Below are 57,671 nucleotides of genomic sequence, written 5' to 3' on the forward strand. Positions count from 1 at the left end.
CGTTCCGGCATGAAAGACATAATATCCGGGCTTGTTCTTGAAGTTCTCAAGTCCGTGAATCGGGAATCCCTTTTCATAGGAGACCGGGTATCCGTCGCTGGCAAGCACGACGGTCACACAGGCGTCATCCCTGAACTGCAGATCGATCTGATCGAGTGTACCATCAATGCATGCCTCGATGACATCGATAATGTCATTTTTCATTCTTGGAAGCACGACCTGTGCCTCCGGATCCCCGAACCGGGCATTGTACTCAAGCACCTTCGGGCCGTCGTCCGTAAGCATCAGGCCAAAGAAGATAATGCCCTTAAATGGGCGTCCCTCGGCCTTCATCGCATCCACGGTGGGCTGGAAGATGTATTTCTGGCAGAAATCGTCCACATCCTTTGTGTAAAACGGCGTCGGTGAGAAGTTGCCCATTCCTCCGGTATTCAGGCCCTGATCCCCGTCCTTGGCTCTCTTATGGTCCTGAGCGGATGCCATTATCTTCACGATATTTCCGTCTACATAGGACAGAACCGATACCTCACGGCCGGTCATGAACTCTTCAATAACCAGTTCATCGCCTGCGTGGCCGAATTTTTTATCGACCATCAGCTCCTTCACACCGTCCTTCGCCTCCTGAAGGTTGTTACAGATCAGCACGCCCTTGCCCAGCGCGAGGCCGTCCGCCTTCAGAACAATCGGGTACTTCTGATTTTTCTCGAGATAGGCAATCGCATCCTTCGGAGATGTAAATGTCTCATAGGAGGCCGTAGGGATATTGTATTTCTTCATCAGATTCTTTGAGAATGCCTTGGAGCCCTCGAGGATCGCCGCATTTTTTCTCGGTCCGAAGACACGCAGTCCTTCCGCCTCAAACGCATCGACAATTCCGCCTACCAGCGGATCGTCCATTCCGACGATCGTCAGGTCGATTTTCTTTTCCCTGGCGAAGGCTGTCAGCTTATCGAATTCCATCGCCCCAATCGGAACGCATTCCGCCAATTCTGCGATTCCGGCATTGCCCGGCGCACAGTATATCTTTTCAACCTTCGGGCTCTGCGCAACCTTCCATACGATTGCATGCTCTCGTCCGCCGCCTCCGACTACCAGTACTTTCATTCCCATGTCGCGTTCCTCGCTTTCTTTTTATCCTGCAGGCAGCCGGTCTGTATACAAGCCGCATACGCCCTATCCCATACCGGATCACCTGTCTGCACTCAAATCAATACCCGCGCTGTCGTTTCCTGTCAGAATGCCTGTGCACCAACAGCATCCTCCGCGCAGATCATCTGCTGTTTATCAGAACTTCTCTGTCCCTGTGTGATCGCTCAGATCTCACCAAAGGTATAATCCCGGATCTGCACTTTTCCGTCTCTTACGGATACCCTTCCATTTGCGATCAGGTTAATCGCCTCCGGCATGATCTTCCATTCCGCCTGTTCCATTACGCGCCGCTGAAGGATCTCCGGCGTGTCTCCATTCTGTACATAGACTGCCTTCTGAAGAATGATCGGCCCCGTATCCGTCCCGGCGTCTACGAAGTGAACCGTCGCTCCGGTCACTCTGACGCCACGCTCCAGCACCTTCTCATGCACATGCAGGCCGTAATAACCGGTCCCGCAGAAAGCAGGGATCAGTGCCGGATGGATATTGATCATGCGATTTGGAAAGGCTTCCACCATCTTCTTCGGGATTACAACCATACAGCCGGCCAGAACCACCAGATCCGGATGATAGGACTGTGTCTTCTCCAGATATGCGTCCTCAAATTCCGCCCGGCTTGCGAAATCCGCAGGTCTTACCACCGCGGCCTCGATTCCCTTTTTCTTCGCCCGCTCCAGGGCATAAGCCTTCGGATTATTGCTGATCACTCCGACAACCTCGGCATTTGTAATTGTCCCGCTGTCAATTGCATCCAAAATGGCCTGCAGATTTGTTCCGCCGCCGGAAACCAGCACTGCGATTCTCAGCATTATTTTTCCCTCCTGCCCTTATTGTTCTTCGAAATCGCAGTCCGTACGATTACCCGTATAGCGTCCATCAATGACCGAACACGGTTTCGAAGACAGCAATAATATCATTAATATAAACAGCGCCACAATACCTATAAGTACCCTCTTCACTTCGCTGCTTCGCAGCTTTCGTTCCACTGACAGGCATGAGCATTCTCACGTTTTCTCGCACTCCATCATGATCATACCTGTTGTCGCCGCTAATCTTCTTCACCTCTGCTGAGCAAGCTCCATATGGGAAAATAACATTGCGGCTGGACTTATACACTACATCAGATCAGCTTTACGCCCTTCTCACCTGCTCTGATATGTCCGATCTGATAGGAATATTCGCCGGCATCACGAATTGCCTTCATGGTTGCGTCCACATCCTCCGGACGAACCGCCAGCACCATGCCGATTCCCATGTTGTAGGTGTTGTACATCACATGCTCGTCGATATCGCCTTTTTTCTGCATCAGTTTGAAGATCGGGAGCACCGGATAGGAGTTCTTCTCAATTTCTGCGTACACGCCGTCGCGGAGCATACGGGGAACATTCTCGTAAAAACCGCCGCCGGTGATATGACTGCAGCCCTGAATTCTGACGCCGGCCTTTTTAATGCTCTTGAGTGCCTTCACATAGATCTTTGTCGGCGCAAGAAGAACATCGCCCAGTCTTCCGCCCAGTTCGTCGTAGTAGGTGTCCAGTGATTCCGGAGTCATATCGAACACCTTCCGGACAAGTGAAAATCCGTTGCTGTGCACGCCGGAGGACGCGAGACCGATCAGTACATCTCCGTCACGGAGATCCGCTCCGGTGATCATATCCTTCTGATCCACTACACCTACGGCAAATCCCGCAAGATCATATTCGTCTGTGGGATAAAAGCCCGGCATCTCAGCGGTCTCGCCGCCGATCAGCGCTGCCTCGGACTGCAGACAGCCGTCCGCGACTCCCTTTACGATCTCCGCGATCTTTTCCGGATAGTTCTTTCCGCACGCAATATAATCCAGGAAAAACAGCGGCTCGCCGCCCGCACAGGCAATATCGTTCACGCACATGGCAACGCAGTCGATTCCAACGGTATCATGCTTGTTCATCAGAAATGCAATCTTCAGCTTTGTCCCAACGCCGTCAGTTCCGGAAACCAGCGTGGGATGCTCCATGTTCTTGAACGCATCCGCTGAAAACGCACCGGAAAAGCCGCCCAGTCCTCCGAGCATTTCAGGACGCACCGTTTCCTTTACATACTTTTTCATCAGCTCCACTGATTTGTATCCGGCTTCGATATCTACTCCAGATGACTTATAATCCATTTTGTCCTCCATTCTTCTCCAGACAGACATATTGTGGCGCGGGCAAATCCCGCATGGCCTGGTGTTGTTCCTGTTGTTTCTGTTCTTTCAGTTGTTTTTGTTCTTTTCGTCTTTTCGCATTTCCACATTCCCGGTGATTGCGTGGCAGCTGTGAGGGCAGCGAAGTGACGCGGAAATTTATAAAGTTTGTGGCGCCCCGCCTTCGGGAGCGCAAAGCACGGAACAATCCGTATCTTATTCCGTTTGTGGCACCCCGCCTGCGGGAGTGCGAAGCACGGAGCAATCCGCAGCTTATTCCGTTTGTGGCGCCCCGCCTTCGGGGTATGCAGATTTACTTTGTGTAGTTCCTGTAGCCGGTTTCCTGCAGTCTTGCGTCCTTTGCCACGACGTTCTTTCTGCCCTCTTCGCCGTAGTCCCGGATTTTCTGAAGAAGCTCTGGGTCTGAAACCGCAAGGATCCGGGCCGCAAGAATCGCCGCGTTCTTCGATCCGTCGATCGCAACCGTCGCAACCGGAATACCGGACGGCATCTGAACAATAGAATAAAGCGCATCCGTACCTCCGAGCGCCTTGCTGCTCATCGGTACTCCGATGACAGGAAGCGGGAAGAGTGCCGCAACCATTCCCGGAAGAGCTGCCGCCATACCGGCTCCCGCGATGATCACGCGGATTCCTCTCTCTTCCGCGCCCTTTGCCCAGGACACAAGTTCCTCCGGTTCTCTGTGAGCGGAAATGATCCGCATCTCATAATCGATTCCAAACTCCTCGAGTACCGCTGCCGCCTTGGACATGACTGCCATGTCCGAGTCACTTCCCATCACAATTCCAACTTTTGCCATCGTCTGTTATCTCCTTTCATTTGACGTCATTCATCATATCTGATTCCGCTAAATCTTTCAACGGCTCATTTAATTCTTCCGTTCCCGGAAGCACGAATTTTCCATTCCGAATCAGCGTTATCTCCTCTCCGTCCGCCTTTTCCACGGTAATGCTTCCCAGTTCCTCATAGGGAATCGTGATATCAGTGTGACAGCCGAAATATGCCTTGCCCGGGTCTGTTTTGCGCAGGATGGAACGCTCGTTATCCCTCGCGATGATTTCCTTGCCATCCGGATTATAAACCGCATTGTCTTCCTCCCAGCTATAGCAGGTATCGCCGAACGCAAAGTGCGGTCCCATCTTTTCCGCGATCAGGATCGGAAGTTTGTCCGCGATCCCATAAATCTTCGCCATACGGTACGCCGTTGTATTGGTTCCAATGGCACATTCGCCCATTGGAAGTGACGCGTGATGGAAAAGGATGTTCTCCTCGATATAGCGGCGGTTTGCCTCCTCCGACGCGAAATTGCCGCAGCTGTAGCCGGCGACCATACCGTCTCTGACCTCAATCTTAAGGTCCCGGTACTGGAATTCTCCGAGATAAACCCGGCTCACATTCAATACCCCGTTTGTTCCCTTCAGAACTGGAGAGGTGAAGACTTCTCCGACCGGAATATTCACATCTGCCACACAGTTTTCAAAATTTGTCTGATGTTCCGGATCAGTCAGTGTGTGCAGTGCCACCCTGAGGTCGGTACAGTTGCCGTTCATTCCTCTGACACGGACCGCCGTGCCCTGATCCAGGGCGTCGATGAGCTTCTGCTGGATCTTCTGATACTTCCGGTAGTCGAGATTATTGATCTTCACGGTTTCCCGGAAAATATCACGGAAGCGCTCTCCGATTGCGGGTACGGGATAGGCAATGATCGTAAAGCTTCGCTCCGATCCGATGATATAACGGTTCGTAATCTGTCCCGCCTCATTGTTGTACCGCACCTGCTCCTTCTGCTGTTCCTCGGTCAGAGCACAGCTGTGCTGGGACTCCGCCGGAGTGAACGGCGTCTCACCAAACACCTCCATACACGCCGGACCGCCGTGGACCTTCGCCAGGTCCTTGTATTTCTCGTATGCTGCCCGCAGTCCCTGCAGCTTCCGGGTGACAAACTTCTCGTCAAGGAAAATGCCTGCGTCATTCCGGTGGTCATATTCAAACTGAGGATTCGGCACGGCTCCGTAATAGCCGATCCTCAGATGCTGTCTCTTATTCACCGCATGTGTGGCAGAGCGGTATATGATGCTTTCCAGTCCCATCTCCCGGAACTGAAGAACTGCCTGCCGCACAACCCGCTCGAAGCCGAGCCGGTATCGGATGTTGACCGTCTTTTTTTTGCGGATGTCCTTGCGCCCGACCTCAAATCCGATCCGATACCCCTCCGTCCATGTGCGGGCGATCGACGCGATTTCCTCCTCGGAGAGGGTGTTCAGAAATAACGCCGTCTGTTCCTCATTCTCTGTCACATATTCCCCAAACCGGTACAGATACCGCAGGTCGCCAATGTCCTCCTTCATGATGATGTCCCGTGCAAAGGAAAGTCCGGGATCCAGACATTCGCGGGTTCTTCTGTCCATCATCTCCGCGGAGTAATCACTGCAGTACCAGTACAGCGACTCCCGGATCAGTTCCGGTTCCGGAAGCTCACCGTCTGTAAACAGCTGATATACCTCGAGAAAAATTTCCAGAGAAATCAGCATGTCCCACACTCTGTCCTCAAACGCATAAACAATGGTGCCTCGAAGTTCCATGTACAGAAAAGAAAAGAGCTGCCCGTAATCCTCACCGAGGATATCCGCAGAGAAATCAGGATTTCCAAAGCTCTTCCCATAATTTTCCGGAAGTATGTCCCGATACATGCTGTGGTTCTGTTCTCTCAGCTCCTCCAACGAGGCATCCCTGAATTCTCCTCTTTCCTTCTTCAGCATCAGCTCCGCCATATCCGAGAGAAAAGCAGCTTCCTGCTCAAACCACGCCCTGAAAGGCTCTCGCACCCTTTTCTCCTCCGGAATCTCTCTTACGCGTCCGAGCGCAAGCGAGAAGCGTTCCTTATAATCTTCGGTATCCGCAATAATCTGTTCGTTCCTCAAGGTTTTAAACTGCCCTTCCTGATATTTTCCGCAAGAATTTCCTGCATATAAGACCAGATTTCCTCTGATCCTGTTCCCGTCTTCGCGTTTCTCTGCCTGACCTGAGACTGGTTCACGCCATGCTCCCTCCAGTCTCCGCCGCCGTTCGAATTGTTCAGCAGCATCGGCTGAAAATTATCCATCACATGCGCAAAACGGGCTTCCGGCGTCTCGTATGCGTCGAACTCCTCCCAGATCTCACGGAGCTTACGCCCCTGATCCTCCGGCAGAAGCCCGAATATCCGTTCCGCCGCCTTCATCTCCCGGTCTGCCTCTGTCTTTTTGGCCTCCGCATCGTATGCGTAGGTGTCCCCGGCATCGATCTCTACGATATCGTGAATCAGTACCATCAGGATCGTGCGGACAATATCAATTTCCTGATTGGAATACTCCCTGAGTATCCATGTCATGACAGCCAGATGCCATGCGTGGTCCGCGTCATCCTCACGGCGGCCATGCCCTGTCAGATGGGTCTGACGGAGAATGTTTTTCTCCTTGTCAATCTCAAGAATAAAAGCAAGCTGTTTCCGGAATCGCTCCTGATCCATTTCCATATAAAATCCGCCTCCATTCTGCCGCACAGCATCACCGGCATTCACGGTCCTTCTTCTGCCTCACATTGGCGCCGGTGTATCCTGCCCCAATTTCTGCAGGCACCTTAATCGGCGCTTATGTATTTTCTGCTTTCTGCCTCTTCTTTCTTTAATGAATGCCCAGCAGGAAAAGCACAATCCACAGGATCGACATGATTCCTGAGGCAAGTGCCGCCAAGGTTCCTCTTTGAACGCTCTCGGATTTTTCCGACAGCGCACGCATACCCAGGTAAAACGCGTAGAAGGAAAAAAGCATCGCGATCAGCCCCGCGCAGCCGAGAGCAATCCCGCCCTGCGCCTGCACAATAAAGGAGATCAGAACCGTTACCAGAAGCACGACTAACGAGATCACCGAGAGTGTCAGTGACACTCTGGTGTCCGTAAATTTATCCTTTTTGATAAAAGTATATTTTACATTTTTCTTCTTAATCATGCCGCCTCAGAACAACCCCTGATATTCCTCTGCGCCGTACTGCGCATAGTAGCTGCGAATCGCCTGCTTCTGTTCATCCGTAAGCGTCATTCGTCCTGCCTGCTGATTTTCTCCCAGATAGCGGAAGACATCGGCCATTGAAACAATGGCCTTTGCCGGGAATCCGTACTTTTCAGTGATCTCCGAAAGCGCGCTTCTGGTTCCTTTTCCACGCTCCATGCGGTTCAGGGATACTATGAGCCCCTTGATCTGCACATCGCCCTGTGCCTGAATAATCGGGAAGGTTTCCTCGATCGACTTTCCGGAGGTTGTCACATCCTCGATGATGACAACGCGGTCTCCGTCCCTGATTTCACTCCCCAGAAGGATTCCCTTGTCGCCGCCATGATCCTTCGCTTCCTTCCGGTTGGAACAGTACTTCACATCGACACCATACAGCTCACTGATGGCGATCGCGGTTACAACCGAGAGCGGAATCCCCTTGTATGCAGGTCCGAAGAGAATATCAAAATCAAGCCCATAGCTGTCATGAATGGCTTTTGCATAAAACTCGCCGAGCTTCTTCAGCTGCGAGCCGGTTACATACGCGCCGGCATTCATGAAGAAGGGCGATTTTCTTCCGCTCTTCAGCGTAAAATCTCCGAACTTCAGCACATGACTGTCAATCATAAAATCAATAAACTGTTTTTTGTATTCTTCCATCTTTTGTCTGCTGCTCCTTCCATTCTGCAGATCTGCAGGTGACCGGCTGCACCGGTCTGCCGCGGCGGATAAGCCCATCGCCTCACACCTCAAGTGAGCAAATCCATGCTGCCCATCGCCCCCGGATCTTTCAGTATCAGTACTGCCGCACATCATTCCTCAACTGCGCCGACCAGATCCTGCACGCTGTCGATTCCATTTTCTTCCAGGTATCGTTCGATTCCCGCGACAACATCCAGGGTTGCGCGCGGATTTATGAAATTCGCGGTTCCCACCGACACGGCCGTCGCTCCCGCGAGAATAAATTCCAGCGCATCCTCCGCGGACGCGATACCGCCCATGCCAATGACCGGAACATGTACCGCATGCGCCGCTTCATATACCATCCGGACAGCAATCGGCTTTACTGCCGGACCAGACATGCCTCCGGTCCTGTTCGCCAGGACAAATTTCCGGCGGTTCACATCGATTTTCATACCGGTCAGGGTATTGATAAGCGAAACCGCGTCTGCGCCGCCTGCCTCCACTGCCCTGGCCATCTCTCCGATATCGGTGACATTCGGACTGAGCTTCATGATGATCGGCTGCTTCGCCACTTTCTTACATGCTTTTGTAATTTTTTCCGCGACAGACGGAACCGTTCCGAAGGCAATTCCTCCTTCTCTGACGTTCGGGCAGGAGATATTGATCTCCAGCATATCCACAGGTTCATCCGCCAGCCGTTCCACCACTTCCGTATATTCCTCGACCGAATGGCCGCAGACATTTACGATGATTTTTGTGTCGTATTTCTTCAAAAACGGAAGGTCTCTCCTGCAGAAGACCTCAACACCCGGATTCTGGAGACCGATGGCATTCAACATGCCGCCGTACACCTCGGCCACCCTCGGTGTCGGGTTGCCGGGCCACGGCACATTGGCCACTCCCTTTGTGACAACGGCTCCGAGTCCGTTCAGGTCTATAAATTCACTGTATTCCTCGCCGGACCCGAAGGTTCCGGACGCGGTCATGACCGGGTTTTTCAATTCAATCCCGGCGATATTTACGCTAAGTCTGTTCGTTGTTCCCATCTATCTGTGCCTCCAGCTGCTTCTGGTTTTCCTGCCATGTGCCCGGATAATCTCTCAGAGATCCAGAGTCATCACATTAAACACCGGTCCGTCCTTGCAGACCCTGGTATTCTTCACCTGGGAATGCTCATCGATCTCCCGTGTCCTGCAGACACATGCAAGGCAGGCGCCGATTCCGCAAGCCATCCGCTCCTCCATCGAAACCCAGCACGGTATCTGCTCCTTTTCCGCCCAGCCCTTCAGAGCGCGGAGCATAGGAAGCGGTCCGCAGGCAAAAATCACCTCCGGCTTCCTTCCATCGGCACGGATCGCGTCCATTACATTTCCTCTCGTTCCCACGCTTCCGTCTTCCGTCGCGATGATCGTATCGCCGTACCGGTCAAATTCGGACTTCAGAAAGCAGTCGCTTCGATAACCGATGACGCTGATCACCTCTGTATCACGAATCTTCGCATTGACTCCGTCGGACTTTTCGGAAACTCTCTGCTCATCTTCAATCACATCTGACTGTTCCTCATCAAGTGCCGCGCTTTCGGAAAGCACTTTCGCCGTTTCCAGAAGCGGCGGAACTCCGATTCCTCCTCCGATGAGAAACACTCTTTTGCCCGCGGCTTCCTCGAGCGGGAAGCCATTGCCGAGAGGTCCCAGAATCTCCAGTTTTTCACCGGCACTCATCTGCGCCATCTCATCTGTTCCCGCTCCGGAAACGCGGTAGACCAGCCGGATCGTCTGCCGGTCCGCGTCAATTCCGCAGAGGCTGATCGGCCGCGGAAGCAGTCTGCTTTTGTCATTGAGAAAAACATTTACAAACTGTCCGGGAACTGCCTCGCCGGAAACTCCCGGCGCCTGGAGAACCATGTCATATATGCCGTCGCTGATCCGGTTCTGGCTGACGATTGTTGCCGTCTCCTTTACTTTCATATGTTTTCGCTGTCCTTTCAAAGATTCATCTGACTGCTTCCAGAGCACTGTTGATATCCCGGATCATGTCGACAACTGCCGCCCTTGAGGCATCCGCGAAATGGTCCTCGCCATACTCCGCATATTCTTCCTTCCTGTATGCACAGATGATTCCGCGGGAGGAATTTATAATCGCGCCGAGTCCGTCCTCATTGAAAAAGTCAGTGAGATCGGCGCCTTTTCCACCCTGCGCACCGTATCCCGGAACCAGTATGAAGGTCTTCGGCATGATTTTCCGGAGCATTCTTCCCTGTTCCGGATAGGTTGCTCCTACAACGGCGCCGATATAGCTGTATTCATCGCCCATCGCCTCGCGTCCCCACTCAGCTACCTTTTCGCCCACCAGCTCATACAGCGGCTTTCCGTCCACCAGCCGGTCCTGGAACTCTCCGCTTGACGGATTTGACGTCTTCACAAGAACAAAGATTCCCTTCTTCTCCTCGCGGCAGACCTTGATAAACGGATTGATGCCGTCGCTTCCCAGATAAGGATTGACCGTCGCAAAATCCTCATGGAAACCGGAATACTCTTTATTTCCGACCTTCACATGCCCGAGATGTCCGACAGCATAGGCTTCTGACGTTGATCCGATATCGCCGCGTTTCACATCTCCGATCACGACAAGCCCCTTACTCTGGCAATATGAAACCGTTCTCTCATAAACAGCCATCCCCGGTACGCCGAACTGCTCATACATCGCGACCTGCGGCTTTACTGCAGGGATCAGATCGAAGGTTGCATCTACAATTTCCTTGTTGAACTCCCAGACTGCCTCCGCAGCGCCTTCCAGCGTCTCTCCATACTGATGGAACGCTTTTCTCTGGATAGATTCCGGCACATAGGAAAGCATCGGATCCAGACCGACGACCACCGGCGCGTTCTTTTCTCTGATGTTCTGAATCAGGCGATTAATCATAGTACATTCTTCCTTTCTGATATACGATTTTCCCGCCGCAGATCGTGGTGTCGACCCGGCCGGTAACCTCACAGCCGTCAAACGGTGTATTTTTCCCCCGGGATTCAAATTCCCGCGCGTCAATCTTATAGGATACATCGGGATCGATGATCGTTATATCCGCTTCCTTGCCCTCTGCAAGAGATCCCCTCTGATCCAGATGCAGAATTTTCGCCGGGCCCGCGCTCATCCGCTCCGCCATCTGCATTGGCGTCAGGATACCGGTTCTGACCAAATATGTGATCGTCAGCGCGACTGAGGTCTCCAGACCGACAATGCCGAAGGGGGCCTTTTCCATGGGCTGATCCTTCTCCTCGCGCGTGTGGGGCGCATGATCCGTGCTGATCGCTTCAAATACCCCCTCAGCCAGTCCCCTGCAGAGTGCCTTCCTGTCCTCCTCGGTACGCAGCGGCGGATTCATTTTATAATTCGTGTCGCCGTGCACTCTGTCGCTGCTCGTCAGAATGAAATGATGCGGACAGACCTCGCCGGACACATCCCAGCCTTTTTCCTTCGCCGCCTTCAGCATCTCGTAGCTTCCCTTCGTGGAGCAGTGACAGAGATGAAGATGCGCGCCTGTCTCATGAGCAAGGATCATATCTCTCGCGATGATGACATCCTCCACCGAATTTGTGATACCGGGCAGGCCCTCAGCTCTGGATATCTCATCCGCATTCACGCAGCCGCCCTGCACGAGATTCCTGTCCTCGCAGTGATCCAGAAACGGAATGTTCAGTTCACGGCAGATTTTCATTGCCTCCCGCGCAAGCTCAGCATTCATGACCGACTTTCCATCCTCGGAAACAGCGGGGATTCCATGCTTCGCCATTCCTCTGATATCGGCCAGCTTTTCACCGGCCTGCCCCTCAGTGACCGCTCCGGCCTGAAGCACATGGATCGACGCGGTATGCTCCGCCTTATGCATCACATAGTCGATGCGGTCCGGGCTGTCACAGACCGGTTTTGTATTTGGCATTGCGACGATGGTTGTGATGCCTCCTCTGGCCGCCGCCTTCGAGCCGGTGGTCACATCTTCCTTCCAGGTAAGTCCCGGATCACGCAGATGTACATGCAGATCGATCAGCCCGGGCATGACCCACATGCCCCTTGCGTCGATCTCCCGGTCCGCCTTCTCTGTTATATTTTTCGCGACTCTGGTGATTTTTCCTCCCGACAGATAGAGATCAGCGATGCCGTCAAAACGGGTGTCCGGATCGATGATTCTGCCGTTTCTTATCAGAATTGTATCCATAACGATTTCTGCCTTTCCATATGAGGGACATCCGGCCGGATTTCATCAAACCCTCTTTTGTGCCTTTCCTGTCCCGGGCATAAATTTCCGTTTACAGTATACAAGATGGTGCCTGAGAATTCAAGGATCGCCCCTTGTCTTGTCATTGAAAAGAGCTCCCGGAAAAAACGCGTGAAAAAAGCGGAAAGTTATTGCCGGTACTGCCCCGGAGGCCATTGAAAGTGCCGTTGAAGGGGCCACTGAAAAGAAAGTCGAATTGTTCAAATTTTCTTGACTTTTCAACCTTTCAAACCTATAATCAAATCACGGTGAAGGCTTCACCGATTCATTATTTTTCTTAGTAAGTATGGAGGTACTTCAAATGAACAAGGGCACTGTTAAGTGGTTCAATGCTGAAAAAGGTTATGGTTTCATCACTGGTGAGGACGGAAAGGACGTATTTGTTCACTTCTCAGCTATTCAGGGTGAGGGATTCAAATCTCTGGACGAGGGCCAGGCTGTTTCCTATGATCTGGTTGAAGGCGCGAAGGGAATGCAGGCAGCAAACGTTGTTAAACTGTAATTTCAGCGAATGAACCCGAATCACTAATCCAGACATCGAAAGAATTGCTTTTCTTGTTACAGCATTTTGAAGCATTGATTTATATATAGAGATATTAAGTTACGCATCAAGTGTTTGCACACGTAATAATCAGTTCAATCGAAAAATCACCGTCTTCCGCTCCGGAAGGCGGTTTTTTTCTGCTTTCTCATCTCTGAAAGGCGGTTTTTCTCTGCTGCCGCATCTCAAAAAAGCAGTTTTCTCTGCTGCCGCATCTCAAAAAAGCGGGTTTCTCTGCTGCCGCATTTCAACGAGATAAAACACGCTGCGCGAGTTTTATCTCGCTATCGCGACGCTCGCCGCACACGAATACTTCGCATTCGGCTGCGGCTCACTGTTCGCGTAAAAAAGGCGCCCTGCTCTCGCAGAACGCCTTGTAGATCTTGTGCTATATTATTGCTGCCATACATAGTCCCTATGGCTGCTGCTGTAAAATGTCTTTTATGCCTGTGCTTCTTCTATGACTGCTCTCATGCATGGCACTTATGGGCATTGACGGGGGAAATCATTCTCTCGTTCTGCCGGAATCCGTCACTGCGCAGCCGACACCGATGATACGGATGCGTCCGAGGAAGCAGATGCTGCGCTGCTGTCTGATGCTGTCGCGGTTGATGCATCAGCCGAAGTGCTGTCCGAACCGGTCTTCTGCTCTGTGACATAGCTGTTCAAAGCTGTCGTGTAGGACTCGATGGCAGAGAGGTCAAGCTCCGTCGTCGTTGCCTTTGCCGTAGTCGCCTGATTGTTCTTTACATTATTATAAACCGCCCAGCTGAACCAGCCGATCAGAAAGCCAAAAACTACCACAACCGCAACCACGGTCAGTCTCGTTCTGATCTTTTCTCTCCGCATGATTTTCTTGCGGTTCTTTTTCTCTTCCTTATATAAATCGACCTTTTCCTGACTCATTCCAACATACTCCTTACCTGTCTCTTGATCCGGGCTCCGGCTGATTCGGGCAGAAATTTCTCAGCATCTGCCATAATTCCTGCGTCGGCCCAATGTAAACAGTATACAACAATTCCAATCAAATGCAAAGCACAATCCGTAAATTCCCGGATTGTGAGATACCCGGAAGTCTATTATAATGGATACTGTATTTTGGAGGTTTTTACTATGATCGCATTACAGATTGAACATGTCGGCAGCTTCATGAATCACCTTCTTCTGAAGGAAACGTTCGACCGTTTTCTGGTCTCGGAGGCGCAGATCACAACCTTTACCACATTTTCCATCGACGGTCAGGCTCACCCGGAATATTATGAGGGCGACGCTTCAGATGACGGAATCACGAACAAAGCCACGAACCCACAGACACACCGGGAATCTCTGGTGCACTGGAGGGATATCCGATCCTTCTGCGTACAGATCCTGAAAGGCCGCAGGCTTCCTCTCTCCTTCCGTTTTGTCTTCCAGCTGAGTGCCGGACAGATCCAGCGTTTTATGGAAAAGAACGAACTGAATTACGATCCGGAAGATATCCTCGGACTGTTCCTGAACATTCAATACCGGAATCAGACACTGACAGTAACTACCGGATCCTCCCTCCGGAGCTTTACACTGGATCACTCCGTCGACCAGGCGTGGGACCGGTATGTGCAAAAATTTTTCACCGCCTGCGGGCTCGACTGATCACCTTTAAATTGTTGTTGTGCAAATACCGGAATGTGCTTTTTTGTGTAAATACAAGGAAATATTTTATACGAATACCAGGAAAATGTTTTGCGCGAACACAAAAGGAGCGGGAAAAACGCCCACCTCGCGTTTTTATCCCGCTCTTCTTTCAATCTTACTTATTCAGATTTCTTCTCGTCCTTTGATTCCTTTGAAGTCTTCTTGGCCGGTGCCTTGGTGTCCTTCTTCTCCGACGCTTTCACTTCTTTCTTTGCTGTATCCGCCTTTTTGATCTGGGCTTTTCCCGCTGGCTTCGCATTCTCTGCAAGCTTTACCATGATCTCATTGCTCCTGCTGATGAACTTTGTCATCTCATCCGGAGTCAGAGCGCGGTTGCTGATTACTGCCAGATCATAAAGCTGCTCACAGAAGAGGCTGACATCCTCGGATGCCTTATGCTCGAATACATATTTCACAAGCGGATGCTTTGCATTCAGAACAAGTGTCTGCTGTCCCTCGAGTTCATCCACGTTGATGTTCTTGTCCGCCATTCCGTACATGCGCATCATCTCGCTGTAACGGCGCATCTCCTCGGAGATCGTGACCATGGCTGAAACACTGGGATCCTTCAGATTCTCCACCCGGACGGACAGCTGACTCTTGTTCAGAACCTTGCGGAAGAGCTCCTGCAGATCCTTGCTCTCTTCCTTCAGAGATTCGCTGTCTTCCTTCATATCATCGGTGAGATCCGCATCGATTCTCTGGAAATGAAGATTTTCATTCAGCTGCTCCACATGGGAGATAAACGGAGCGTCAATGGTATGGACCAGCTTATAAGCCTGTTTCTTCTGGCTCCGGAACATGTTGATGTACTGGCTCTGCTGCACCTCATTTGTCACATAATAGATCGTGATCTTCGGCGCATCCTTCTTGTCGTCCTTCTGATCCGCCTCACCGGATTTACTCTCTTCTGAAGCTTCTGCCTCAGGCTTCTTCTCACCATCGGCACCCGTCTCAGATTCCTTCGCATCTGCTGCTTTGCTCTTGTCTTCTGCGCTTTCCCCTGTTTTCTCTTCCTCAGTCTTTTCAGGAGTATTGGCGGCGATGATATCCTTCAGCGTGTGATACTTGCCGTCGAGATCCTCATAGAGGATGTAATCCATCATTCTCTCAGAGAACTTGGGATCCTTCAGCGTTCCGAACTTGATGAACGGACTGATGTCGTTCCAGTATTTCTCATATTCTTCTCTCTTGGTCTTGCACATGCCTGAGAGCTTGTCCGCAACCTTCTTTGAGATGTAATCGGAAATCTTCTGCGCGAAACCGTCATTCTGAAGCGCGGAACGGGAGACATTGAGCGGCAGATCCGGGCAGTCAATCACGCCCTTGAGCAGGAGCAGATATTCCGGGATAACTTCCTTAATATTGTCCGCGATGAATACCTGGTTGTTGTACAGCTTGATTTTTCCCTCAATGGACTCGTATTCCGTGTTGATTCTCGGGAAGTACAGAATGCCCTTCAGGCGGAACGGATAATCCATATTCAGATGAATCCAGAACAGCGGCTCCTTGTAATCCAGGAATACATGGCGGTAAAATTCCTTGTACTCCTCATCTGTGCACTGACTGGGCTGCTTTGTCCACAGTGGATGCGTATCACTGATTGATACCGGCCGCTTCTGAATCTTTACCTGATTTTTCTCAGGGCTGGTCTCGACCTTTTCGGTCTCGCCCTTATCATTCTTCTTCTCCTCGTACTTCGCGTCCTCATGAATATGCTCAATGACAACATCGGTATCCTTGAGGTCCTTCTCATCGATGATCTCCGTCTCCGGCTCTTTCGTCTCATTCTCAAGATAAATTTCTACCGGCATGAAGGAGCAATATTTCTCCAGAGTTTCACGTACCTTGTACTCGTTGGCGAATTCCAGACTATCCTCTGCCAAGTGCAGCGTAATCGTTGTCCCTGCCTCGGTACGGGTGCCCTCGCTCATATCATACTCTGTACCGCCGTCGCACTCCCAGTGAACGGCCTCCGCTCCCTCACGGAAACTCAATGTATCGATTTCCACCAGATCCGCTACCATGAATGCAGAATAGAACCCGAGTCCGAAATGTCCGATGATCTGGTCGCTGTCCGCCTTATCCTTATACTTTTCCAGGAACTCCGTCGCGCCGGAGAAGGCGATCTCTGTGATGTCACGGATTACCTCGTCCGCTGTCATACCAATTCCGTTATCGGTGAATTTCAGTGTTTTTTCCTTATCGTTAACCGATACAGTGATCTTCGGCTTATATCCCTCCGGAAGCCTTACCTCGCCTACGGCATCCAGTTTTTTTCTCTTGGTTATGGCATCGGATCCGTTCGAAATCAATTCCCGGATAAAGATATCCTTATCCGAATACATCCATTTCTTGATTATTGGAAAAATGTTGTCGCTGTTAATCGACAGATTTCCATGTCTCATTTCCATACTAATACACACTCCTTTTCACTTTTGATCCTTCATTTTCGTGACATATCCCCGTCAGGAAAATGGATATTTGTGTTATCGCCGCTGATGATCCGCTGTCTGTGGAAACCCGACTTCGCGGATCATTCTGGCTGTGATTTTCTGTCATTATGACCGGTATTCATTTTATACCCGACAAGTGTTATATTAGTACCCTTATTACAGAAAGTCAAGAAAAAACTAGCACTCGATTTTGTCGAGTGCTAGCAAGGTACTGTATAAGTCCAGTCGCAATGTTCTTGGCCCACGGGGAGCTTGCTCACCAGCGGGCAAGAACATTAGCGACGACAACAGGTATGAGCATGGAGCGGTATGCCGCGGCATTATCCGGTAAAATCGCCTGACAATATTTTCTCAAGGTATTCCTCCACCGTCGGCGTATGGTCACAGCCTGCAGCGAGAATTTCCGGTTTGGCATTGTCCACCGCAACCGGCCAGCCGACCAGCTTCATCATTTCCATGTCGTTGTAGTTATCCCCGAAAGCCATACATTCCTCCGGCCGGACATCGAGCTTCTGCAGCAGTTTCCGGATTCCGGTTCCCTTATTCACATGCAGCGGCATAATATCAAGCCAGTCGTTTCCTCCCGTAACCACCGTGGCGTACCTTCCGAATCTTTCCTGCCAGAACGCGATTTCCTCATCGGTAAGACCGTTCCTCTCGTAGATAGAAATCTTGAAATACGGCTCCTCCGTCTTCAGAATATCCGGCACCAGTGTGACATTATTGCCGACCACATCCCGCATATGATAATAGTAGCTCATGTCCTTCGGCTGAATGTAGCTTGTATTCACTCCCGACAGCAGCACCTCAGCGGACGGCGTCCTTATGATCTCCCGCATAATCTCCTGTCCAAGCGCCCGGTCCATCGTCACTCTGTGCACCATCTCGCCTTCATAGAAGCTGAGGCAGCCGTTCTCGCAGAGATACGCGATCTCATTGCGAACAGGAGCAAAGAGTCTCTGCAAATTGGCATACTGTCTTCCGCTCGCCGCGAGAAAAATAATTCCTCTCCGGGTCAGCCTGTGAATCAGCCCGCACGTATTGGGCCGGAGTCTTTGTGCGCCTCCCTGGAGCAACGTCCCGTCCAGGTCACTTGCAATGAGACGGATGTCCGACGGAATTTTTATAGACGGCATTCTCTTATCTGACATTTGGCTTTCCCCTCGAATTAAATCGATCCACAAGATCAACGATCTCCATAGGATCATCGACAATTTCGTCTGCCCGATATTCCTCAAGCTCCGTTCTCGGACGGAATCCCCAGGTCACCCCGACGGTAAAAAGGCCTGCATTATGACCTGTGAGCATGTCGGTATTGGTGTCACCGAAGTACAGTGCCTCTGTCTTATTCACCCCAAACTCCCTGAGAATCTCATAGACCCCCTGCGGATCCGGTTTGATCGGCACAGTGTCGGTCTGTCCCTGAATATGGTCGAAGGTATCCGGTCCGAAGATCGCCGTCACCACATCGATTGCTCCCTGATGCATCTTGTTGGAAAATACAGCAAGGCGGATCTTCCGTTTCTTCAGTTCTTTCAGCATCTCCACAATGTGCGGATAAGGTTTTACATGATACAGCGAATTCTCGACAAACCATTTCCGGCACAGCGGTCTTCCCTCCTCATAATATTTCAGTTCCGGGTCACCTGCATCCTTCAATGCCCTTTTTAACGCATTGTCAAGGCCGTCCCCCGCATAATAATTGTAATTCTCCACCGGCATCGCAGGAAGCCCGAAATGCTCCAGTGTCATATTGACCGGACGCGCAATGGACTCCTGCGTCTTCGTAAGCGTACCGTCAAGATCAAAAATACATGCCTTTATCATTTCCTGCTCTTCCTTTCTCTCTTCCGGAAATCCCCGGTGTACAACGGTCTCCGTGAGATTCCGTTTTCCCCCCGGTTCTTCTTTCGCGCGACTGATCCGGACAACTTCAGCCCGTCTTTCTATCAGGATAACACAATCGAAGATATACTTCTTCATTATTTCTCTGTCCTTAAGGACATTTATTGCGAATCGACATTTTCGGTAAATGAGCAGAAAAAAGCTGCCGCACCTGCAGGAAGCAGGGATACAGCAGCCTTTTCATTATTCATGTCAGAGTCGATCTGCTCCGGCCTTCTTATATCCTTGGAAGTTTCTCCGGACCTCTTGTGCCTTCCGGAGTTTCTCCGGACCTCTTACGTCTTCTGAAGTTTCTCCGATTCTCTTATGCCTTCGGAAGCTTGAAGGAACTCTTCAGCGATACGATTCTGCCGAACACCGGTTTGCCAGGCTTCGACAGCTTCGCGTCAGCACAGAAGAAGCCATTTCTCACAAACTGGAAGCTCTCATAGGGCTTTGCCTCTGCCAGAGCGGGCTCGACCACTCCCTGGAGAACCTCAAGAGAATCCGGATTGATATTCATCGTGCCGTCCTCATTGTACACGCCCTTTTCCTCATCGATCAGATTCTCATAGAGACGCATCTCCACCGGCTTTGCATCCGCCGCATTCACCCAATGGATCGTTCCCTTCACCTTGCGGCCGTCCGGGCTGTTGCCGCCGCGGCTCGCCGGATCGTAGGTACAGTGGATCTCGGTGATTTTCCCATCTTCATCCTTGCGGAAATCAACGCATTTTACAAAGTAAGCCTGCATCAGGCGCACTTCATTGCCCGGGAACATCCGGAAATATTTCTTTGGCGGGTTCTCCATAAAGTCATTCCGCTCGATATACAGTTCACGGGAAAAAGTGACGGTGCGGTTCCCCAACGCCTCATTTTCCGGGTTGTTTGGAACCGTAAACTCCTCTGTCTGTCCCTCCGGGTAATTGTCAATAATCAGCTTTACCGGATCCAGGATCGCATACATTCTGGGAACTCTGGTCTTCAAATCATCCCGGATGCAGTACTCCAGCATCGCGTAGTCTGTGGAGCTGTTGGCCTTCGAAATTCCTCCAAGGCTGATAAACTTCTGTATCGATTCCGGCGTATATCCTCTTCTGCGGAGCGCGGCAATCGTGACGAGACGCGGATCATCCCAACCGTCAACGGTTCCGTTCTCCACCAGTTTCTTGATATATCTCTTACCGGTGACTACATTGGTCAGATAGAGCTTTGCAAACTCAATCTGCCTCGGCGGGTGCGCAAAGCCCACATTCTCCACCACCCAGTTGTACAATGGCCGGTGGTCCTCAAACTCCAGCGTACAGAGAGAATGGGTAATGCCCTCGAAGGCATCCTCCAGCGGATGGGCAAAATCATACATCGGATAAATGCACCATTTGTCTCCCGTATTCTGGTGATGCAGATGAGCGATCCGGTAGATAATCGGGTCTCTCATGTTGATGTTCGCCGCTTTCATATCGATTCGCGCCCGGAGAACCTTTGATCCGTCCTCGAACTCGCCGTTTTTCATCCGCTCGAACAGATCGAGATTCTCTTCTACGCTTCTGTTCCGATTCGGATCATCCCTTCCCGGCTCCGTCAATGTTCCACGGTACTCACGGATCTCATCTGCGGACAGATCACTGACATAAGCCTTTCCGTCGCGGATCAGCTTAAGCGCAGCTTCATACATTTTGTCAAAATAGTCTGATGCAAAGAACGGACCGTTGAACTTCGCACCGAGCCACTCCACGTCACGCTTGATTGCCTCTACAAATTCTCCCTTTTCCTTCGTGGGATTTGTGTCATCAAAACGGAGATTGAACTGACCATTATATTCCTTCGCGATGCCATAATTCAAAAGGATCGACTTTGCATGGCCGATGTGAAGGTACCCGTTCGGCTCCGGCGGAAAACGTGTCATAACCGTGTCATACCGGCCTTCCTTCAGATCTTTATCGATTTCCTGCTCGATAAAGTTCCGGGAAACGACTTCTCTTTCTGCCTCACCCGACCCCTGTTCTTTAGAAGTTTCTTCGATCGCCATTGTGTCAGTTCCTCCTCGATTCCTGTATCATTTATCCGCCGGGACGTACACCGTTTCGGCAGATATCTAAAGTCTTTCACTGAGATAACATCATATCATAACTTTTTCATTTTTCAAAGCATAACCTTGCCCCGCGGCTGCCTTCACCTGCCTTTTATACAAACCGTCATCCTGCACGATATCTTCCTTTGCAAAGACTTGCGCTTGCGTGCAAAGGCTTAAACTTGCATCGCAAGGACCCGGGCTTGCGCCGCAGTGACTTAAGTTTGCGTCAAAATTTGAATTTTCTGACAAATTTTCATTGCATTTTGATGGAAAAAGTGATAATCTGAAAACTGATGGGAGCATAGCTCAGCCGGGATGAGCGTTCGCCTCACACGCGAAAGGTCACGAGTTCGATCCTCGTTGCCCCCACTATTCGGCGCGTATCCGAGTAATCGGATACGCGTCTTTTGTCGCAGTGGGGTCTGCCTGTTTTTATTCCCAGCTGCAAGGCACCACCTTCATAGCCTAATTTCACACCCACAGCATACTTTCACAACTACAGCATAATTTCACATCCATAGCAGAGCTCCCCATCCACAGCATAATTACACATTTACAGCAGAACTCCCCATCCACAGCATAATTACACATTTACAGCAGAGCTTCGCATCCACAGCATAATTTCACATCCATAGCTGAGCGGAACGGTGCATGCGTGGATGGCTGCTGATCTCAGGGAAAACCATCTCATCCTATAAAAAAAGCCTGTCTCCGCATACACAGAAACAGACTCACAGAATTTTCCGGTCATTATTAAAAATATCTCCAACAACATGAAAAAAGATATATCCACCAGTGCCCGGAAAAGAAAGTTCCATACAGCATCACATCATACGCTACAGACTTTCAGACAGTAGTGTTCTCCTTCTCTTTGTCTGTCCTGGCATGCTTTGACAGGCCGATTTTCGAATCCGGCTCATCCTCTTCCGATTCGTCTCCGCCGGGAATCAACGACATCAGCCACTTCCTCTTCAGGGTGACAAAAATCAGAACAGAGATCTGGAATCCCAACGCAAGCACCATGAACAGATACTGCCCGTGCTTGATGAACCCGCCCGCGAGACAGTTGAAGAAAATCTGAATCCAGCTTGTAACAGCAATCGCAATGAAATAATGAAGCGTCGTGATCGAGGATCCTGCCGCAATATACGGAATAATTCCATTCGGAAGAATAGGGAGCAGGTTTACAAAAGCAACCACAAATTCCGGCTTGGTCGTCTTCAGCTTTTCCTTGATCCAGCTGTTCTTGTTCTTCTTCACCGGAGCGAATCCGGCAATCTGATTGCCCATCCTTCTCGCAAAAAAGAACACCAGAAGGTTTCCCAGTAAAAAGCCGAAGTAGCACATCAAGAAAGAATGGAACCAGCCATAGATTACACCGGATGCAATCTGAATTGCAAATCCCGGAAAGACTATACTGACAACCTGAAGCGCAGCCAGCACGATGATCGACAGCGGGCCCTTCCAGGAAGCTTCCCTATTGATAAACAATTCAATTTCCTTCTCGTCGCCGCCGCGCAGTAACTTCAGATACTGCGGGATCATGTCGCCGAATGCGAACCAGATCAGCAGCGCAGCGACAGCAAGTACGCCGATATAAGCGAACAGCTTCCAGTGTTTTCTCCAGAAGCTGCTGAAATCCTTCTTTTCCATATATTCTCCAAATTCTGATTTGTATACCGCTTCTGCAGCAAAACAGGCTGAATCGGAAGTTCGGATACTTCCCCGCCGGAAAACCGCATTATCTGCGTGCCCGGCCAGACAACCATTAGATTATATAAGAAAAGATGTCTCCTGTCAAATTCAACATTCCCTGCACGATATGAGCCTCCGGTCTCAGTAATACACCTGATATCCCATGTCCTGAAGTCGAACCATATCGGCTCCGCAAGGCTGTACCGTCTCAGTAATACACCTGATATCCCTTGTCCTGAAGTCCTTTGACCGTGCGCTCCCTCAGTATATCGTCAACAAAAATTTCTCCGCTCAGCACAACACGGTTTACGCCGATTCCATTCCCGGAAGCATCGGCAACTATATTTTCACACATCTTGACCGTCATCTCCGCAACTGCGTCATGAAATTCCAGCGCTAGCTCATCCGTCGGAATGCCGCCGTCTTTCGCCATACGAAGATCTCCGATCAGGCGCGGACCATCTGCAATCCACTCGCCGTTTTTCTTCTCCAGAATCATCCTTACCGGATACCTGTTCTTGAGAACATCAATCTGATGTGCCGCCATTCCAAAAGTACCGTCATTCCATTTGCTGACCGCATTTTTGGCTGCCTCCACAAGCCTCTTTGCGCATTCCCCGGGATAGGTATTCTCCTCACAGATACCGAGCACGGCAGCGGCAGCATCGAACAGCCGCAGCAGTGACGTCGAGATATAAGTGTCTCTGCCCGCGTCAAGAGCAATTGCAATCGTCTGGTGCAGATTCGGATCGAGAATCTGATCTGACTCATAATCCTCCCAGATCAGACCTCTGTCCTCTGCATCATTCATCATACAGGCAAGTACCATCTGTGCATTTTTTGCGCCGTCCCTGCCTCCGAGGAGCTGAACCGGCTGCAGACACCCCATTCGAATGTAGTTGCCGCTGCGCTCCGCGACCTCCGGCTCCTTCTTTTCCTCGTCCAGTTCATCATGCATCGGAACCGCATGAAGAGTCTCCCCGCTGTCATCCGGTTCCTTCGTGTATTGAATCTTCAATATATGTTCTCTGTCTCCGAGCAGAAATTCTCCGCCCCATACTGTACCGTCTTCTCCCTGAATATTGTCATCATACACAACGTAGAGAGCGGGTCCCTGAATGTTGTATTTCTCAGCAATCGGTGCCACAACAGAGGTCAGTTTTTTCATATCCTCTGATTCGACTGTGTCCCTCTCGTGCTGTTCTGCTTCGTCGTTCAGTACAAATGTGATTTTATCATCCATGATCTCTGATCCCCTCTTCTGAGATAAACCCTTTCATCAGTATCCGTATAGCAGCCGGGATCCGGTTCAAAATTTTTTTCTTAGTCGTCCCATACTGTCATCTGATTTAAAAATTATAGCATTGCATGTACGATATGCAAATATATTTTATGTTTATAGGATTAGCAGACTTTCACCCGATATTTTTCTATAATTCAGATGCAGTTAACCAGATAAAGCCTGTGATGTAAAGTAAAGCAAAACTTTAAGGTAGAAAAGAACCGATGTAAAGTATAGCAAACTTTAAGAGTAAACAGAACCGATGTAAATGTGATATGCCGGAGCTTCACAAAAGACAACAGCAAAAAGCCCCGGAGGACCTGTCTTCCAAGGCTCTCCGGGGATCTCATTACAGCTGATAACCAGACTCGAACTGGTGACCTCATCCTTACCAAGGATGCGCACTACCACCTGTGCTATATCAGCAATCGGTCGGTGTTTCTCACCAACGAGTAAGATCATATCAAAACGGTCTTCTATTGTCAAGCAGATTCTACATTTATTTTCGGCAGATTCTACATTTATTTTCGACAAGGTCTTCCATTCCTGAAGACAGGGGCTTCATTGCCGCCCCAGCCCGCCTTCAGTTATAAATCACAACCGTTGTACCGTAAGGCACATTATCATAAATATATTTTGCGTTTTCAAGCGCAAGCCGCACGCAGCCGTGAGATGTCGCTGCGCCCAGGGTTCCATCCAGAATGCGGACCGGCGAAGAAGACCCATCATAGATTACGGAATGGAATAAATAATCTCCGGAAATCTGACTGTAATACCAGCATTTGGTGTTGCCGCTCCAGAAATAAAGTCCCTTTATCCCCAGTCTGTATACACCGGTAATCGTAGGCGTTGATGCTTTTCCATTGGAGCAAAGCCAGTACTTCTGGTTTTGCCAGTTATTCCTGCTTCCTGTATACACGCCTGTCCGATGAGCGGAACGGTCAACCATCAGAAGATACCCGGTAGAGCTTGAATATCCCTGCGCTATAGCATCCATACCAGCGTGAGGGTTGACATATTTCCAGAATGCATTCGCCGTACTTCCGGGTGTGCCGCTGCCCTTGGGCACCACACGGATTTCGATCGCTTCCATACGATATCCATAACCGGAGGATCCGCAGTCTGCTCCGTTTGACGCCCAGCCAGACCAGCCGAATTTCTGTATATGTGTACGATAATACACATCAAAACAATTCGCCATCTCACCGGTCAGTCGGATCCGAATCGCCTCCAGGCGAAGTCTCTTTCCTACTGTCCCGGTCATCACTCCGTCAGCTTTCCATTCTTTTTCCCATCCGGCTCTCTGTATATGGGAGCAGTACGAAATACCGCCCGTGAATCCGGTTGTGTTGCCCAGATGGATCTGGAGCGCTTCCATCCGCAATCCCTGTCCGGTCGTCCCGCCAGTAGCCCCGTTTGAAACCTCTCCCAGACTCCATCCGTATTTCTGCACATGGGTCTGATAGGTTACTGTCGGAACCGTAAGATAAGGGATATTCCGGGAAGCAGATCTCGCAGGAGCCGCCTCTTCCTTCTTTACAAGTGCCACCTCGAACGCCTCGACTCGTCGGCTCAGATTCGTTGTACCGGCAGTCTCGCCGTTTTTCGCCCATGCAAGCCACCCGAAACTCTGCACATGCACGCGGTAATAAAGATCGTACTTCTCCGCATCGGCTCCGGTCAGCTTCATGACGATTGCTTCGACCCTGAGGCTCTGTCCCGTCGTTCCCGCAGCTGCACCGTCGTTCTGCCAATCGGTCCAACCCTTCCGCTGCACATAAGTTCTGTATGTGATACCGAGATTCTGATCGCCTTTGATACAGGCCCTGATTGCCTCAACACGAAGATGCTTGCCCGTAAATCCCGCATAAGTCTGAGCGTCTGTTCCGGAAACGGCGTCCTCTGCCGGCCACCCCTTCTGCTGAACATGAGCGGCATAGCTGACAACAGGTATTTCCAGAGCGATGTCTTTCTCTTCTTTCTCCTCTGTCTCTTCCCTCTTTTCTTCAGAAGATTCCTCAGTCGCGTTCGCGGTTTCCGAGGATCCGGATACGGAATCTGTCCCCACGATTTCTGCTTCAACTGATTCATTCGAAGCATCTGTCACGGTGTTATCGCCCGCCTTCTCACCGGAATCTTCTTCAGATGAGGTCCCATTTTCAGATGTACCGGTATTTTCGGATGATATATTCTCCACTCCATTATCCGCAGATGTAACCGTGTTGTACTTCGCCGTGTTGTTCTCCGCGGCATCGCTGCTATTCTCCGCACTGCCTGATGTGCCATCCAAAGAGTCATCCGTCTCACCGGTTTCGGAAGATATATAAGAAGCTGCTGTATCCTCTGCATAAACCGGACATGCCGCAGATATCACTCCAATGGCCGTTAATGTTGTGACAAGTTTAAACAGATTTTTTCTTCCCATAAGATCTCCCTTCTGCACAAACCGTATTTTGGGTATTATAACCGCCGCGCTTCCCTTGTCTTTCTCCAGTACGAGTTACTTATATTATACGATACAGCAGGAATTTATGATATAAAAATATTATTCCCGGCACACAACCGGAAGCTCCCACTTCTCATCTCCCACACGGAGTTTGAAATCCGCCTGTCTGATTGAAAGATTTGGATTATAATAAGGATCTCCCTGAATAAGCAGATCCTTCCACTTTTCCGCGAACCGGTTAATCTCAGACTGGAATCTCTTCAGTTTCTCCCCCGTGTTGTCCAGGCCTCTGGATTTTGATTCAAAATGATAGAATTCCGCACCTGCGTCATATACGACCAGATATCCTTCCCGCCGCACACGCAGACAGAAGTCGATATCATTGAACGCGACCTGAAACTTCTCATCCAGACCTCCGACCCTGTCGTACACCTCTTTTTTTACCATCATACATGCCGCTGTTACCGCATTCAGATCCTGGGTGCAGATGGCCCGGAGTCCGTATCCTGCCAGTCCGCGTCCCAGTCCCGTAAACATGTGCCCGGCAATTCCGCCGGCTCCTATGATCACTCCCGCATGCTGAATGGTATCATCCGGATAGTACAGCTTTGCGCCTACGATTCCCACATCGCTGCGCATGCAGATATCAAGCATATCCTTCATGCTCTCCGGCCGGATCATCTCTGTATCATTGTTCAAAAGCCACAGATATCTTCCTCTGGCGAATCCGGCTCCGAAATTATTGATCGCGGAAAAATTAAACGTGCCCTTCCAGACCACCACCCGGGTATTTGCCTTTTTCTTCAGCTCTTCATAATAAGAAAAGGTCTGTTCTTCCGTACTGTTGTTTTCTACAATGATCCACTCAAAGTTCCGGTACACAGATTTTTCTTCCACAGATTCGATGCATCGTCTCAGATCCCCGACATGATCCTTATTCGGGACGATGATGGACACAAGCGGCCGTTTCGTCCAGCTGTAGACCGTGCGGTATACACCGAGCACCTCTCCGATCCTGGCCTCTGCAGGAACGCCGATCCTTCGGTAATGAGCTGTCACTGCCTTTGCTCCGTTTTCGAAGGCGTAGCGCTTATGCTCCGGGTCAGCCGCGGTAGAATCCGGACTTTTTCTCCAGTGGTACAGCACTTTGGGAATATGACAGATTCTTCCGGCTTTCTCCGTGTACCGCAGAATCAGATCCTGATCCTGCGCCCCGTCAAATTCGGAATGAAACCCGCCGCACTGTTCAAACAGCCATCGCCGGAACACAAAAAGGTGGCAGATATAATTCGTGCTGCACAGAAGATCCAGATTGAAGTCCGGCTTGAAATTCGGTTCCAGATACCGGTCTCCTCTGTAGCTGATTTTATCTTCGTCCGTATAGAGAATATCAATTTCCGGATCCTTACTGACGGCGTCAGCGCATTCATAAAGCGCGTCCGGCGCAAGCAGATCGTCATGATCACACAGCACCATAAAGTCACCGGCGGCCATCTCCAGCGCAGCGTTCGTATTCCCCGATATGCCCTCATTCTTCTCCAGGTACTTCACCTTTATCCTGGGATCCCTCCGGACATATTCCTCAAGAATATCCTGAAGCGGACTCCCGGCGGAAACGGACTGTCCCTCCTCCGCATTCTCTGTGCTGTTTCCCACGATGCTTCCGTCCGCCAGGCAGAGCTCCCAGTGCGGATAGGTCTGCTTCTCCACAGATTCGATCAGCTCTCTGAGAAATTTCTCCGGCGTGCGGTAGAGCGGTACAACTATGCTGAAGGTGACCGGATGATCAAAACGACGCTCTCTCTGCCTTCTCAGCTCCAGTGGTCCCGTCTCGTTTCTTCTCCGAAACGCCTTATAGTCATTCTCCGCAGTGAAGTGAACCCGATACCAGTTCCTGATCTTTCTTCCGGTATCCCGAACGCCGTTTTCTCTCAGGTAATGAAAAGTTTTCGATACAAGCTTCATTTTCCGGTCTCCTGTCGAAGGCAGAATGGTCCGATGGTCAGAGAAAAATTCGGATTGTAGCAGGGATCTCCCTTCGCCAGGAAATCCTTCCATGTGGACTCGAAGCGCTCCACCTCGGAGCGGAATCTCTCAACCTTTTCCCTGGTATCCTCCGACCCTCTGGATTTGGACTCATAATGATAAAACTCCGCGGAAGGCTCGTACACAATACGTTTCCCGAGCGCGCCGACCTTCATGCAGAAATCGATGTCATTGAAAGCGACCGCATACTCCTCCGTGAGCCCTCCTGCCGCCTCGAAAATTTCCCTTCTCACCATAAGGCACGCAGCAGTAACCGCGCTGTAATCCTGTGTCATCACTGCGCGGCCCATATATCCCGGATCCCGGGAGGAGAGGTTGCAGAACGCATGTCCCGCAACGCCTCCGAATCCGACGATGACGCCGGCATGCTGAATCGTGCGGTCCGGATACAGAAGCCTTGCTCCTGCGATCCCCACATCTTCTCTGAGGCAGAGATCCGCCATCGCCTTCAGACTCTCCGGGCGGATCATCTCCGTGTCATTATTCAGGAGCAGCAGAAGCTCCCCTCTGGCGTGTCTCACTCCGAAGTTGTTGATTCTGGAATAATTAAACGCTCCCTTATAGGTCAGAACGGTAACATTCTTCCGGTCCCGGATGGAGTCGTAATATCGGAATGTCTCGTCCTCGGTACTGTTATTCTCGACAATGATCCATTCATAGTTCCGATAGATCGATCTGCTGTCGACAGAATCCATGCATTTCTTCAGATCCCCGACATGATCCTTATTCGGAACAATAATCGAAATCAGCGGCTGTCTGCCCCAGTCGTACACGGTATGATAAGTACCGGTCAGCACCCCCTGCCCGACACTGGCAGGGATACCAAGTCTTTCATAATGTTCACTGACCGCCCTGGCTCCATTCTCAAAAGCATAGGATTTAGACTCCGGGTTGTCCGCCGTCGAGCCATAATGGCTTCTCCAGTGATAGAGAATCTTCGGAATATGTCTGATTTTTCCGGCCTTTTCTGTGTATCGCAGGATCAGATCATAATCCTGCGCTCCGTCGAATTCCTTCCGGAACCCGCCGTACTTCTCATAGAAGCTTCTGGGAAAAAGGAACAGGTGGCAGATATAGTTCGTGCTGCACAGGAGATCCGGGTTGAAATCCGGCTTGAAGTTCGGGTCGAAGCGTCTTGAAGAATCCATGGAAATTTTGTCTTCATCGGTGTATACAATATCAACCTCCCGGTCCTGAAGTGCTTTCACAAGCTCAAACAGAGCATTCGGAGGGATCACATCGTCATGATCACAGAGCACGATATACTCCCCGTCTGCCATTTTCAGAGCCTCATTTGTGTTGCCGGAGATTCCTTCATTTTTCTCAAGTCTCCGGTAACAGATCCGTGAATCTCTCGCCGTGTATTTCTTAATCACTTCTTCTACACAGTCATCCTCTCCGCTGCCGTCGGCAATGCAGAGCTGCCATTTCGCATAGGTCTGATTCTTGATCGACTGCAGCAGCTCCCTTAGATACTTCTTACTGGTGCGGTACGCCGGAATAACGATGCTGATCTTCGGTTCATAAGAGAAGTGACATTTTCTCTGCTTTGCCAGCTCATCTGACCTCACATCGTTCTGTCTCGCCCATTTCTCATATGCAGGAATTCTGTCGGAGCTGTTCAGTCTCCGTACCACAAGTCCCGCGTACCTTCTGGGGCCGAACTGTCTCAGGTATTGAAAATCATCTGTTATCAGCTGCCGGCTGACATGCCTAAGCATATCAGCCGCTCCCTCATAATGGCGGTTCTCCTGACGGCTGAGCATGTTTACGGTGCGGAAGTCCACCGGATATTTCTCCGATTCCGTTCCGTCCGGGGACGTAAAAATGAGGATGTACTGATTCTCGTCCTCTTCTTTCCTGAAGCGCAACTGAAATCCCATCATCTCGTCGCTTTCCGAGCCCCCAAGCGCACGGATCACATCGGAACGATACAAAGTCCTGATATCGGCAGCGACACCCCGCCCGCTCTTCTGTTCCACCCGGATTTCCGTATGGGTCAGAACCTTGTTCCCACCTTCCTGGCTGATCCACGCCGCCCAGCCGGTAGCGGTCAGGACATCCTCATCTGTTTTCGTCTCATCAATATTGTACTTTATCATAAAGGCTGTTCAGTTCTTCCGGCCCGTCAGCCGATGAAGAAATCCTCCATTTCTGTGGTGTTTTGACGATGCGGACGCCTCCCGCTGCCTCTGAAGATCCATGAGAGGCCGGATAAAATCGCCGTCCATCTCAGTAAAGCTGAAGTCGACGGAAACCGTCTGGCAGCGTTTCCCCGATGACCCTTTCCCGCTCCATCTGATGGTGAAATTCGGATCATCACCGTCAAAATAGATTGCGGACAGATATACCGGTCTCCCGGATGGAAGCGGTCCGGTCTGCTCCTCTCCTTCTTCTGATTCCCGGAAGACCGGGAGACCATTCGTGCGGATAAGCTCCGGAAGTCTTCCGTCTATTTTCAGGCTGCGGATGCGCAGAATCCCCGGTCTGTCTCCCGGATCCAGACGGATCATCGTCATCCCCTGAGGGACATCCAGGTCAGCGGAAAGCTTTCCGTCCCTCATCCGATAATCTGACGCACGCAGCTCGGAATAGTTTTCCAATCCGTTCCGGTCCGGATAATATACCCGAAGATTTCTGTCCTCATCTCCCGTATGTGCCGCTCCGGAGGAAATCCCGGCGCGAAGATCTCTTACCGGAATTCTGCCTCTCGTGAGCCATCTCTGGAAGGAGTCCTCCATCGATGCGAATATTTTTCGTTTCTGCCCGCTCAGTCCGGCTTTCCGCCAGATGTCGTTCTGCGCAAGCCTCTGCCTGTTCTTCTCAGAGCGCAGGTAATAAAAAAGAATCCGGTATCTCAGGAAATCTGACGGAACCGGAAAATCAAAACTCCACTCATAATCTATGAGCGTACAGTCCCCGTCGCTTCTGATCACATTCGCCGGGATCAGATCCACATCCGAGACCGGAAGCGTCTTCAGAGAATGTATTCCATACTCCCCGGATATTTCACCGTAAATTTCACCGGGTATTTCTCCAAAGACTTCCCGGAAGGAATCTGTTATCTCAAACGCGGACTCCAGCTCTTTTGGGACAACCAGGTCGAGATACTCCAGAAGAGCATTTTCACAGGCATCCGGCCCCTGCTTCGCAAGAACCCGGTCCAGATATTCCTCAAAAGTCTCGCCGGTGAGATATTCCATCCGTACGGTTCCTGTTATATCCGTCTTCTCACAGCGATTGATCTTCAATCTTCCCCGGTACATTTCTGAAAGCTTTCCGGAGAGCTCGCTGATGCGGCTCACATGAAAATCCGCAGCCCTCGTAAGCGCTCTCTTCTCCACATACCGCTGACTTCCATCTGTGTTTATTCCGGCGCGCTGCGGCCCGCATTTACCGCTCTGATCCGCCAGTCCCGGCACTTCACCCGCATTCATTTTCCTGCTTTGCGGCCCGCATTTACCGCTCTGATCTGCCAGTCCCGGCACTTCACCCGCATTCATTCCGCTGCTCCGCGGTCCGCCATGCCTCTCATATACAGCTGTATACAAAGCATATCTCCCGGCTCTTTCCCCGGAGAACTTCGCGTACAGCAGCGTATCGGCTGCCCGCTGCACGTCCTGAATCAGAAGAAGCGCAGGTCTGCCTGCTTCTTCCGTCCCGCAGGCTTCAGCACCGGGGTGATGTTCCGAAAGCCACTGTTCACCCGTGATCTCCATGGGGAATGTCGCGTCCGGACTGATCTCATATAAGATGGTCCGGTAACCGGAAAGTGCGCCGCCTTCCATCAGCTGTCGATACTCCCGGATTTCCTTCAGCAGAATCAGCAGGATTCCATCCTGCGCAAGAAAAGAGAGAAGCTCCTGTACCATAGCCCGACACGGCGTATCTCCCGGTATAATCCGGGAAGCCTTCTGCATCGGACCGATACACGTAATAAGTTCAAATCTGTTCCCGGGATGACCCGAATGAATTTCATTACAGAAATCCCGGAAACCCCCGGCATACAGTTTCACATTCTCCCGTTCCCTGTTCCGGTACGCGTTGATTCTGCACCGCTCTGCATCGGAATCCCAGCTGACGACCTCCCCGCATTTTTCTGCCAATGTCCCGGTCATCGCACCACAACCGCATCCTGCCTCCAGAACAGATGCGCCGTCCGGTACAGAAAAAGCACGCACAAGATTCGCTCTCAGGCCTGAAAGCTCCTCAAGCAGAAATTCGTTCTTTCGTTTCTGCATCACAGATCTGTACTGGTCCTCGGGGCAGGTTCTAAGGATCTCCATCAGTTCCTTCTCATCTGCCCTTTCCCTCTCTGTCACGGAATCCTCTGGCACTGCCTTTCCGGGGATCTTCGCTGCACCCGGGCTATTCGATGCGGAAATCTCATCTTCTAGAATATATAATTGTACCTTTCCGATCTGTTCCTTCATACACACCTGCCCTGTGCGAGGCCGACGACATCGTTACTGCACGTATCGGTATTTCCATTTTTCACTGTGTTTGCTGATGCCTTATACAAGACCTTCCGATTACATTCTGCTATTGCTCTGTTCAGAATTACTGTGCCTGCCTGGTGCCTTACGCAAGGCTTTCCGGGCCTCCACCCACCTTTTCCACACGGGTAACTGAATTCATATCATAAAAGCCCACGGTGTTCTTGTCCGAGATTACGGTGACATTGATGACATCATACAGCCTGTGATATACGACAAATCCTCCGTTTTCATATCCCGTGCAGCTGATGGAAAGCAGATACTCACCGCCTTGAAGGTTCATCTCCTGCTCAAAGGAGGCGACATAAACATCCCCCTTGTGTGCCAGTCCGATATCCTTCTTCTCATACATGGTATTGCTTCCGGTGATCGCGACTCCCTGAAGGTTTTTGAAGGCATAGGTAAAGATCGGGCTCTGTATTTCTTGGTTAAACTGTACCTTGCTGCGGATCGTGAAGCGGGTTCCCTTGATGATCGTTGAGGTCAGCTCCCCCTGATCGTCCACAATACCATAATCAATGATGTTTGCCCGTCCGTCGCCGTACTCGTTGACATTCGGATTGATCCGGAAGTGATCCATCCACTTTCCACCGTCATTGCCTGACGGATGATCCCTGCCGGCAGATGATCTGTCCGCGGCTGTCCCGGCTCCACCGTCTTCCCGCACACCATCCGCTGCATTGTCTGCGATGCGGCCTTCGCCTGTGAGAGAACGTTTTCCGGTCGTGCTGTGAATGTCAGCGTCACCGTTCTGTACGGCAGCCTCGTCAACCTGATGGACCAGGACTTTTTTGTAGAGATCAATCATGTCCTTCGGCTTACCTTCGGAAAGCTTGACTCCCTTGTTCAGAAGAATGACCCTGTCACAGTATCGGGAGATGCTTCCGAGATCGTGACTGACGAAGAGGATCGTCTTTCCCTCTTTTTTGAAGTCCTCGAATTTCTTGTAGCATTTCGCCTGAAAAAAAACATCTCCCACAGACAGAGCTTCATCTACGATCAGAATTTCCGGATCAATATTGATGGCGACGGCAAACGCCAGACGGACAAACATTCCGCTGGAATACGTCTTCACCGGCTGATAGACAAAATCTCCAATGTCCGCGAATTTCAGGATGCTGTCCATCCTCCGGTCGATTTCTTCCTTCGAGAAACCAATCATGGTACCGTTCAGGTAGATATTTTCGATACCCGTGTACTCCATATTGAAGCCCGCGCCAAGCTCAAGCAAAGCGGAAATCCTGCCATTTATGACCACTTCACCCTCCGAGGGGTTCAGTACACCGGTAATGACCTTGAGAATCGTTGATTTTCCGGCGCCGTTGGTTCCAATCAGTCCTACGGTCTCGCCCTTTTTCACATTGAAGCTCATGTGATGAAGCGCGTAATGCTCCCGGTACAGCTTCTTCCGTGTAAGGCCCAGCGCATCACGGATTCTGTATGACGGTTTGTCATATAATTTATAAAGCTTGCTGACATCCTTTACCTGGATGGCGTATTCTTCACTCATACTGGTTGGTTTTCCTTTCCCGGAATTGATACCGCGGCATATTCCCTGTACCTGCGGAATTCAGATCTTCAGCAATACGGAGTCCTCCGGGGCTTCCGTACACTGACACATCGGCCTGTCCGCCGCTTTGCCTGAGGGCTCTGCTGTACCTTCTCGGCCGCTGAAATATACCTCTTAGAGTATATCGGCAAAATGAGGCTGAAGCTTCCGGAACACATGAGTCCCGGCGAACAGCAAAAATACCGTCAGGCACCAGAAATACAGCGTCAGCTGCGGCCGCTGGAAGAACCATATGTGATTGATCAGAGAATCTCTGTACCCGCAGACAATGTAATACATCGGATTAAATTTCAGAATCACAATGACTGCCGGCGGAAAGCTCACAGCCTCCATATTCCACATGATCGGAGTCGCCCAGATCTGAACCTGCAGAATAATATTGATGATCTGTACCAGATCCCGGAAAAAAACTGCAAGCGCGCTTGTCAGATAGGAGACCGCAAGGACGAAGACAAACATGCAGAACGAATAATATACGAGCTGAACCATATAAACGCCGGGGAACAGTCCGTACACCACATACATGCCCAACATGAAGCAGACAAAAAAGGCATGTACGAACAGACTCGAGACTACCTTCACCACCGGAAGCGCGCTGATCCGGAACACCACCTTCTTGACCAGGTAGTCATATTCAAGAAGCGCGCTCGTCCCCGCAGACATCGCGTCAGAGAAATAAAACCAGGGGACCAGGCCGGCGACAAGCCAGAGCACATAAGGGACGGGAATCCCCTGCTTCGTGGACTGCGTTCCCGCGTTCAGTGCCTTCTCGAATACAAACCAGTACACAAAGACGGTGACAACCGGCTGTACAAACGCCCAGACTCTTCCAAGGTAAGATCCCGCAAATTTTGTCTTGAAATCATTTTTCGCGAGACTACCGATCAGTTTTCTGCTTCCTGACAGCTCTCCCAGAATCTGAAACAGCGCCGGCTTTCTTGACTTTGACATCTCGATCTCCTAATTATTGTTATCGTCCTTATTAAGTCTTTTGAAATCAGAAGTTCTTTTTCTTCTCAAGGAACTCCTGATAGCTCCAGTTCACCTTATCCTTGTCCGACAGGGTCAGATCCTCCGGTCCCATTCCCTCCGGCATCGGCCACTTCACGGCAATGTCCGGATCGTTCCACATCAGTCCGCCCTCATCGTTGGGATGATAAAAATCAGTCACCTTGTAGCAGAACTCCGCGTAATCAGAGAGAACAATAAACCCATGTGCGAAATTCTTTGGAATAAAAAACTGCTTCTTGTTCTCCTCTGTCAGGAGCACCCCGAACCATTTACCGTAGGTCTCGCTCCCCTCCCGCAGATCAACCGCGACGTCGAAAACCTCGCCGCGGATAACGCGAACCAGCTTGTCCTGCGGATAGTGAATCTGGAAATGGAGACCACGCAGCACACCCTTCTTTGACGCGGACTGGTTGTCCTGCACAAAATTGCAGTCAATTCCGGCAGCCGCAAAATCATTATAATTGTAGGTCTCCATGAAATATCCCCGGTTGTCACCAAAAACAGTTGGCTCTACCACATAGAGTCCCTTGATACCGCCTGCATTTTCCGTAACCTTGATCTTTCCCATAATTTTTTCCTTTCCAGGCGTCCTGACGCCCTCTGAATATACCATATTGCCAGACAGACCAGCCCACAGGCATGCCCCTGTGAGCCTGTCCGGACTTCTGTCTCCGCGGATTTTCAGAAGCTCTTCTCATACTTTTTGTGAAAGAATTTCGCGCGGAGAAAACAGGTAATCTTTCTTCTCCAGTCAATCTCTCCGAGATAAAGGTATGGCACCTCACCAATCTCGCTTTTCTTAAGCCTGCCTGTGTCTACCTGATGCATCAGCCACACATTAAAGAGCCTCTCACTGACCCTTCCGGCATATCTCGCGTCAAAAGCTGACATGCCGCTGGTATCAACCATTTTCTCAAGATCACCAAGGATGTCGAACAGCCATACGAAATACTCATCCGCGAAATTCTTCGGCATGACAAACATATTGAAAATGTATGCCCCGGTCTGCTTCATGAAGCGGTCGAACTCATCCACATAATCCGGATATTTCCGGGCAAGAATCTCCCTGGCCTTGTCGAGCTGCGTACCGTCGAAGGTATGAGCGTAGTGAGAATAGACACTTTCAATGTAATAATGCCGCTTCTTCGGAACCAGAACGCGGTACCGGGACAGAAGTTTCCTGAGCTCGCCCTCTGTCAGCACCGATGCAAGAAGGCCGTTTTTCTTCTGCTCGTGCCTGCTCTTTAGTGTAAAATATCTCCGGTAATGCACCAGTCCCAGGTAATCGCAGTCCAGATTCTTCCATGCCCAGTAGAGTCCTGTCAATTCACAGTAGACGGGGTTTTTTGAACTGATATTGTCGCCGGTATTGTCGCCGGTGAAGCCAAAGGGCTCCTTTCCCTCTGCTCCTACGTGAAGCGGAAGATAGACAGGATCCCCCGGCACCTCACACTTCTTGTGGCAGGCTATGATCAGCCTGATTTTCTTCTCATTCACAGATGTCATTCTATTCTCCTTGATCTCCCGTTTCCATTACCGCAAAATTGCAGGGATACGAATATACGCGGGTATATGCACTGGCAGTGAACCGCACCCGCTCGCAGCTGGTGTGAAATGATGATTGTACACCGCTGCTGCCCGACCGGAACGGTGGCCTGCCAGCAGCACGAACGCTGCAAATTGACGCAAAGACTCATACCGTAGGTAGAATGAATGATGCATCGCATGGCAGTTTACTGGGCGCCTTCTTCCTTTGTGACCGATTTCACGGTCCGGAACAGAATCTTCACATCAAGACCAAGACTCTGATGATCCACGTAATACATCTCCATCTTCTGTCTTTCGCCGCTCTCATAGGTAGCATTGTTCCTCGCATAGGCCTGCCAGTATCCCGTAAGACCGGGCTTCACGCTCAGAAGCTTTGCGACATCACTGCCATAGATTGTAGTTTCCTTCTCCACGATCGGCCTCGGACCGACAATTGACAGGTCACCGGAAAGAATATTGAACAGCTGCGGCAGCTCGTCCAGGCTCGTGCGCCGAATGAAATTTCCTACCTTAGTGATACGCGGATCGTTGTCAATCTTAAACTCCGTGCGATACTGCTCAAGCTGCTCCGGCGTCAGAATCTTTTCCAGATCGCCAGCGTCCCGGCGCATGCTCCGGAATTTATAAACCGTGATTTTCTTTCCGTTCTTTCCGATCCGGCTGTGCCCGTAGAAGGGGTTGCCGCCGTCATCCGCCATTACCGCGAACATCAGGATCAGAAGCAGCGGCGAGAGCAGAATGATTCCCAGAAGCGATCCCACAATATCGAACAGTCTTTTGATGAAATAATAGACACATTTTCCCGCTGTCATCCGGCAGGTGTACGTGGAGTGGTCGTATTCCAGCGGCTTTCGGAAGTCCATATACTCCCGGATGAAGGCGCACTCCTCCGGCTCCCACATTATCTGACGGCTTCTCGCGGAGCGGAACGTCAGATAACGGATGATCATGATAAATATAATTTCAGCATCCAGGCCAAGACTCCAGTTATTCAGATATCGGTCCTTTTCCGCGCGTCCGGTGCGACGGTCGGTGCACCATGTGCCCACCAGTCCGGGCTTTGCGCAGAGATACCGCAGCTCTCCCGGATTTTCAATAAAATAGGGAAGGGACGGAGCCCTCGGGCCAACAAAGCTCATATCTCCCACGAGAACATTCAGGACCTGCGGCAGCCCGTCCAGATGCGTCAGATCCAGAAAACGGCCGAGCCAGGTAAAGCAGCTCCTGCCCTCCGTCTTTCTCTGATCTGAATCCATCCGGTATACCCGGAAATGATACTGGTTAAAACGGCGTCCATTCATGCCTACTCTTACTCTTGTAACAAAAACAGGCCCTTTCAGAAAAATCTTCGTGAGTAATGTGACGATCAGCATCATGACGAGAACAAAAGGAAGCAGAAGGATAGATACAATGATATCCAGACTCCTCTTTATAACGACATTTCGCCCCCGGATCGGAATCTCAGGAAGATAGCTGACTACCGCGCACTGTCCGAGCATATCCTGCATGCGCTTTGTGTCGCTTAGTTCAAATTCCGGAAGACTGACATGAACCGTCTTCCCCAGTGGCTGAAAATGACGTACCCACGCCCTCTCTTCTTCCGGATCACCTGACACAAGGAGGATAGAATCCACCTCCTCCTTCTGAATACTCGCCATCGCGTCGGAATAATTGCTGATAACCCGGATGCCGTTTATATATTCACCCGCCAGGTCCGCATCGGTGATCACAAGACCAGATATATGAAATCTCCAGTCGATAATCGCGTTCAGCTGTTCCAGAACCCGGTCTGTGTCCCGCTCGCGGCAGACCAGCACCATTTTCTCCGAGGCTTTTCCGTTTTTATAACGGGGAATATAGATTTTTTTGACGGCTTCTCTCAGAATAAAACAGGTAAAGTATGCAATGACGAAAAAAATCGCCATGAAAATTCTGGAGTATCGTTCACTGGTCTTCGTGATGAACAGAATCACGACATCCACGACGATTACCATTACGATCATTCTCAGCGTGGCAAGAAGCTCCGACGAAACATTTCGCGAGAGATACTCCTCCGAATACAGAAACAGAAAATTTACCAGAATATAGGAAATGATCGTGGCAAAAAGCAGCGGCATATACGGAAACTGCTGAAACCGGTATCCGGCAATTATGCTCTCCCTCGTAAGCAGTCTCCACATGGGAAGAATCTTACGAATTTCATAGGATATCACGAATGCGATCAGCAGAGACACGATATCCACCATATTCATAATATAAAGCGATACTCTCTTACGATTACTCATACTTCTCCTGTCGTCACGTCTGCTCCGCCTGTCACGAAGCCCAAGGCCTGCCTTCTGGCGACCGCCTTCTATGCTCCGACGTTCTCCTAAGAACAAAAAACGTCACTCACTTCTGAGTATTCTGCCGAAATCTGTCTAAACAGCTTTCTTCTCAGCCCGGCAGTACCCTGCAGATCAGATAGCCGTCCACCATATCCATATATTCAAATCCCACGCTGTTCATCGCGTCTGAATAGAAGGTGCTGTCATAGCTCTCCGCGTCCTCCTGCCGGTAGCCCGGTGCCTGGGAGGGGAGCATCACCAGGTAATCATAATCCATGTTCAGCATGCTGCCGCGGACAAGGTTCAGGTCCGGCTGCGGTTGCGTCATCTGCTGATATACAGAGTACTGATCACCCCCGATATAATCGATATAGCCCCACGCATTCCGCCCGTACATCAGATGAACGTCCGGTGAATACTGACGGATGTAACAGAACAGTGAGAAATCCACTACCGCGCGCGGCTCGCTGTCAAGGTCAAGAAGCGCATCAGCCACATCCACCGATGCCTGCGGCAGCTTGTAACGGTTCTGTGCTCTCACGAAACGATCCTTGTATATGAACGTTCCGGTCGCGGCTGAAACTGCAAAAGCAAGAACGATCACGGCAGCCTTCATGAAGTTTTTCCGCATCCTGCATGCAAGGCTCACCGTTGCTGCCGCGATTACCGGCAGAACCGGCACCATCCAGAACGCCCTCCAGTACGCATAATCAAAAAGCTTTCTCCAGCAATACCGGTAAAGAAGCGGATTAAAGATCAGAACGCCGAGCAGAATGGATGGATAAACGAGAAGCTTTCGTTTTTCCTTTTCCGCGAAAAACAGATAGATCAAGGCAACGATCCATAAAAGCAGAAACCAGTTGCCCGCAAAGGATTCCCGCACCTTATCCAGTACCTGCCTCCATGCCTCTGTCATAGTACGATCCTCCCGATTTTACACATGTAGTAGAGCCCGCCGAACACGACAGAAGGCAGAAGTACCACAGGAACCTTCCAGATCACTCTCCACCTGCGGTATCCAAGAATGTACCAGATCGAGCAAATCCCGATCATGGACGCCGCAATGATGATTCCCATCCCGGAGAGGAGGCAGCAGGCGAAATCTGTGACCAGAAGAATCCAGAAGGCCCTCTCTTCCCCGGCGTGCCTGTACAGATAGATAAAGCAGTACAGGATCATCGGTATTCCCACTCCCGCGACCACGGCCTTCCCCTGCCAGATCCGCAGAAGCGCAAATTCCGACTGTGTATCGGTAGATCCCGCAAAAAAAAGCTGGAGAAAAGCGACAATCAGACAGAATAAAATTGCCTTCCGTCTGTCATCCGCGAACAGTTCCATACCCGCCAGGCAGTAGATCCCATAGCCGAGGAGCAGAAGAATCACCGGAAGTACCGTGTGCGCAAGCACCGCCGGATGCATTGCAGTGAGTCTCGCCAGCATTGCGATGTAGATCATCCACGGAGAGACGGCATCCTTCAGATAGTCTCCGCCCCAGTTCTGGAGATTCAGCTCACCCGTCGCGGCATTCTCCGTGAGCATCCGGTTGGTCTTCCATGTGTATACCGCATGAGCGATAAACCGGGAATCATCCTCATCCAGATGCATTCCAAACAGATATACCGCACATTGGAAACCCACGATCACAAGCAGAAGCAGCAGCAGAACCAAAGCAGTCCTGTCACGGAAAAGCCCCGGCTGCTTCCGGTGCCTTGCATCGAACCGGATAAACGGAACCTTTCTGCGAACAGAGACGAAGATAATCACAAGCGCCGCCAGAATCAGAAGCCACAGCAGGATCACATGCCGAAAGTCCTGTCGAAGGAAAATCATGGGAACTGCCACCGCCTCAAAGGACGCCCACATCAACAGATTTCCGGCGACGAGATTCAGAACGGACCGTCTGACACGGTTATTCTCATATAGATGCAGAAGATCCGTAAGGATAAATCCGCAGATGCCGGGGATCACCAGAAACACAAGCAGCAGTCCCGGAATACTATTAATCAGCATATAAAACACTTTCTCTGTCTTGTTTTAAGATATTGCAGTCTGTTATTTTACCATGTTGTTTCCGGATTGTAAAATCGTCAGATATAGAACATCTGTCCCAGGATTCTGACCATGTCCCCCTTCAGAAAGCGTCCCTTAAGCAGGGCAGCCATCCTTCTCGGCTTTGAAAAGTCCGGAATACGCAGAAACTCCTCGAGTGCGTTCTTCGAGTCTTCAGGCATTATACTGCCGAATCTCTCATACAGCAACCTTGCCTCCGCAAAATTCAGCTTCAGATTATATCTGGTATTCCTGTCCATCAGCTTACCGATACGATAGGAAAAGCTTCTGACATTCACCGCACTCACCACATTATCGCCGTGCTGCCGGTAGTACATCAGCTTTTCCGGAAGATGGACGACCTCACCAATGGCGCTGACATACTGCGCGGCCCACCAGTCATGCATACGGATCCTCGGATCATAATCTCCCATAAGCCGGTAAGCTGCCCGGTTCATCATGACCGTGCATCCCGTCACATAATTCTGCACCAGAAGATGTCGGAAATCTGTGCGGTGTCCGTAGACCTGCAGTTGCTTCTCGCGGACCGGGACGGGATTCAGCGCCGCGTCTGCCACAATATAGTCAGAAAAAACCAGAAGCGGACAATCCGTGCCTCTTGTCTCCTCCTTTTCTGCCATGACCTGCAGCGTCCTCCTGACCTTCTCCTTTTTCCAGACATCGTCCTGATCGCAGAACATAATGTATTCCCCGGCCGCATGCTTCACGAGCTCCATGAAATTTGGCGTCGGCCCTCCGCAGCGGATCTGATCACAAATCACGCGAATCTTCTCCGGATATTTCTGTGCATAATCCTCCAGGATACCCCGTGTGCCATCAGTGGAACCATCGTCACGGATCAGAATCCGGATATTCTTCTCCGATTGCGAGAGAAGAGACTCCAGCTGCTCGGCCAGATATCTCTCTCCATTATAGGTTGCAAGCAAAATTTCTACCATATATTTATCCTGATAAAATGTCTGTTGCGGATCACTGCCTGTATACATTGCGTCAGCACTGGTCTATGATTGAATGCACGCGCGAACGCAAAAAGGAACGACCGCAGTAAAACGGTTTCTTTCCTCTCGGAATCCCAGGTTTTATGCGACTGTTCCTTTTCTCTTTGATCCGGCTTTCAATGCCCGCTCACATCCGCCGGCTTTACTGTCACAGCGGATTCAATGGTGTTTATATCTGTCCGCCTCATTCGCCGATATCAGCCGATCTCACCGATCTCAACCAGAAAACGATGCAGCGCATCCTTCCAGTCCGGAAGCGGCCGAAATCCATTCTCAACAAGCTTCGATTTGTCCAGGCGGCTGTTAAATGGCCGCGCCGCCTTTGAAAGTCCATACTCCGCAGTGGTAACAGGAGTAACCCTGGTCTGCATGCCGGCCTGTCTGTATATTTCTTTTGTAAAGTCATACCACGAAATAAATCCGCCCTCATTCGTAGCATGATAATACCCGTACTTTTCGGTTTCGATCATATCCACCAGAAGCCGCGCCAGATCCAGCGTGTAAGTCGGCGTTCCAATCTGATCATCAACCACACGTACCTCCGGGTGCGTCCTGCCTACATTCAGCATCGTGCGGATGAAATTCTTTCCGTTCAGTCCGAATACCCAGGCAATACGCACGATGAAGTACTTCTCAAGGATCTCAGAGACGGCGAGCTCCCCTCCCAGCTTTGACTTTCCATACACATTGAGTGGAGCGTAGTCCCTGCAGTCCGGCTTCCATGGTTCTGTTCCCTGTCCGTCAAACACGTAATCCGTGCTGATGTAGACCATCTTTGCATCCGCTTTTCGCGCTGCGCGGGCGATATTCCTTGTTCCGTCCACGTTGATCGCCATGACCTTCGTCCTGTTTTCCTCGTCCTCCGCAGCATCAACTGCAGTCCATGCTGCACAGTGCACAATGACATCCGGCTTCACCTCCGAAATAACACGGTCAACCGCATCCTCGTCCGTTATATTGAGAGATACATACGGCATCCCGGTTACCGCTGATCCGTCATTGATACCGCTGTAGGAAGGAGCAAGATCCGTTCCTACCCCTTCCAGGCCTCTTGCCGCCAGCTCATTCATTACATCGTGTCCGAGCTGCCCGGCCACGCCTGTCACAAATACCTTCATCAGCCGATAACCTCTTTCTTCCCGTACATCTCATTATAATAGTTCTGATAATCACCACGGATGATGTTCTCCCACCATTCCTTGTGATCCAGATACCACTGAATGGTCTTCTTGATCCCATCCTTGAACATCGTCTCCGGCAGCCAGCCGAGCTCATTGTGGATCTTGGTCGGGTCAATGGCGTATCTCTGGTCGTGTCCTTTTCGGTCGGTAACATGCTCGATCAGAGAATATGGCTTGCCCAGATAATCCAGGATCAGCTTTACGATATCGATGTTGTGCATCTCATTGTGTCCGCCGATGTTGTAGACCTCTCCAACTGTTCCCTTCCGCATGATGAGGTCGATGGCCTTGCAGTGATCCTCCACATAAAGCCAGTCACGTACGTTCAGGCCCTCTCCATAAACCGGGAGTTTTTTGTCCGCCAGCGCATTCGCGATCATCAGAGGAATCAGTTTCTCCGGAAACTGATAGGGACCGTAGTTGTTCGAACAGCGGCTGATCGTTACCGGGAGCCCATAGGTTCTGTGGTATGCGTTAACCAGAAGATCCGCAGATGCCTTGGATGTGCTGTACGGACTGGAGGTGTGAATCGGCGTATCCTCATGGAAAAACAGATCCGGGCGGTCCAGCGGAAGATCTCCGTAAACCTCATCCGTGGAAACCTGATGATATCTGTGAATGCCATACTTGCGGCACGCGTCCATCAGCACCGAGGTTCCGATGATATTCGTCTCGAGGAAGATCGTCGGATTCTCGATCGAACGGTCCACATGAGACTCCGCGGCGAAATTCACAACGATGTCCGGTTTTTCCTCCTCAAACAGTCTGTAAACTCCCTCTCTGTCACAGATATCAAGTTTGACAAAGCGGAAATTCGGCTTTTCCAGAACCGGCGCCAGCGTAGACAGGTTGCCTGCATAGGTCAGTTTGTCCAGGCAGATGATCCTGTCCTCCGGATGCTGCTCCATCTCATAGAAAATAAAATTACTTCCGATAAATCCGGCGCCGCCGGTTACAATAATATTCATGATTTTCTCCTTTGCTTCCGTCATGCTTCAGTCATTGTGAAGGATATCGACGTATTTGTTGTTCAGAACATCCATAAGATACTGGCCATACTGATTCTTCTTCAGCTCCTCATACTCCCGGAGTACCTGTTCCCTTGTGATCCAGCCGTTCAGATAGGCAATTTCCTCGAGACAGGCGATCTTGCGGTGCTGATGCTGCTCTGTGATCTTTACAAAGTTTGTGGCATCCACAAGACTCTCATGTGTACCGGTGTCCAGCCAGGTAAAGCCCTGCCCCAGAAGCTCGACATTCAGCTCTCCCTTCTGCAGATAGATCTTGTTCAGGTCCGTGATTTCCAGTTCTCCTCTGGCCGACGGTTTTAACTTCCGCGCATACTCCACCACACGGTTGTCATAGAAATACAGTCCGGTCACACAGTAATTGCTCTTGGGTTTCGCGGGCTTTTCTTCGATGGAAACCGCTCTTCCATCCATGTCAAACTCTACGATGCCAAATCTCTCGGGGTCATCGACATAATAACCGAACACAGTAGCTCCCTTTCCGGTTTCTGCATTTTCCACGGCAGCCCTCAGGCGTTTCTTCAGACCATGGCCGGCGAAAATATTATCTCCGAGGATCATGGCAACCGGCTCATCCCCGATAAAGTCCGCTCCGATGATAAAAGCCTGAGCGAGACCATCCGGAGACGGCTGCACCTTATACTGCAGCGAGATGCCGAACTGATGCCCGTCTCCGAGAAGCTCCTCAAAGCGCGGCGTGTCCGCCGGCGTTGAAATAATCAGGATGTCCCGGATCCCCGCGTTCATCAGAACGGAAAGCGGATAGTAGATCATGGGTTTGTCATAAATCGGGAGAAGCTGCTTCGATGTCACCTTAGTCAGCGGATATAACCTGGTTCCGGATCCGCCTGCCAGAATGATTCCTTTCATATCAATGCCTTTCTGTACTCTGTATATCTTTTTTCTTTTGTTACCTGTTTCTCTGTTGACCGTTTTCCCTGTTAACCGGTTTTATTTACGCGAACAGTGAGCCGCAGCCGAATGCGAAGTATTCGTGTGCTGCCTGCTCCCTCTGTTACGCAATTATGGAAGACCGCGGCAGAAGTTTCTGTTCCTCCAACGCTCGTTCGAGCGTCCGGTTAAACGCATCCTGTGTAAAATTTCTGCGATACAAATCCACACATTTTCTGCGTGCCTGAGGATCTTCCGCAACTGCAAGCAGCCTGTCCAGAAGCAAATTCAGGTCTTCCTGCGACATCGTCATCAGATCGTCAGGAATATTTACACCAATCCCGCATGTCGACGCGAATTCCCATAAATCTCCCTTGATACTGTTGATCAGCGGAACCCCATACGACAGATAGTCAATCGATTTCATCGAAAGACCGACATGCACATCGGTCCGCATCACATTGATGCCCAGGCAGCAGCGGGAAAGAATTTCTTTCTTCCGTTCTTCTTCATAGACAGCTCCGCGGCAGACAGTCTCGACCCCTCTGTTCCGAAGCTCCCGGATAAAATCATCTCTGTGCTCTCCCTCTCCGATAATATCCGCAATAACCTTCCTCCGGCCGTTCAGAGCCCCCAGAAGATATGCAATCCTCGGAATATCAATGATGTTGTTGATTGCACCGATGTATGCAATACGGAGACTCTGTTCCGGGCAGGACTGTTTCCTGATCACGGCATCATCGGCCACGGCATCACGGACTGCGGCATCATCAGCCACGGCATCATGGACTATGACTTCATCGGTACCTGTCTTCTCCGCATTTGCCACACCTCCGGAATCTGTCCAGATTCCTTCACCTGCCGCTCTATATTTATTATCGCCGGAAAGTTTGCACCAGTAAAGAGTATATGTTCTGTTCTCCGGTAAATCAAGCTGTTCCCGATAAAAACCACATTCCGTGAAGATCACGTCAGCACATCTCAGATGATGATCCCGAAGATTTCTCCATCTCCGGATCGGCGCAAGGTGAGCTGCCGCCCTCAGAGGGAGTGATTCCGGCCACAGATCAATCAGATCAAAAATCACACGGGCGCCTGTTTTTCTGTGAATCCGTTCCGCTTCCACGGCAAAAGAATTGGCAGGTATCATAAAATAAATCAGATCAAAATTCCCGGATTCCAGATATGTTCCCGCTTCAAACGCAAACCGGCGAATAGCCCTGAGCCGCGTAAGGGAAAGATTCCTGGTATATGGTCTGAGGTGGATGTAGACATGATTTTCCGCTTCTCTTTGAACCGTTCGTTTGCCATGATGATCGAAATCTGAAAAAACGCGAACAGCGGTATGCCCTTTTTCCTCGAAAAATCGGGCTACCGCCTCTGCTCTGTCTTCAAATGTTGAGGAATGCGTTACGATCGCAACCTTCATAAAGATCCCTTTCCAAAAATATCAGGATAATACCTGGCAAAAATCCGACGGCAGAAGCCGCTACTTCCCCACATAGACTGTCCTGTTCTTCTCGCTGTCAACGTTCTCCGCGCCATACACAGATCACGTCTCTCAGCTGCCGTGCTGTTCCTCATTCTGCCTGGTTTTTTCGTTCATCTTCTGCTGAGCTTCCTGATCAAAGCCCTCCGTGCTTTCCGGCTGAAATACAGTTCTTGCAGTCAGCAGCACCAGCTTGATATCCATCAGGATCGACTGATTCTCAATATACATCAGATCGAGGAGAAGCTTATCATGCGCGGAGGTGTTATACTTGCCAAATACCTGAGCGTAACCGGTAAGTCCTCCCTTGACCGAAAGACGGTAACGAAATTCCGGTATTTCCCTGACGTATTCGTCCACGTGTTCCACCCGCTCCGGTCTGGGGCCGACGAAACTCATATCCCCCTTCAGAATGTTGAAAAACTGGGGAAACTCGTCCAGCCGGAACTTCCGGATCACCCGTCCGGTCCTTGTAATTCTGGGATCCTTATCCGTTGTCGGAAGGACTCCGTACTTATCCGCATCGACAACCATACTCCGGAACTTGAGGATCTCAAAAACTCTCGCGTCCTTGGTATAACGCTTCTGGCGGAAGAATACCGGCCCGTGATCCTCTGCTTTGATGCAGATGGCGACAAACAGCATAACCGGAGAAGTGACGATGATAAGAAACAGAGAAAAAACAATATCCAGCGCACGCTTTATCCCCTGATATTTCTTGTTATTATAGTTATACTCATATTTCATCAGAGGAGTATCCAGAAGATGCTTTGGCTCACAGCCGAGGCCAAAGATATCCAGAAGCTCAGGGGTGTAGTAGAAATTCTTCTTGTGCTCAATGCACATCTCACTCACAGACGCCCTTGTCTCAAAGGTGACTCCATACATGATGACGGTACTGCAACCTTGCATGTGCTGCAGCAATATTTCTTCCCCGATCTCTTCTCTCTCGGTATAGATAACGGAAAACAGATGCTTGTATTTCTTCAGGAGTCTCTGTTCAAAGGCAAGCACCTCCTCCGGGCTGATCTTTTTCCCGTAAATTACCAGCGTCTTCTGCGGAGCGACATGCTTCATGAAGTACCGCTTCGTAAAAACGACAATGTTTATTGTTCCGACCAGCTGAAGCAGAACAATAAAAGCTCCCGGCAGAATATTGACCACCTGGTTGTAGATCAGGCAGCACTCTACATACAGGATAAAATCCGTAATGGCAAACGAAATAAACTGCGAAAAGACAATTTCTCCCATATTGGTGGACGCGATACGGAATGCCTTGTACACACTGCAAAGGAGATTGTAAATGATATAAAAGATCAGGATACTGGCGATCATGCCGGGTATCTTGTAGGTGTCAAACGCGTAGTCGTTATAAAAGAATGCCCATACAAGCGCAAACAGGCCGACATTCCATAGACGGAGTACCAGCCTGGCAGAGTGGGTAACTTTTTTGTTCTCCATATTTATCCTCGTTACCTTTCGTCAGGAAAGGATGATGACATAGTTAGATTAATTTTAGCATACGCGAAGTTCCTTGTAAAGAAGCCGGGATCTGACGTCCTCTCCGGATTCATACTCCCCAACCTGCCATCTGGGCAGAATTTTCTCTACATGTTCAAGGCCCTTTTCGGATTACAATCTCCTGCACCTTCCCGCGAATTCTCTGGAGAGCATTGTCTATGGATTTCGGGGTCCGGTTCATTCTCCCGGCAATCTCATGATAATCCATTCCGTCCAGATAAAATTCGAGAACCTCTCTCTCCATCCGGCTCAGTGCCTGATTGATCTCATCTCTGAGATTTCTGGCATTTTCAAAATCAATCAAAATATTCTCCGGGCTGTCCGCGGCGCCCAGCTCCGCGTCTTTGCGGTTATCCTGGAGCTCACTTATGGAAATCGAGCTGTTTAGAGGTCTGTGCTTTTGCCGGCTGGCGGAGACCACAGCTGTATACATCTGTCTGGATATCAGGAGTCCTGCATAAGTCCGGAAGGATGCGTTTTCATCCGGGTTATAGTCCCGGATTGCCTTGAACAGGCCAAGCATACCCTCCTGCAGCAGGTCCTCCCTGTCTCCGCCGGCCAGATATAGCTCCCTCGCCAGAGAACGGACCGTTTTCTTGTACTTTTCAAGCAGAAAATCCTCGATCCCGGTCTCGCCGCCACGGAGCCGGCGAATCAGCTCCTCGTCCGGAACTCCCTCGTACTCACTGTTTTTCATAATCCTGTATATTGAAGAACAATTTGCTGTCTGAAGCCTCACAGTTTCTGCCAGGCCATTCTGTGGCTGCCGCGAGCCTCTGTGTATCTAACCTGAATCAACCGCCTCGCGTGCAGACGTAATAGGCATTCTGTGGTTGCCGCAAGCCTCTGCGTATCTAACGGATAATTCTGCAATTGCCGGATACTTCAGCGTCTCTGACGAACAATTTCATAGGCCAGCACACCAGCCGCCACGGATGCATTAAGGGAATCGATATCTCCCTTCATTGGAACCGAAGCGACAAAATCGCACTTTTCTCTGACCAGCCGGCTCACACCCTCTCCCTCATTTCCGATGACAAGTCCGATGGGGCCGGTGAGATCCAGGTCATACATCGGGGTTCCGCCCATATCCGCGCAGACAAACCAGATGCCCTCTTTCTTCAGCTCGTCGATGACAGCCGCAAGATTCGTGACCTTCGCGACCGGCGTGTAGTTAATGGCACCGGCAGAGGCCTTTGCGACGGTCGCCGTCAGGCCTACCGCGCGGTGTTTCGTAATGATTACGCCATGCGCCCCCGCAAGATTCGCGGTACGGATAATGGCTCCAAGATTGTGCGGATCCTCGATCCCATCCAGAAGAAAGAGGAAAGGTTTCTCCCCCTTTTCCTTTGCTGCCTTCAGCATGTCGGAAACCTCGGCATAAGGATAAGAGGCGACAATCGCAATCACCCCCTGGTGGCTTCCGGTCTCGGACATCATGTTCAGCCTTTCCTTCGGAACGTAGCTGATGATTGTCCCGGCTTTTCTGGCCTCCCTTGCAATTGTCATGATCATTCCGTCGTGCAGGTTTTCCTGCAGATAGACCTTGTCTACGCTCCGGCCTGAACGAAAGGCCTCAAGCACCGCATTTTTCCCTTCCAGACGGTTCGGATTCTCCTCGAACTCCCGGTCCGTCTCCGTCTGAGGCAGCGCCACTGTTCTTTCCGTTCTTTCCCTTCTTCTCAGGTTCTTATCCTTATAGCTTTCGTTTCTTCCGGACGCTTCATTGCTTTCGTTTTTCCCGTACATTCTTCTGTAACGGTCATTCTTGTGAGATGCGCCTCTATAACCGCCACTTCTTCCGGATTCGTCCCTCATGTCACTCTTATAAAATCCGTTTCTTCCGGATCCATCTTCACGATATCTGTCCGAACCGCCTCCGTGCCTCCCGGCACCCGGCCTCTGTCCTCTCGAAGATCCATTGTTTCTATACGAATTTTTCATCATATCCTCCTGTGTGTCGATCCATCTGGAATTGCGGGAGCGCAAAGTACGGAGCAATCCGTCGCTTATGCAGTACGTGGCGCTGTTAACAGCATACGCGTTACTGTAATAGTTCTTTAAAAGGCAGACAGACCGCCCTGTCGCGAAGCATAAGCAGGTTTGGCTATGGCTTTGCCGTCTTCCCTGTGTGGTTGTCCGGATCTGTTTCCTTTTCCGCAATACGGAAGGGAGATTCTCCGAGATTCCGGTAATGTTCTGAAATCCCTGTACTGACGAGCTCCACCAGTCTTCCGACATCTCCCTTCAGATACAGATATCCGCAGACAGCCTCAAAACCTGTAGCTCTCCGGTATTCCTGAATACTTGCGTTCTTAGCGTGCGTATATGCCTTGGCATTCCTGCCCCGATGAAACACACGCTTCTCATCCTCTGTCAGGAGATCTCTCTCCTCGAACACACCAATCATCTCCGACTGTGTCTCCGCCTTCACCAGGCTGCTGGCCGTTCGATGAAGCTTATTCACAGGAGCATTTGATTCCCGCACAAGCAGCGTCCGTATGATCAGCTCATAGATGCAGTCTCCGATATACGCAAGCGTCAGCGGTGAATACTGTTTCGCGTCAAAATCCGGAAGCGCGTATTTTTCCTCCAAATTGCGGACGAGCTCCGCCGCCAGATTTTCTCTCTCATCCAATCTGTTTTCCCTCTGCTTTTCTTCTGCTTTTCTTCCGTCACAGGCAACCCTTCCGGAAAAATCGCGTCCTCTCCTGTTTCATCTCTGCTGTTTATTTCGATTCTTCCCGCTCACATCAATCATCCGGGAAGATTACTTTCTCTCCCACTTCACGCCATCCCGGGTATCTTTCAATATGATGCCTTTTGCGAGAAGCTCATCGCGGATGGCATCGGCCTTTGCAAAATCCTTCGCCTTGCGGGCCGCATTCCGTTCAGCGATCTTCTGCTCAATCTCTTCGTCCAGATCTTCCTCCCTGACATCAACGATCAGTCCGAGAATATCGGACAGTTCGACAATTTCCTTCTTCACCGCCTCAGCGAACTCCCGGGAACTGTCTGCGGTCACTTCTACATTCGCAAATTTCACGAGATTAAAAATCGCCGTCTCAGCGTCCGCCGTATTCAGGTCATCGTCCATTGCCCTCTCAAATTCAAGGCGGAAACGCCGCATATCCTCCGGCCAGATCTCTGCTCCGGTCATCGGGTCCTTTTTGAGCTCAAACGGGATTCTTCTTCCCTCTTCATCGATGCCGAGCTTTCTCTTCTCATCCTCCGTCAGGGGCATGCTCTTTGCCCCGGCAATGTGATCATTCAGAGTGCTCACCGCGGTTCGGATCCTGCCGAGGGATGCCTTTGCGGCCTCCATGATATCGGCACTGAAGTTCAGAACCCTCCGATAATGCGCCGAAAGCATGAAGAAACGGAGAACCTGAAGGTCATAATGCTCACCGACCTCACGCACTGTCTTGAAGTTTCCAAGTGATTTCGACATCTTCACGTTGTCAATATTCAAAAATGCGTTGTGGAGCCAGTAGTGAGCAAACTCCTGACCGGTCGCGCACTCCACCTGAGCGATCTCGTTCTCATGATGTGGGAAAATCAGATCCTCTCCGCCTGCATGAATGTCGATGGTGGTCGCGTGCAGATACTTTCGGGACATCACGCAGCACTCGGTGTGCCAGCCCGGTCTTCCATCTCCCCAGGGGCTTTTCCAGAAGGGTTCCCCCTCCTTTTTGGGTTTCCAAAGTACAAAATCGAGCGGGTCTTCCTTCTCCGCCTCACCCGTTACCTTCAGATCCCGGAATCCCGAACGCAGATCATCAAGATTCTTATGGGAGAGCTTGCCATATCCCGGATCCTTTCTGGTGCGGAAATAAACGGTCCCGTTCACATTGTATGCAAATCCCTTCTCCTCCAGATCCCGGATCAGGCGGATCATACCGTCGATCTCCTGCGTTGCGAGAGGATGAGTCGTGGCCGGAAGAACATTCATGTCTGCCATGTCCTTCTTTGTCTCCCGGATATACTTCTGCGAAAGCTCCGCTGCCGTTACTCCCTCCTCATTCGCTCTCTGAATAATCTTGTCATCGACATCGGTAAAATTCGACACATAGTTCACATCATAACCCTTGTAAGTCAGGTAGCGCCGAAGCGTATCAAACACGATCATGGGTCTTGCGTTGCCGATATGAATCAGGTTGTAAACGGTTGGTCCGCATACATACATCGTAACCTTGCCCGGTGTAATCGGTTTAAACTCCTGTTTCGTCTTTGTCAGTGTATTATAAAATCTGATTGACATCTGGTCTGCCTCCTGTCATATATCATAACGGCCACGATGTGGCCGGATTCTTCTCTTTTAATCTGCATACGGTTTAATCTGTATACGATTTTTAATCTGTATCCGATTTAATCTGCATCCGGTTCTATCTGCATCCGATTCTATCTGCATCCGATTTAATCTGTATCCATCCGATTTAATCTGCATCAGATCATCCGGATCTGTATCCGGATGCGCGTCCGGGAACTGTCTGACAATTACCGGACATCTGCTTCGATCTTGGCAAGCGTATGCATCGGACAGGAAGCGCATCCTTGTCCGGAGCCTTCCATGCGGTCATCCGGCATCCGCTCCAGCGCTCGTTCAATCAGGCACACCGCCTGCGCGGAAATTCCTTCTCCGCTCCCTGTGAAGCCGAGGCCCTCCTCCGTAGTCGCCTTGATATTCACCTGATCCTCAAGCAGGCCAAGCGCTTCCGCAACGTTTCCGGCCATCTCATCCAGATATGGCCTCAGCTTAGGCCTTTGGCAGATGATCGTGCAGTCAATATTCGAAATGATGTACATACCGTCCTCAAGCATACCGCCGACTTTCCGGAGCAAATCCATACTGGACGCTCCCTCATACGCGGGATCTGTGTCCGGGAAATGATAGCCGATATCCTTCATCGCAGCAGCACCGAGAAGTGCATCCATGATGGCATGCAGAGCGACGTCGGCGTCAGAATGCCCCAGAAGTCCTTTCTCATATGGTATCTCAACGCCGCAGAGGATCAGCTTCCGTCCCTCTTGCAGCTTGTGTACATCATAGCCTGTTCCTATTCTCATTCTGTGATAAGCACCTGTCGCATCATTCCCGGATCAGTCAAAGCCGAAGACCTTCTCCAGAACATGATACCCTTTCTTTACTACTTTTCGTCCGCCCTCCCCTGGAAGGTTCAGCGCCACACCGGACGCACTGGCACGGATTTTCAGAAACGCCATATAATCGACCTTCTTCAGACGATTCCACAGCGGAGCCTTTTCCTTCAGCATCTCCGGGTCCTCGGAACGCATTATCATGGAAGTTGTTATCATCATGATGATCAATATATCATGGAGCAAAAATTCTCTCTGCTTCGGATGAAGGCGAAGTTTATGGAACCGTTCAAAGTAATCCAGCATCAGATAGGCAACCCGCAGCTGCTGCGGAAATCTCGTCATCATGACCTTTTCATTCACGCTCTGATCTGAACGGCCGATGAAATAGCGGTACAGGTTGACATTCAGATAATACATCGTCTTCACCCTGGAAAAAGGCACAAACGCATAGATATTATCAACATAGAACGTATGCTCCGGAAGCCTAAGTTCCACCTCCCTGAGCAGCTCTGTCCGGTAAATCAGCGAATGCATCAGCACATAGTGGAACACATTCATCCGCTTTACCTGATCCCATCCGAAGATTCTGCCTTCCGGAAAATACATTCTGTATCGCATCACATATTTTCTGTATTTCCGATTCTGCTTCTCATACACATAGTTCGCAAAAAAAGCATCGACGATATTGCCAGACTTTGCAAGTCCCCGCAAAGCGTCGAGCACCTTTTCAAAAGCGCTTCTGTCCAGCCAGTCATCGCTGTCCACAACCTTGAAATAGAGTCCGGTCGCATGATCGATTCCGGTATTGACAGCCCCGCCGTGTCCTTTATTCTCCTGATGAATAGCCCGGACAATCGTCGGATATTTTTCCTGATATTCATCCGCGATCTCGGCTGTCCTATCCTTCGTCGATCCGTCATCAACGATCAGAATCTCAACATCCTCACCTCCGGTAAGGAGAGATTCAATGCACTTTCTCATGTAGCTTTCGGAATTGTAACATGGTACAGTAACGCTGAGTAACTTCATCTTCCCCGTTAAACCTTTCTTTCAATTCGGCAAAATATACCGTTTCTATAATGCCACAAGACCTGTCAAATTGCAATCTCGCATATCCTTGCCCGATCACGCAGGCTGTTCTCCTCACATCAGCCTTCACGCCGTCTGCTTTTTTGCCTGCCCCTCCAGCCATTCCATTCTACGAAAACATCCGCTCACGCCGTCTTCCCGTCTGTTTCCGGCACGGTTTCGTCAGCAGATACAGATAATATATAAATACCACTATGCAGATACAGTTTTTTCCTGACAGAAGACCTGACGGGCTGATTCCCATGGATTTATCTCTTTTGCAATCCGGCGCTCCCGGCATTCTCTGCTCTGTTCAGATTCAGTGCGTCCGCATAGGCCTTGTAGGCGGAGGGAACAGCATACTTTCTTCTTATTTCATCAATCTCCGCAAAAAACAGACCGGCTCCCGCTTTCTTGTCAGAAGTCTCGTCTGCCCCCACGGACAGGCGATCCGGAAAAGAGCCGACCCGGATCTCATATCCCCTCATCTGCCACTCGATATGCGAAAAGATGTGTCTGCTGTCTTCCAGTCTCCTAATATAAAGAGCCGGCAGTCCCAGCTCCTTCACCTTGTTCAGCGCCTCTTCTTCACTAAGACTCCCCTCAAGGTTCGGAAACTCATACAATCCTGCCAGCAGCCCCTTCTCCGGCCTTCGGTTCAAAAGTACCCTGTCTCCGTCCCGCACCACAAGGATCGTCCGGTTCTCCATCCGGCGAGGCTTTTTTTCGGACTTTACGGGAAAATCCATCTCCCGTCCCTGTTCATGCGCTTTGCACCACTTTACAAGCGGACACTCCGCGCATTTCGGCACCCCCACTGGCAGACAGATCGTCGCTCCCAGGTCCATCATACCCTGGTTGAAATCCCCGGGTGTAATCGGATTCTCTGCTGTGGTGCCGGATAACTCCAGCTTCATCGCCCCTGTCAGACTGTCTTCAATCTCTTTGCGGTATTTCTGCCTTGTGATGTCAGAGGGATCTGCCAGTACCCGGGTTATTACCCGGAGTACATTTCCATCCACTGCCGCCTGCGGCTTTCCGAATGCAATCGAAGCGATTGCTCCGGCTGTGTAGTCTCCGATCCCTTTAAGGGTTTTCAGTGTCTTCACGTCATACGGAATCTTTCCTCCAAAATCATTCATGATCTGGATTGCGGCTTTCTTCATATTACGAACTCTGCTGTAATACCCGAGGCCCTCCCACAGCTTCATGAGACGGTCCTCCGGGCAGCACGCAAGGTCTCTGACCGAGGGAAGTGCAAGCAGAAATTTCGTGTAATACTCCTTCACCACCTCCACCCTGGTCTGCTGAAGCATAATTTCCGATATCCACGTGTGATACGGATTTTTCTCCCTTCTCCAGGGAAGATCTCTCCTGTTCGCCTGATACCATCTGCCCAGAGGAAGTAAGATCCGCCGCATCTCCCGGATCCTCTCCTCCGAGACCTTTTTCTTCAACATCAGTTCCTCCGGAATCACATTCTCTGAGATCCTGTCCACTGAAAATTCCTCCGATTCTGCTGTCTTCTGATTTTCTACCCTCTGATTATCCACATTGTTTTACCTGGCAGTTATACACGATATTCTCCGAGCCATCTTCAAGTTATTATAACAGACTCAATGTAAATCGAACAGATACTCCGGACCACTCAGGACCATACACCAGTCTGGGCAGCAATAAAGATTGACACCTGCCGCATAACCTATATCCCCAGTCTGGACGGCAATAAAGATTGACACCTGTCGCCTAACCTATATACAATAGGAAAAGCAGCTTCACTTCCCGGCAGGAGCAGCCATCCGATTCTGCCTGAATACTGATGGCAATGATATCCGGAAGCTGCAGCAAAAGACAAGAGGCAAACAGAAAAGAGGTTATATGAACAAACTGCAGACAGACGGAATCATCTTCGATGTTGACGGCACGCTTTGGGATACCACACCGGTTGTTGCCGAGGCATGGAATACCGTACTGGATTCTATGAACCGGGACTACCGCTCCCGTCACCTTCCTCCCCTCCATCTGATTCATCCGGAGGGCGGCGGTTCAGGCGCGCGGATTAATAGCGAGGATCTGCGCCGTGAATTCGGAAAGCCACTTGAGACTATCGCCGACGATCTTCTTCCGGATCTCCCCGATGCGGAAAAGACTGATCTTCTTCGGCAATGGTATGAGGCCGAAGAAATTGCAATCGACCGCAACCCTCCCGAGCCCAATGAAGGACTGGAACGAACTCTTCAGACTCTCACAGGAATAGACCCACGCAAATCCGGAGAATCAAAAGCCGGTCTGCCCCGCACAAAAGCCTCGCACCAGCTGCCGCCAGGTATTCCCTGCTTCATCGTCAGCAATTGCCAGAGCGGTTATATTGAGCAGTTTCTCCGACTGACCGGTCTTGGCTGCTATATCACGGCTCATCTCTGTCCCGGAGACACAGACCGACTTAAGGCGTATAATATCTACCGCATTGCTTCTGAATATCATCTTCAGAACGCTCTTTACATCGGCGATATTCAGGCGGACTTTGACGCGACAAGGGAGGCGGACCGTCTCCTGAAGAAAGAGGCCCGGCAGAAACAGGAAAACGAATGTTGCGATTCATCGCATAATGATTGCAAGGCCCCCGATCCCTCCATACGCTTCCTCTGGGCATCCTACGGATTCGGAAGTGTAACAGATCCTGATGGAATCATCCGTCGAATCTGCGACCTGCCTGATCTGATCATCTCCTAAAAACGAAGGCAGGTCATACATAAATTGCGAATGAAATATGTCCGTCAGAATTGTTCGAATGGAACGTGTCCACCAGAATTGAATGAAACATGTCCGTCAGAATTGTGTTGGCCTATTCGGACACTCCGTATATACGTTGCCTATAAGAGATATCCGACCAATTCATGGCGACGCATCCGGATGCTTCCCACAGAAAACCGTGTGTAAGACGATCCACACCAGATAG

General features: G+C 50.6%; 46 protein-coding genes and 2 tRNA genes (1 of these 48 cut by a window edge). 4 read left to right on the forward strand and 44 right to left on the reverse strand.

What is annotated here, in order from left to right; all coding sequences use genetic code 11:
* The 12 genes from purD to ACTQ1O_RS01350 all read right to left on the reverse strand — a co-directional run.
* Positions 1-1,104, reverse strand: partial view of a phosphoribosylamine--glycine ligase gene (gene purD, locus ACTQ1O_RS01295; RefSeq protein WP_441485857.1) — the 5' portion only. It extends 180 nt beyond the left edge of the window; only the first 1,104 of its 1,284 coding nucleotides appear in the window; its start codon is at positions 1,102-1,104; its stop codon lies beyond the left edge, outside the window.
* A 209-nt stretch (positions 1,105-1,313) separates the two neighbouring features.
* The gene (gene purN, locus ACTQ1O_RS01300; protein ID WP_441100662.1) at positions 1,314-1,958 is read right to left on the reverse strand and encodes a phosphoribosylglycinamide formyltransferase; all 645 of its coding nucleotides are present in this window, start codon (positions 1,956-1,958) and stop codon (positions 1,314-1,316) included.
* Between the two features lie 311 nt (positions 1,959-2,269).
* Positions 2,270-3,295 carry a phosphoribosylformylglycinamidine cyclo-ligase gene (gene purM, locus ACTQ1O_RS01305; protein ID WP_441485774.1) on the reverse strand — a complete coding sequence of 342 codons (1,026 nt, stop codon included), beginning with the start codon at positions 3,293-3,295 and terminating at the stop codon, positions 2,270-2,272.
* Positions 3,296-3,626: 331 nt separating this feature from the next.
* A complete protein-coding gene (purE, locus tag ACTQ1O_RS01310) occupies positions 3,627-4,133 on the reverse strand; it encodes a 5-(carboxyamino)imidazole ribonucleotide mutase (protein ID WP_441100664.1) in 507 nt (168 codons plus the stop codon).
* A 16-nt stretch (positions 4,134-4,149) separates the two neighbouring features.
* The gene (locus ACTQ1O_RS01315) at positions 4,150-6,255 is read right to left on the reverse strand and encodes an aminopeptidase (RefSeq protein ID WP_441485775.1); all 2,106 of its coding nucleotides are present in this window, start codon (positions 6,253-6,255) and stop codon (positions 4,150-4,152) included.
* Complete coding sequence (locus ACTQ1O_RS01320) at positions 6,252-6,848, reverse strand: HD domain-containing protein (protein ID WP_441485776.1); 597 nt, start codon at positions 6,846-6,848, stop codon at positions 6,252-6,254. Before ACTQ1O_RS01320 ends, ACTQ1O_RS01315 begins: the two co-directional genes overlap by 4 nt.
* Before the next feature lie 148 nt (positions 6,849-6,996).
* Complete coding sequence (locus ACTQ1O_RS01325) at positions 6,997-7,320, reverse strand: hypothetical protein (RefSeq protein WP_441485777.1); 324 nt, start codon at positions 7,318-7,320, stop codon at positions 6,997-6,999.
* Between the two features lie 6 nt (positions 7,321-7,326).
* Positions 7,327-8,022 (reverse strand): orotate phosphoribosyltransferase, encoded by a 696-nt coding sequence (pyrE, locus tag ACTQ1O_RS01330; protein WP_441485778.1) that lies wholly within the window; start codon positions 8,020-8,022, stop codon positions 7,327-7,329.
* 152 nt (positions 8,023-8,174) lie between these two features.
* Complete coding sequence (locus ACTQ1O_RS01335; RefSeq protein WP_441485779.1) at positions 8,175-9,092, reverse strand: dihydroorotate dehydrogenase; 918 nt, start codon at positions 9,090-9,092, stop codon at positions 8,175-8,177.
* 54 nt (positions 9,093-9,146) lie between these two features.
* Entirely contained in the window at positions 9,147-10,013 is an 867-nt protein-coding gene (locus ACTQ1O_RS01340) for a dihydroorotate dehydrogenase electron transfer subunit (RefSeq protein ID WP_441485780.1), read from the reverse strand.
* A 25-nt stretch (positions 10,014-10,038) separates the two neighbouring features.
* Positions 10,039-10,968, reverse strand: a complete 930-nt coding sequence (pyrF, locus tag ACTQ1O_RS01345) for an orotidine-5'-phosphate decarboxylase (RefSeq protein ID WP_441485781.1) — start codon at positions 10,966-10,968, stop codon at positions 10,039-10,041.
* On the reverse strand, positions 10,961-12,259 hold the full coding sequence (locus ACTQ1O_RS01350) for a dihydroorotase (protein WP_441485782.1): 1,299 nt from the start codon (positions 12,257-12,259) through the stop codon (positions 10,961-10,963). The genes pyrF and ACTQ1O_RS01350 overlap by 8 nt, the downstream gene beginning before the upstream one ends.
* A gap of 361 nt (positions 12,260-12,620) precedes the next feature.
* Here ACTQ1O_RS01350 and ACTQ1O_RS01355 point away from each other — a divergent pair, with 361 nt between their 5' ends.
* Complete coding sequence (locus ACTQ1O_RS01355) at positions 12,621-12,821, forward strand: cold-shock protein (RefSeq protein ID WP_441100673.1); 201 nt, start codon at positions 12,621-12,623, stop codon at positions 12,819-12,821.
* Between the two features lie 570 nt (positions 12,822-13,391).
* On the opposite strand, the gene ACTQ1O_RS01360 is transcribed toward ACTQ1O_RS01355, so the two are convergent.
* A complete protein-coding gene (locus tag ACTQ1O_RS01360; RefSeq protein WP_441485783.1) occupies positions 13,392-13,766 on the reverse strand; it encodes a hypothetical protein in 375 nt (124 codons plus the stop codon).
* A gap of 207 nt (positions 13,767-13,973) precedes the next feature.
* Here ACTQ1O_RS01360 and ACTQ1O_RS01365 point away from each other — a divergent pair, with 207 nt between their 5' ends.
* Complete coding sequence (locus ACTQ1O_RS01365; RefSeq protein WP_441485784.1) at positions 13,974-14,489, forward strand: DUF5721 family protein; 516 nt, start codon at positions 13,974-13,976, stop codon at positions 14,487-14,489.
* Positions 14,490-14,650: 161 nt separating this feature from the next.
* Here ACTQ1O_RS01365 and htpG read toward each other — a convergent pair whose 3' ends face one another.
* From htpG to ACTQ1O_RS01385, 4 genes are all read right to left on the reverse strand, one after another.
* Positions 14,651-16,945, reverse strand: a complete 2,295-nt coding sequence (htpG, locus tag ACTQ1O_RS01370; RefSeq protein WP_441485785.1) for a molecular chaperone HtpG — start codon at positions 16,943-16,945, stop codon at positions 14,651-14,653.
* Between the two features lie 362 nt (positions 16,946-17,307).
* Positions 17,308-18,138, reverse strand: a complete 831-nt coding sequence (locus ACTQ1O_RS01375) for an HAD family hydrolase (protein ID WP_441485786.1) — start codon at positions 18,136-18,138, stop codon at positions 17,308-17,310.
* Positions 18,128-18,970, reverse strand: a complete 843-nt coding sequence (locus ACTQ1O_RS01380) for an HAD family hydrolase (RefSeq protein WP_441485787.1) — start codon at positions 18,968-18,970, stop codon at positions 18,128-18,130. The genes ACTQ1O_RS01375 and ACTQ1O_RS01380 overlap by 11 nt, the downstream gene beginning before the upstream one ends.
* 226 nt (positions 18,971-19,196) lie before the next feature.
* The gene (locus ACTQ1O_RS01385) at positions 19,197-20,900 is read right to left on the reverse strand and encodes a glutamine--tRNA ligase/YqeY domain fusion protein (protein WP_441485788.1); all 1,704 of its coding nucleotides are present in this window, start codon (positions 20,898-20,900) and stop codon (positions 19,197-19,199) included.
* A 340-nt stretch (positions 20,901-21,240) separates the two neighbouring features.
* Between ACTQ1O_RS01385 and ACTQ1O_RS01390 the strand changes: the two genes are divergently transcribed.
* Positions 21,241-21,314: transfer RNA gene (locus ACTQ1O_RS01390), tRNA-Val, on the forward strand.
* Positions 21,315-21,791: 477 nt separating this feature from the next.
* On the opposite strand, the gene ACTQ1O_RS01395 is transcribed toward ACTQ1O_RS01390, so the two are convergent.
* From ACTQ1O_RS01395 to mutY, 27 genes are all read right to left on the reverse strand, one after another.
* Complete coding sequence (locus tag ACTQ1O_RS01395; RefSeq protein WP_441485789.1) at positions 21,792-22,598, reverse strand: TVP38/TMEM64 family protein; 807 nt, start codon at positions 22,596-22,598, stop codon at positions 21,792-21,794.
* A 250-nt stretch (positions 22,599-22,848) separates the two neighbouring features.
* Entirely contained in the window at positions 22,849-23,883 is a 1,035-nt protein-coding gene (locus tag ACTQ1O_RS01400) for a Kae1-like domain-containing protein (RefSeq protein WP_441485790.1), read from the reverse strand.
* A gap of 392 nt (positions 23,884-24,275) precedes the next feature.
* Positions 24,276-24,348 (reverse strand) — tRNA-Thr (locus tag ACTQ1O_RS01405).
* 157 nt (positions 24,349-24,505) lie between these two features.
* Positions 24,506-26,347, reverse strand: coding sequence for a L,D-transpeptidase family protein (locus ACTQ1O_RS01410; protein WP_441485791.1), 1,842 nt, complete (start codon positions 26,345-26,347; stop codon positions 24,506-24,508).
* A 120-nt stretch (positions 26,348-26,467) separates the two neighbouring features.
* Positions 26,468-28,333: a glycosyltransferase family 2 protein gene (locus ACTQ1O_RS01415; RefSeq protein ID WP_441485792.1), complete on the reverse strand. Its 1,866-nt coding sequence runs from the start codon at positions 28,331-28,333 to the stop codon at positions 26,468-26,470.
* Complete coding sequence (locus ACTQ1O_RS01420; protein WP_441485793.1) at positions 28,330-30,516, reverse strand: glycosyltransferase family 2 protein; 2,187 nt, start codon at positions 30,514-30,516, stop codon at positions 28,330-28,332. Before ACTQ1O_RS01420 ends, ACTQ1O_RS01415 begins: the two co-directional genes overlap by 4 nt.
* A 9-nt stretch (positions 30,517-30,525) precedes the next feature.
* Positions 30,526-32,847: a class I SAM-dependent methyltransferase gene (locus tag ACTQ1O_RS01425; protein WP_441485794.1), complete on the reverse strand. Its 2,322-nt coding sequence runs from the start codon at positions 32,845-32,847 to the stop codon at positions 30,526-30,528.
* A 148-nt stretch (positions 32,848-32,995) separates the two neighbouring features.
* Complete coding sequence (locus ACTQ1O_RS01430; protein ID WP_441485795.1) at positions 32,996-34,420, reverse strand: ABC transporter ATP-binding protein; 1,425 nt, start codon at positions 34,418-34,420, stop codon at positions 32,996-32,998.
* Positions 34,421-34,594: 174 nt separating this feature from the next.
* Positions 34,595-35,431: an ABC transporter permease gene (locus tag ACTQ1O_RS01435; RefSeq protein WP_441485796.1), complete on the reverse strand. Its 837-nt coding sequence runs from the start codon at positions 35,429-35,431 to the stop codon at positions 34,595-34,597.
* Positions 35,432-35,477: 46 nt separating this feature from the next.
* Positions 35,478-36,059 (reverse strand): dTDP-4-dehydrorhamnose 3,5-epimerase, encoded by a 582-nt coding sequence (rfbC, locus tag ACTQ1O_RS01440; RefSeq protein WP_441475557.1) that lies wholly within the window; start codon positions 36,057-36,059, stop codon positions 35,478-35,480.
* 113 nt (positions 36,060-36,172) lie between these two features.
* Positions 36,173-36,997, reverse strand: coding sequence for a DUF4422 domain-containing protein (locus tag ACTQ1O_RS01445; RefSeq protein ID WP_441485797.1), 825 nt, complete (start codon positions 36,995-36,997; stop codon positions 36,173-36,175).
* Positions 36,998-37,224: 227 nt separating this feature from the next.
* On the reverse strand, positions 37,225-39,324 hold the full coding sequence (locus tag ACTQ1O_RS01450) for a sugar transferase (RefSeq protein WP_441485798.1): 2,100 nt from the start codon (positions 39,322-39,324) through the stop codon (positions 37,225-37,227).
* 151 nt (positions 39,325-39,475) lie between these two features.
* The gene (locus tag ACTQ1O_RS01455) at positions 39,476-40,282 is read right to left on the reverse strand and encodes a hypothetical protein (protein ID WP_441485799.1); all 807 of its coding nucleotides are present in this window, start codon (positions 40,280-40,282) and stop codon (positions 39,476-39,478) included.
* Positions 40,279-41,376, reverse strand: coding sequence for a DUF6077 domain-containing protein (locus tag ACTQ1O_RS01460; RefSeq protein WP_441485800.1), 1,098 nt, complete (start codon positions 41,374-41,376; stop codon positions 40,279-40,281). The genes ACTQ1O_RS01455 and ACTQ1O_RS01460 overlap by 4 nt, the downstream gene beginning before the upstream one ends.
* A 77-nt stretch (positions 41,377-41,453) precedes the next feature.
* Positions 41,454-42,374, reverse strand: a complete 921-nt coding sequence (locus ACTQ1O_RS01465; protein ID WP_441485801.1) for a glycosyltransferase family 2 protein — start codon at positions 42,372-42,374, stop codon at positions 41,454-41,456.
* A gap of 257 nt (positions 42,375-42,631) precedes the next feature.
* Entirely contained in the window at positions 42,632-43,552 is a 921-nt protein-coding gene (gene rfbD, locus ACTQ1O_RS01470) for a dTDP-4-dehydrorhamnose reductase (RefSeq protein ID WP_441485802.1), read from the reverse strand.
* Complete coding sequence (rfbB, locus tag ACTQ1O_RS01475) at positions 43,552-44,583, reverse strand: dTDP-glucose 4,6-dehydratase (protein WP_441475550.1); 1,032 nt, start codon at positions 44,581-44,583, stop codon at positions 43,552-43,554. The genes rfbD and rfbB overlap by 1 nt, the downstream gene beginning before the upstream one ends.
* 27 nt (positions 44,584-44,610) lie before the next feature.
* The gene (gene rfbA, locus ACTQ1O_RS01480) at positions 44,611-45,513 is read right to left on the reverse strand and encodes a glucose-1-phosphate thymidylyltransferase RfbA (RefSeq protein ID WP_441485803.1); all 903 of its coding nucleotides are present in this window, start codon (positions 45,511-45,513) and stop codon (positions 44,611-44,613) included.
* Between the two features lie 145 nt (positions 45,514-45,658).
* Positions 45,659-46,963, reverse strand: coding sequence for a hypothetical protein (locus ACTQ1O_RS01485; RefSeq protein WP_441485804.1), 1,305 nt, complete (start codon positions 46,961-46,963; stop codon positions 45,659-45,661).
* A 132-nt stretch (positions 46,964-47,095) separates the two neighbouring features.
* Entirely contained in the window at positions 47,096-48,484 is a 1,389-nt protein-coding gene (locus tag ACTQ1O_RS01490; protein WP_441485805.1) for a sugar transferase, read from the reverse strand.
* 154 nt (positions 48,485-48,638) lie between these two features.
* Positions 48,639-49,241, reverse strand: coding sequence for a sigma-70 family RNA polymerase sigma factor (locus ACTQ1O_RS01495; RefSeq protein WP_441485806.1), 603 nt, complete (start codon positions 49,239-49,241; stop codon positions 48,639-48,641).
* Positions 49,242-49,429: 188 nt separating this feature from the next.
* Complete coding sequence (gene rlmB / locus ACTQ1O_RS01500; protein ID WP_441485858.1) at positions 49,430-50,194, reverse strand: 23S rRNA (guanosine(2251)-2'-O)-methyltransferase RlmB; 765 nt, start codon at positions 50,192-50,194, stop codon at positions 49,430-49,432.
* A gap of 457 nt (positions 50,195-50,651) precedes the next feature.
* Positions 50,652-51,182, reverse strand: coding sequence for a Mini-ribonuclease 3 (locus tag ACTQ1O_RS01505; RefSeq protein ID WP_441475545.1), 531 nt, complete (start codon positions 51,180-51,182; stop codon positions 50,652-50,654).
* Positions 51,183-51,314: 132 nt separating this feature from the next.
* Positions 51,315-52,799 carry a cysteine--tRNA ligase gene (cysS, locus tag ACTQ1O_RS01510; protein ID WP_441485859.1) on the reverse strand — a complete coding sequence of 495 codons (1,485 nt, stop codon included), beginning with the start codon at positions 52,797-52,799 and terminating at the stop codon, positions 51,315-51,317.
* A 242-nt stretch (positions 52,800-53,041) separates the two neighbouring features.
* A complete protein-coding gene (ispF, locus tag ACTQ1O_RS01515; RefSeq protein ID WP_441485807.1) occupies positions 53,042-53,611 on the reverse strand; it encodes a 2-C-methyl-D-erythritol 2,4-cyclodiphosphate synthase in 570 nt (189 codons plus the stop codon).
* Between the two features lie 33 nt (positions 53,612-53,644).
* Positions 53,645-54,673 (reverse strand): glycosyltransferase family 2 protein, encoded by a 1,029-nt coding sequence (locus ACTQ1O_RS01520; RefSeq protein WP_441485808.1) that lies wholly within the window; start codon positions 54,671-54,673, stop codon positions 53,645-53,647.
* Between the two features lie 308 nt (positions 54,674-54,981).
* Positions 54,982-56,211, reverse strand: a complete 1,230-nt coding sequence (gene mutY / locus ACTQ1O_RS01525; RefSeq protein WP_441485809.1) for an A/G-specific adenine glycosylase — start codon at positions 56,209-56,211, stop codon at positions 54,982-54,984.
* Positions 56,212-56,590: 379 nt separating this feature from the next.
* On the opposite strand from mutY, the gene ACTQ1O_RS01530 reads away from it, so the two are divergent.
* Complete coding sequence (locus ACTQ1O_RS01530) at positions 56,591-57,445, forward strand: HAD family hydrolase (RefSeq protein WP_441485810.1); 855 nt, start codon at positions 56,591-56,593, stop codon at positions 57,443-57,445.
* Positions 57,446-57,671: the final 226 nt, after the last annotated feature.

The sequence above is a fragment of the Bilifractor sp. LCP21S3_A7 genome (genome assembly GCF_052118825.1).
Taxonomy (GTDB): Bacteria; Bacillota; Clostridia; order Lachnospirales; family Lachnospiraceae; genus Bilifractor.

Excerpts from the sequence above, each read along its gene's own strand:
- pyrF (WP_441485781.1), bottom strand. The coding sequence starts at position 10,968 with ATGATTAATCGCCTGATTCAGAACATCAGAGAAAAGAACGCGCCGGTG.
- ACTQ1O_RS01465 (WP_441485801.1), bottom strand. The coding sequence starts at position 42,374 with ATGGTAGAAATTTTGCTTGCAACCTATAATGGAGAGAGATATCTGGCC.
- ACTQ1O_RS01415 (WP_441485792.1), bottom strand. The coding sequence starts at position 28,333 with ATGAAGCTTGTATCGAAAACTTTTCATTACCTGAGAGAAAACGGCGTT.
- ACTQ1O_RS01410 (WP_441485791.1), bottom strand. The coding sequence starts at position 26,347 with ATGGGAAGAAAAAATCTGTTTAAACTTGTCACAACATTAACGGCCATT.
- ACTQ1O_RS01495 (WP_441485806.1), bottom strand. The coding sequence starts at position 49,241 with ATGAAAAACAGTGAGTACGAGGGAGTTCCGGACGAGGAGCTGATTCGC.
- purN (WP_441100662.1), bottom strand. The coding sequence starts at position 1,958 with ATGCTGAGAATCGCAGTGCTGGTTTCCGGCGGCGGAACAAATCTGCAG.
- ACTQ1O_RS01490 (WP_441485805.1), bottom strand. The coding sequence starts at position 48,484 with ATGGAGAACAAAAAAGTTACCCACTCTGCCAGGCTGGTACTCCGTCTA.
- rfbB (WP_441475550.1), bottom strand. The coding sequence starts at position 44,583 with ATGAATATTATTGTAACCGGCGGCGCCGGATTTATCGGAAGTAATTTT.
- ACTQ1O_RS01380 (WP_441485787.1), bottom strand. The coding sequence starts at position 18,970 with ATGAAGAAGTATATCTTCGATTGTGTTATCCTGATAGAAAGACGGGCT.
- ACTQ1O_RS01365 (WP_441485784.1), top strand. The coding sequence starts at position 13,974 with ATGATCGCATTACAGATTGAACATGTCGGCAGCTTCATGAATCACCTT.
- pyrE (WP_441485778.1), bottom strand. The coding sequence starts at position 8,022 with ATGGAAGAATACAAAAAACAGTTTATTGATTTTATGATTGACAGTCAT.
- rfbA (WP_441485803.1), bottom strand. The coding sequence starts at position 45,513 with ATGAAAGGAATCATTCTGGCAGGCGGATCCGGAACCAGGTTATATCCG.
- ACTQ1O_RS01320 (WP_441485776.1), bottom strand. The coding sequence starts at position 6,848 with ATGGAAATGGATCAGGAGCGATTCCGGAAACAGCTTGCTTTTATTCTT.
- ACTQ1O_RS01375 (WP_441485786.1), bottom strand. The coding sequence starts at position 18,138 with ATGTCAGATAAGAGAATGCCGTCTATAAAAATTCCGTCGGACATCCGT.
- ACTQ1O_RS01325 (WP_441485777.1), bottom strand. The coding sequence starts at position 7,320 with ATGATTAAGAAGAAAAATGTAAAATATACTTTTATCAAAAAGGATAAA.
- ACTQ1O_RS01335 (WP_441485779.1), bottom strand. The coding sequence starts at position 9,092 with ATGGGAACAACGAACAGACTTAGCGTAAATATCGCCGGGATTGAATTG.
- ACTQ1O_RS01460 (WP_441485800.1), bottom strand. The coding sequence starts at position 41,376 with ATGCTGATTAATAGTATTCCGGGACTGCTGCTTGTGTTTCTGGTGATC.
- ACTQ1O_RS01350 (WP_441485782.1), bottom strand. The coding sequence starts at position 12,259 with ATGGATACAATTCTGATAAGAAACGGCAGAATCATCGATCCGGACACC.
- ACTQ1O_RS01355 (WP_441100673.1), top strand. The coding sequence starts at position 12,621 with ATGAACAAGGGCACTGTTAAGTGGTTCAATGCTGAAAAAGGTTATGGT.
- ACTQ1O_RS01420 (WP_441485793.1), bottom strand. The coding sequence starts at position 30,516 with ATGATAAAGTACAATATTGATGAGACGAAAACAGATGAGGATGTCCTG.
- ACTQ1O_RS01450 (WP_441485798.1), bottom strand. The coding sequence starts at position 39,324 with ATGAGTAATCGTAAGAGAGTATCGCTTTATATTATGAATATGGTGGAT.
- ispF (WP_441485807.1), bottom strand. The coding sequence starts at position 53,611 with ATGAGAATAGGAACAGGCTATGATGTACACAAGCTGCAAGAGGGACGG.
- ACTQ1O_RS01425 (WP_441485794.1), bottom strand. The coding sequence starts at position 32,847 with ATGAAGGAACAGATCGGAAAGGTACAATTATATATTCTAGAAGATGAG.
- ACTQ1O_RS01400 (WP_441485790.1), bottom strand. The coding sequence starts at position 23,883 with ATGGATGATAAAATCACATTTGTACTGAACGACGAAGCAGAACAGCAC.
- ACTQ1O_RS01430 (WP_441485795.1), bottom strand. The coding sequence starts at position 34,420 with ATGAGTGAAGAATACGCCATCCAGGTAAAGGATGTCAGCAAGCTTTAT.
- rfbD (WP_441485802.1), bottom strand. The coding sequence starts at position 43,552 with ATGAAGGTATTTGTGACAGGCGTGGCCGGGCAGCTCGGACACGATGTA.
- ACTQ1O_RS01530 (WP_441485810.1), top strand. The coding sequence starts at position 56,591 with ATGAACAAACTGCAGACAGACGGAATCATCTTCGATGTTGACGGCACG.
- ACTQ1O_RS01340 (WP_441485780.1), bottom strand. The coding sequence starts at position 10,013 with ATGAAAGTAAAGGAGACGGCAACAATCGTCAGCCAGAACCGGATCAGC.
- htpG (WP_441485785.1), bottom strand. The coding sequence starts at position 16,945 with ATGGAAATGAGACATGGAAATCTGTCGATTAACAGCGACAACATTTTT.
- ACTQ1O_RS01435 (WP_441485796.1), bottom strand. The coding sequence starts at position 35,431 with ATGTCAAAGTCAAGAAAGCCGGCGCTGTTTCAGATTCTGGGAGAGCTG.
- ACTQ1O_RS01395 (WP_441485789.1), bottom strand. The coding sequence starts at position 22,598 with ATGGAAAAGAAGGATTTCAGCAGCTTCTGGAGAAAACACTGGAAGCTG.
- ACTQ1O_RS01385 (WP_441485788.1), bottom strand. The coding sequence starts at position 20,900 with ATGGCGATCGAAGAAACTTCTAAAGAACAGGGGTCGGGTGAGGCAGAA.
- ACTQ1O_RS01520 (WP_441485808.1), bottom strand. The coding sequence starts at position 54,673 with ATGAAGTTACTCAGCGTTACTGTACCATGTTACAATTCCGAAAGCTAC.
- rfbC (WP_441475557.1), bottom strand. The coding sequence starts at position 36,059 with ATGGGAAAGATCAAGGTTACGGAAAATGCAGGCGGTATCAAGGGACTC.
- ACTQ1O_RS01360 (WP_441485783.1), bottom strand. The coding sequence starts at position 13,766 with ATGAGTCAGGAAAAGGTCGATTTATATAAGGAAGAGAAAAAGAACCGC.
- ACTQ1O_RS01485 (WP_441485804.1), bottom strand. The coding sequence starts at position 46,963 with ATGAAGGTTGCGATCGTAACGCATTCCTCAACATTTGAAGACAGAGCA.
- ACTQ1O_RS01445 (WP_441485797.1), bottom strand. The coding sequence starts at position 36,997 with ATGACATCTGTGAATGAGAAGAAAATCAGGCTGATCATAGCCTGCCAC.
- purE (WP_441100664.1), bottom strand. The coding sequence starts at position 4,133 with ATGGCAAAAGTTGGAATTGTGATGGGAAGTGACTCGGACATGGCAGTC.
- ACTQ1O_RS01455 (WP_441485799.1), bottom strand. The coding sequence starts at position 40,282 with ATGACAGAGGCATGGAGGCAGGTACTGGATAAGGTGCGGGAATCCTTT.
- purM (WP_441485774.1), bottom strand. The coding sequence starts at position 3,295 with ATGGATTATAAGTCATCTGGAGTAGATATCGAAGCCGGATACAAATCA.